This window comes from Comamonas sp. C24C (assembly GCF_053345995.1).
The window spans coordinates 132,258-188,646 of record NZ_JBKFBC010000004.1 but is presented as its reverse complement, the minus strand read 5'-3'; the positions used below and the strand labels follow the sequence as shown (position 1 = coordinate 188,646).

The 56,389-nt window shown below is 62.1% G+C and carries 50 protein-coding genes (2 of these 50 only partly in view); 34 read left to right on the top strand and 16 right to left on the bottom strand.

Annotated features, from left to right (window positions below; genetic code table 11):
* The 7 genes from ACLBXN_RS09710 to dnaE form a co-directional block, all read left to right on the top strand.
* Positions 1-544, top strand: the 3' portion of a protein-coding gene (locus ACLBXN_RS09710; RefSeq protein WP_003055435.1) for a CoA transferase subunit A. It extends 155 nt beyond the left edge of the window; the window shows 544 of its 699 coding nt (coding positions 156-699); its start codon lies off the left edge, out of view; its stop codon occupies positions 542-544.
* Between the two features lie 3 nt (positions 545-547).
* Positions 548-1,024: a DUF3806 domain-containing protein gene (locus ACLBXN_RS09705; protein WP_447611981.1), complete on the top strand. Its 477-nt coding sequence runs from the start codon at positions 548-550 to the stop codon at positions 1,022-1,024.
* A gap of 30 nt (positions 1,025-1,054) precedes the next feature.
* Entirely contained in the window at positions 1,055-1,693 is a 639-nt protein-coding gene (locus ACLBXN_RS09700) for a 3-oxoacid CoA-transferase subunit B (protein WP_003055433.1), read from the top strand.
* Positions 1,694-1,888: 195 nt separating this feature from the next.
* Positions 1,889-3,241 carry an HD-GYP domain-containing protein gene (locus ACLBXN_RS09695; protein ID WP_343678596.1) on the top strand — a complete coding sequence of 451 codons (1,353 nt, stop codon included), beginning with the start codon at positions 1,889-1,891 and terminating at the stop codon, positions 3,239-3,241.
* Between the two features lie 283 nt (positions 3,242-3,524).
* Entirely contained in the window at positions 3,525-4,448 is a 924-nt protein-coding gene (gene imuA, locus ACLBXN_RS09690; protein WP_447611980.1) for a translesion DNA synthesis-associated protein ImuA, read from the top strand.
* 1 nt (position 4,449) lies between these two features.
* Positions 4,450-5,970 carry a Y-family DNA polymerase gene (locus tag ACLBXN_RS09685; RefSeq protein ID WP_447611979.1) on the top strand — a complete coding sequence of 507 codons (1,521 nt, stop codon included), beginning with the start codon at positions 4,450-4,452 and terminating at the stop codon, positions 5,968-5,970.
* The gene (gene dnaE / locus ACLBXN_RS09680) at positions 5,963-9,373 is read left to right on the top strand and encodes a DNA polymerase III subunit alpha (protein ID WP_447611978.1); all 3,411 of its coding nucleotides are present in this window, start codon (positions 5,963-5,965) and stop codon (positions 9,371-9,373) included. The genes ACLBXN_RS09685 and dnaE overlap by 8 nt, the downstream gene beginning before the upstream one ends.
* Before the next feature lie 36 nt (positions 9,374-9,409).
* On the opposite strand, the gene ACLBXN_RS09675 is transcribed toward dnaE, so the two are convergent.
* Positions 9,410-10,318, bottom strand: coding sequence for a LysR substrate-binding domain-containing protein (locus tag ACLBXN_RS09675; protein ID WP_343678600.1), 909 nt, complete (start codon positions 10,316-10,318; stop codon positions 9,410-9,412).
* Between the two features lie 114 nt (positions 10,319-10,432).
* On the opposite strand from ACLBXN_RS09675, the gene ACLBXN_RS09670 reads away from it, so the two are divergent.
* The 9 genes from ACLBXN_RS09670 to ACLBXN_RS09630 all read left to right on the top strand — a co-directional run bounded on the left by ACLBXN_RS09670 (position 10,433) and on the right by ACLBXN_RS09630 (position 20,362).
* Positions 10,433-11,413 (top strand): Bug family tripartite tricarboxylate transporter substrate binding protein, encoded by a 981-nt coding sequence (locus tag ACLBXN_RS09670; protein WP_447611977.1) that lies wholly within the window; start codon positions 10,433-10,435, stop codon positions 11,411-11,413.
* Entirely contained in the window at positions 11,410-12,657 is a 1,248-nt protein-coding gene (locus tag ACLBXN_RS09665) for a CaiB/BaiF CoA transferase family protein (protein ID WP_447611976.1), read from the top strand. The genes ACLBXN_RS09670 and ACLBXN_RS09665 overlap by 4 nt, the downstream gene beginning before the upstream one ends.
* On the top strand, positions 12,654-13,883 hold the full coding sequence (locus ACLBXN_RS09660; protein WP_447611975.1) for a CaiB/BaiF CoA transferase family protein: 1,230 nt from the start codon (positions 12,654-12,656) through the stop codon (positions 13,881-13,883). The genes ACLBXN_RS09665 and ACLBXN_RS09660 overlap by 4 nt, the downstream gene beginning before the upstream one ends.
* Before the next feature lie 25 nt (positions 13,884-13,908).
* Positions 13,909-14,418, top strand: coding sequence for a MaoC family dehydratase (locus tag ACLBXN_RS09655; protein WP_211456178.1), 510 nt, complete (start codon positions 13,909-13,911; stop codon positions 14,416-14,418).
* 78 nt (positions 14,419-14,496) lie between these two features.
* The gene (locus ACLBXN_RS09650) at positions 14,497-15,489 is read left to right on the top strand and encodes a Bug family tripartite tricarboxylate transporter substrate binding protein (RefSeq protein ID WP_447611974.1); all 993 of its coding nucleotides are present in this window, start codon (positions 14,497-14,499) and stop codon (positions 15,487-15,489) included.
* Between the two features lie 14 nt (positions 15,490-15,503).
* Complete coding sequence (locus tag ACLBXN_RS09645) at positions 15,504-16,661, top strand: acyl-CoA dehydrogenase family protein (protein ID WP_447611973.1); 1,158 nt, start codon at positions 15,504-15,506, stop codon at positions 16,659-16,661.
* A 14-nt stretch (positions 16,662-16,675) separates the two neighbouring features.
* A complete protein-coding gene (locus ACLBXN_RS09640) occupies positions 16,676-17,713 on the top strand; it encodes an acyl-CoA dehydrogenase family protein (RefSeq protein WP_447611972.1) in 1,038 nt (345 codons plus the stop codon).
* Positions 17,714-17,744: 31 nt separating this feature from the next.
* Positions 17,745-18,533 (top strand): crotonase/enoyl-CoA hydratase family protein, encoded by a 789-nt coding sequence (locus ACLBXN_RS09635; RefSeq protein ID WP_447611971.1) that lies wholly within the window; start codon positions 17,745-17,747, stop codon positions 18,531-18,533.
* A gap of 278 nt (positions 18,534-18,811) precedes the next feature.
* Entirely contained in the window at positions 18,812-20,362 is a 1,551-nt protein-coding gene (locus tag ACLBXN_RS09630) for a methyl-accepting chemotaxis protein (protein WP_447611970.1), read from the top strand.
* A 161-nt stretch (positions 20,363-20,523) separates the two neighbouring features.
* Here ACLBXN_RS09630 and ACLBXN_RS09625 read toward each other — a convergent pair whose 3' ends face one another.
* Positions 20,524-21,612, bottom strand: coding sequence for an agmatine deiminase family protein (locus tag ACLBXN_RS09625; RefSeq protein WP_447612102.1), 1,089 nt, complete (start codon positions 21,610-21,612; stop codon positions 20,524-20,526).
* Between the two features lie 13 nt (positions 21,613-21,625).
* Positions 21,626-22,786: an agmatine deiminase family protein gene (locus tag ACLBXN_RS09620; protein WP_447611969.1), complete on the bottom strand. Its 1,161-nt coding sequence runs from the start codon at positions 22,784-22,786 to the stop codon at positions 21,626-21,628.
* 130 nt (positions 22,787-22,916) lie between these two features.
* Between ACLBXN_RS09620 and ACLBXN_RS09615 the strand changes: the two genes are divergently transcribed.
* Positions 22,917-23,813 (top strand): LysR family transcriptional regulator, encoded by an 897-nt coding sequence (locus tag ACLBXN_RS09615; protein ID WP_447612101.1) that lies wholly within the window; start codon positions 22,917-22,919, stop codon positions 23,811-23,813.
* A gap of 171 nt (positions 23,814-23,984) precedes the next feature.
* On the opposite strand, the gene ACLBXN_RS09610 is transcribed toward ACLBXN_RS09615, so the two are convergent.
* Complete coding sequence (locus ACLBXN_RS09610; protein WP_447611968.1) at positions 23,985-26,198, bottom strand: AsmA family protein; 2,214 nt, start codon at positions 26,196-26,198, stop codon at positions 23,985-23,987.
* A gap of 279 nt (positions 26,199-26,477) precedes the next feature.
* Positions 26,478-27,428, bottom strand: a complete 951-nt coding sequence (locus ACLBXN_RS09605; RefSeq protein ID WP_043007755.1) for a LysR family transcriptional regulator — start codon at positions 27,426-27,428, stop codon at positions 26,478-26,480.
* Positions 27,429-27,541: 113 nt separating this feature from the next.
* On the opposite strand from ACLBXN_RS09605, the gene ACLBXN_RS09600 reads away from it, so the two are divergent.
* The 7 genes from ACLBXN_RS09600 to ACLBXN_RS09570 all read left to right on the top strand — a co-directional run bounded on the left by ACLBXN_RS09600 (position 27,542) and on the right by ACLBXN_RS09570 (position 36,183).
* Positions 27,542-28,657, top strand: coding sequence for an aryl-sulfate sulfotransferase (locus ACLBXN_RS09600; RefSeq protein ID WP_447611967.1), 1,116 nt, complete (start codon positions 27,542-27,544; stop codon positions 28,655-28,657).
* Between the two features lie 28 nt (positions 28,658-28,685).
* On the top strand, positions 28,686-29,681 hold the full coding sequence (locus ACLBXN_RS09595) for a Bug family tripartite tricarboxylate transporter substrate binding protein (RefSeq protein ID WP_447611966.1): 996 nt from the start codon (positions 28,686-28,688) through the stop codon (positions 29,679-29,681).
* Positions 29,682-29,760: 79 nt separating this feature from the next.
* Entirely contained in the window at positions 29,761-30,678 is a 918-nt protein-coding gene (locus ACLBXN_RS09590; protein ID WP_447611965.1) for a pseudouridine synthase, read from the top strand.
* A gap of 85 nt (positions 30,679-30,763) precedes the next feature.
* Positions 30,764-31,312 (top strand): TetR/AcrR family transcriptional regulator, encoded by a 549-nt coding sequence (locus ACLBXN_RS09585; protein ID WP_043007747.1) that lies wholly within the window; start codon positions 30,764-30,766, stop codon positions 31,310-31,312.
* A gap of 5 nt (positions 31,313-31,317) precedes the next feature.
* On the top strand, positions 31,318-33,498 hold the full coding sequence (locus ACLBXN_RS09580) for an MFS transporter (protein WP_447611964.1): 2,181 nt from the start codon (positions 31,318-31,320) through the stop codon (positions 33,496-33,498).
* Between the two features lie 16 nt (positions 33,499-33,514).
* On the top strand, positions 33,515-34,738 hold the full coding sequence (locus ACLBXN_RS09575; RefSeq protein ID WP_447611963.1) for an HlyD family secretion protein: 1,224 nt from the start codon (positions 33,515-33,517) through the stop codon (positions 34,736-34,738).
* A complete protein-coding gene (locus ACLBXN_RS09570; protein ID WP_447611962.1) occupies positions 34,735-36,183 on the top strand; it encodes an efflux transporter outer membrane subunit in 1,449 nt (482 codons plus the stop codon). Before ACLBXN_RS09575 ends, ACLBXN_RS09570 begins: the two co-directional genes overlap by 4 nt.
* 46 nt (positions 36,184-36,229) lie before the next feature.
* Here the strand turns inward: ACLBXN_RS09570 and ACLBXN_RS09565 are convergent, their stop codons facing one another.
* From ACLBXN_RS09565 to ACLBXN_RS09555, 3 genes are all read right to left on the bottom strand, one after another.
* A complete protein-coding gene (locus tag ACLBXN_RS09565; RefSeq protein ID WP_447611961.1) occupies positions 36,230-36,940 on the bottom strand; it encodes a ribosomal protein L7/L12 in 711 nt (236 codons plus the stop codon).
* A 37-nt stretch (positions 36,941-36,977) separates the two neighbouring features.
* Positions 36,978-37,742 (bottom strand): YwqG family protein, encoded by a 765-nt coding sequence (locus ACLBXN_RS09560; RefSeq protein ID WP_447611960.1) that lies wholly within the window; start codon positions 37,740-37,742, stop codon positions 36,978-36,980.
* A 126-nt stretch (positions 37,743-37,868) separates the two neighbouring features.
* Complete coding sequence (locus tag ACLBXN_RS09555) at positions 37,869-38,651, bottom strand: type 1 glutamine amidotransferase (RefSeq protein WP_447611959.1); 783 nt, start codon at positions 38,649-38,651, stop codon at positions 37,869-37,871.
* Positions 38,652-38,870: 219 nt separating this feature from the next.
* Between ACLBXN_RS09555 and ACLBXN_RS09550 the strand changes: the two genes are divergently transcribed.
* Complete coding sequence (locus ACLBXN_RS09550) at positions 38,871-40,784, top strand: potassium transporter Kup (protein WP_447611958.1); 1,914 nt, start codon at positions 38,871-38,873, stop codon at positions 40,782-40,784.
* Between the two features lie 51 nt (positions 40,785-40,835).
* Here ACLBXN_RS09550 and ACLBXN_RS09545 read toward each other — a convergent pair whose 3' ends face one another.
* Positions 40,836-41,165 (bottom strand): carboxymuconolactone decarboxylase family protein, encoded by a 330-nt coding sequence (locus ACLBXN_RS09545; RefSeq protein WP_447611957.1) that lies wholly within the window; start codon positions 41,163-41,165, stop codon positions 40,836-40,838.
* A 213-nt stretch (positions 41,166-41,378) separates the two neighbouring features.
* On the opposite strand from ACLBXN_RS09545, the gene ACLBXN_RS09540 reads away from it, so the two are divergent.
* The 3 genes from ACLBXN_RS09540 (at position 41,379) to ACLBXN_RS09530 (ending at position 46,691) form a co-directional block, all read left to right on the top strand.
* Entirely contained in the window at positions 41,379-43,052 is a 1,674-nt protein-coding gene (locus tag ACLBXN_RS09540) for a VRR-NUC domain-containing protein (RefSeq protein WP_447612100.1), read from the top strand.
* Complete coding sequence (locus ACLBXN_RS09535) at positions 43,049-45,472, top strand: helicase C-terminal domain-containing protein (protein ID WP_447611956.1); 2,424 nt, start codon at positions 43,049-43,051, stop codon at positions 45,470-45,472. The genes ACLBXN_RS09540 and ACLBXN_RS09535 overlap by 4 nt, the downstream gene beginning before the upstream one ends.
* A 91-nt stretch (positions 45,473-45,563) precedes the next feature.
* The gene (locus tag ACLBXN_RS09530; RefSeq protein ID WP_447611955.1) at positions 45,564-46,691 is read left to right on the top strand and encodes a suppressor of fused domain protein; all 1,128 of its coding nucleotides are present in this window, start codon (positions 45,564-45,566) and stop codon (positions 46,689-46,691) included.
* 78 nt (positions 46,692-46,769) lie between these two features.
* On the opposite strand, the gene ACLBXN_RS09525 is transcribed toward ACLBXN_RS09530, so the two are convergent.
* On the bottom strand, positions 46,770-47,195 hold the full coding sequence (locus ACLBXN_RS09525; RefSeq protein ID WP_447611954.1) for a TOBE domain-containing protein: 426 nt from the start codon (positions 47,193-47,195) through the stop codon (positions 46,770-46,772).
* Positions 47,196-47,336: 141 nt separating this feature from the next.
* On the opposite strand from ACLBXN_RS09525, the gene ACLBXN_RS09520 reads away from it, so the two are divergent.
* Both ACLBXN_RS09520 and ACLBXN_RS09515 read left to right on the top strand, forming a co-directional pair.
* Positions 47,337-47,870, top strand: coding sequence for a GNAT family N-acetyltransferase (locus ACLBXN_RS09520; RefSeq protein WP_211456197.1), 534 nt, complete (start codon positions 47,337-47,339; stop codon positions 47,868-47,870).
* Positions 47,871-48,049: 179 nt separating this feature from the next.
* A complete protein-coding gene (locus ACLBXN_RS09515) occupies positions 48,050-48,331 on the top strand; it encodes a YkvA family protein (RefSeq protein WP_447611953.1) in 282 nt (93 codons plus the stop codon).
* 75 nt (positions 48,332-48,406) lie between these two features.
* Here the strand turns inward: ACLBXN_RS09515 and ACLBXN_RS09510 are convergent, their stop codons facing one another.
* Positions 48,407-49,480 (bottom strand): linear amide C-N hydrolase, encoded by a 1,074-nt coding sequence (locus tag ACLBXN_RS09510; RefSeq protein WP_447611952.1) that lies wholly within the window; start codon positions 49,478-49,480, stop codon positions 48,407-48,409.
* A gap of 182 nt (positions 49,481-49,662) precedes the next feature.
* On the opposite strand from ACLBXN_RS09510, the gene ACLBXN_RS09505 reads away from it, so the two are divergent.
* Positions 49,663-50,055 (top strand): hypothetical protein, encoded by a 393-nt coding sequence (locus tag ACLBXN_RS09505; protein ID WP_447611951.1) that lies wholly within the window; start codon positions 49,663-49,665, stop codon positions 50,053-50,055.
* A gap of 81 nt (positions 50,056-50,136) precedes the next feature.
* Here the strand turns inward: ACLBXN_RS09505 and ACLBXN_RS09500 are convergent, their stop codons facing one another.
* A complete protein-coding gene (locus ACLBXN_RS09500; protein ID WP_447611950.1) occupies positions 50,137-51,768 on the bottom strand; it encodes an ATP-binding cassette domain-containing protein in 1,632 nt (543 codons plus the stop codon).
* Between the two features lie 168 nt (positions 51,769-51,936).
* Positions 51,937-52,839 (bottom strand): LysR family transcriptional regulator, encoded by a 903-nt coding sequence (locus ACLBXN_RS09495; protein ID WP_447611949.1) that lies wholly within the window; start codon positions 52,837-52,839, stop codon positions 51,937-51,939.
* A gap of 84 nt (positions 52,840-52,923) precedes the next feature.
* On the opposite strand from ACLBXN_RS09495, the gene ACLBXN_RS09490 reads away from it, so the two are divergent.
* The 3 genes from ACLBXN_RS09490 (at position 52,924) to ACLBXN_RS09480 (ending at position 54,649) form a co-directional block, all read left to right on the top strand.
* Positions 52,924-53,127 carry a hypothetical protein gene (locus ACLBXN_RS09490; RefSeq protein ID WP_447611948.1) on the top strand — a complete coding sequence of 68 codons (204 nt, stop codon included), beginning with the start codon at positions 52,924-52,926 and terminating at the stop codon, positions 53,125-53,127.
* Between the two features lie 133 nt (positions 53,128-53,260).
* Positions 53,261-53,656: a VOC family protein gene (locus ACLBXN_RS09485; protein WP_447611947.1), complete on the top strand. Its 396-nt coding sequence runs from the start codon at positions 53,261-53,263 to the stop codon at positions 53,654-53,656.
* Between the two features lie 141 nt (positions 53,657-53,797).
* On the top strand, positions 53,798-54,649 hold the full coding sequence (locus ACLBXN_RS09480) for a DUF2625 domain-containing protein (RefSeq protein WP_447611946.1): 852 nt from the start codon (positions 53,798-53,800) through the stop codon (positions 54,647-54,649).
* On the opposite strand, the gene ACLBXN_RS09475 is transcribed toward ACLBXN_RS09480, so the two are convergent.
* The 3 genes from ACLBXN_RS09475 to ACLBXN_RS09465 form a co-directional block, all read right to left on the bottom strand.
* Positions 54,557-55,099 carry a DUF1697 domain-containing protein gene (locus tag ACLBXN_RS09475; RefSeq protein ID WP_447611945.1) on the bottom strand — a complete coding sequence of 181 codons (543 nt, stop codon included), beginning with the start codon at positions 55,097-55,099 and terminating at the stop codon, positions 54,557-54,559. The genes ACLBXN_RS09480 and ACLBXN_RS09475 overlap by 93 nt on opposite strands.
* A 274-nt stretch (positions 55,100-55,373) precedes the next feature.
* Complete coding sequence (locus ACLBXN_RS09470) at positions 55,374-56,069, bottom strand: hypothetical protein (RefSeq protein ID WP_447611944.1); 696 nt, start codon at positions 56,067-56,069, stop codon at positions 55,374-55,376.
* Between the two features lie 79 nt (positions 56,070-56,148).
* On the bottom strand, positions 56,149-56,389 hold the final stretch of the coding sequence (locus tag ACLBXN_RS09465) for a hypothetical protein (RefSeq protein WP_447611943.1). Its footprint extends 458 nt past the window's final position; 241 of the gene's 699 nt are visible here — the last part of the coding sequence; its start codon lies off the right edge, out of view — the gene reads right to left on this strand; its stop codon occupies positions 56,149-56,151.

Genomic DNA, 56,389 nt, shown 5'->3' with positions numbered 1-56,389 from the left:
CAACAACGCCGGCGTGGACGGCTTTGGCCTGGGCAAGCTGCTGGACACCCGCCAGGTCAAGAAGATGATCTCCAGCTACGTGGGCGAGAACAAGGAGTTCGAGCGCCAGTACCTGGCCGGTGAGCTGGAGCTGGAATTCACGCCCCAGGGCACGCTGGCCGAGAAGATGCGCGCCGGCGGTGCGGGCATTCCCGCCTTCTTCACCAAGACCGGTGTGGGCACGCTGGTGGCCGAGGGCAAGGAATTGCGCGAGTTCGATGGCGAGACCTATGTAATGGAGCACGCCATCGTGGCCGATGTGTCCCTGGTCAAGGCCTGGCGCGCAGACAAGAGCGGCAATCTGCAGTTCCGCCTGACGGCGCGCAATTTCAACCCTGCGGCAGCCACCTGCGGCAAGGTCTGCGTGGTGGAAGTCGAGGAGCTGGTGGAAGTGGGCGAAATCGCTCCCGACGACATCCATCTGCCCGGCATCTATGTGCACCGCATCGTGCACAACGCCAGTCCCGAAAAGCGTATCGAAAAGCGCACCGTGCGCGAAGCCTGAACCATGGTGGATTCGTCCTATTCGCCCGAGGCTGCCGCCCAGGCCGACGTACCGATCTTTCGTGCGCTGGCTGCGCAGGAGCTTGAGCAACTGGAGCGCGAACGCTTGCTGGTGTGCCAGGTCGCGGCCCGTGAGCTGGGGCTGAGCGACTGGAGCATGGACCGCTCGGGTCTTGCGCAGTTGCAGCAGTTGCTCGATCGCGGCCTGGTATCGGCCGACAACCTGCTGCTGGCCCGAGGATTGGGTGTGGTGCTGGGTGACGCGCTGAGCTGCGAAATGGACGATATGGACTGGCATATGGTGAGCGACGAGTGGGGAACCGACCCCGTTGTGCGCTATCGCGAAACCAGCATCCAGGTGGGGGCTCGCGACATGGTCCTCAAACGGCTCGAAGACGGTCAGAGCGTCGATCTGCTGCACTTGCTCGATGGTGTGATGGCGCACCTGCAGCCCATGATCGACTCTGGCGACTACCAATAACGTCAATCAAGATTTATTCAGGAGGCTCTTATGCCCTGGACCCAAGACCAGATGGCCGCGCGCGCGGCCAAAGAACTCGAAGACGGTTTCTACGTCAACCTCGGTATCGGCATTCCCACGCTGGTCGCCAACCACACGGGCGACAAGGAAGTGTGGCTGCAGTCCGAGAACGGCATGCTGGGCATCGGCCCCTTCCCGACCGAAGACCAGGTCGACGCCGATCTGATCAATGCCGGCAAGCAGACCGTGACCACGCTTCCCGGCTCGGCCATCTTCGGCTCCGACCAGTCGTTTGCCATGATCCGCGGCGGCAAGATCAATCTGTCCATTCTGGGGGCCATGCAGGTGTCCGAAAAAGGCGATCTGGCCAACTGGATGATTCCCGGCAAGATGGTCAAGGGCATGGGCGGAGCCATGGACCTGGTGGCGGGCGTCAAGCGCGTCATCGTGCTCATGGAACATGTGGCCAAGAAAAAGGACGGCACGACCGACCTGAAGATTCTGCCCAGCTGCACTCTGCCGCTGACGGGTCTCGGCGTGGTGGATCGCATCATCACCGATCTGGGTGTGATGGACGTGACACCCGAAGGCCTGAAGCTGGTGGAGCTGGCCGAGGGTGTGAGCTTTGACGAGATCCAGTCCAAGACGGGTGTGACGCTGCTGAAATAAGTGGCGCTGCGCTCCTGGCAAGAACCGCTGCGGCGGTTCTTTTTTTATGCCTTTTCTGCGGAATCAGCAGAATTAATAGCTGCCGGAGTCGATAGGACAAGCGATGTAAGCTGTTTTTGCTTTAATTGTGGCCCACAAATTATTGCAATCTGCAACAATCGAGTTTGATTGAGCAGACAGAAAAAGAGCGCTTTGATGAGTGAGAACGCTGGTGCGCAGGGGCACGAGACCGATGTACATTTTTTGCGCGCAGTCACCGATATGGCCGAGCATACGGAGGTCATGACAGGCGATGCAATCTATACCGACAAGGGCATGAAATTGGTGGACAAAGGCACACGTGTTGACAGTCGTCTCTATGACCGTCTGGTCATGCACAAGCTGCGTGACCCGATCGATGCCAACCTGATCACGGGCGACCTGGTCGACGTGGCATCCCTGGTCGCTCTGGCGCGCCAGCAATGCGAGCAGGTCGATCTGCTGCATCGCATGGTGGCGTCCATCGGCGATGTCGAGCGTCTGCTGGCACCGCTCAAGAGCTTGCTGCTGCCCCAGGCCATTGCCTTCAAGCTCACCGTCATGCGCGAGCAGCGCACCGACCTCTACCAGCACAGCCTGCAGATGACGCTGGTGGCGATCTTTCTGGCGCTCAAGAACGGCTGGACCGAGCGCGAATGCGTGCCGCTGGCCACGGCCGCGCTGTTGCACGACGTGGGCATGCTCTATATGGACCCGGTCTGGACCGACCCGGACCACCGCCTGAGCGGCGAGGAACGCAAGCATCTGGTCGCGCATTCCGTCACCGCCATGCTGGTGGTGCGCAGCACGGAACTGTATTCGCGCGCCGTGGAAATCGCGGTGCTCGAGCACCATGAGCGCATGGATGGTTCCGGCTATCCGCGCGGCATCAAGGGCAACGCCATTTCGCCCATGGGGCAGGTGCTGCTGCTGGCCGAGGTGGTCTCGGCCTTCTTCGAGAAATTCACGGACATGCCGGGCCAGCGTCTGTCGCTCATGCTGCGCATGAACCACAAGAGCTATCCGGCCGATCTGGTACACCTGATTCTGCCGCTGCTCTACGACGAAATCAGTCCCGGCAAGCCGCTGGCGCCGCTGCAGGCCGAGTTCTCGCACAGCATCGCGGCGCTGGAGGCCGCGCTGCGCAAATGGAGCGAGCTCAGGCGCGAGTTTCCCGAGCACTGGCAGCAAATGCCCGATGCGCAGGCGGCGGTGTTCGTGGAGACCAGTCTTGCACAACTGCAGAAACAGCTGGCCGAAGCGGGCTCCCACCCCAGCCAGCAGCTGGATGTGCTGAGCTACCTCAAGGATGACGCCCTGGGCATGAGTGAGCTGGCCCTGGTCAACCGCGAGGCCTTGTGGCAGCTGCAGGCCATCATGAACGACTGCCAGCGCCGCTGGCCCACGCTGGGGGAGGGCGGCTCCACGCTGGAAGTTGCCGTGGCCGAGTGGTGCGAGGCCTGCGCCCAGCTGATGCCGCAGGCCGGCCGAAGCTCGGCCATGAATGTCGACAAGCAGTCGCTCAATTGAGGGCGTTGACTGCGAGTTTTGCCCGCGGCGGCTGTCCTCAAGTTTGATAGCTGCAGGCGCTTGATTGACGGGCGCTACATGGGTATTTCTTCAAGACTTTGTGCATCACGCCGCAGCGCGGCGTGCTTTGCCGCGTCTGTTGGCAGCATCTCGAAAAAGTATTTTTGATAGCGCGTGATGCCCGATCAACAAGGGTAGGCTGCATCTGCTACTGGCCTTAGGGCTTTGTTTTGCGCGGAAATTCTGATAACTGTATATTTGTACAGTATTTGAGAATATTCCTATGCACACCCAGTCCCAGACATATTTGGCCCGTCCTGGCTCACAGCCAGGCATGACGGAGTCTGTCCGGCAGGAGGCTGGTGCAGGGCAGGGCGCGCGGCGGGGTCTGCAAGCTGCGGGCCACCCGCATTTGTCTGCCATACAGATTCCCGGCGTCTGGCGCGGCACGGACTGGCAACTGGATGCCTGCCGGAATGTCTGGCCCAGTGGCCATGCGGCGCTGGACTGCGAGCTGCCCGGTGGCGGCTGGCCCGGCAATGCCTTGATTCAGCTGCAGCAACCCGCGCACTGCCATGCGGAGTGGGCCTTGCTGTTGCCCGCGCTGGCCGCAGGAGTGCGGCAGCATGCGGCTTCGCGCGGGGATACGCGGATGGGGCAGCTGGTGCTGGTGGCTCCGCCCTATCTGCCCTTCGCCCCGGCCTTGCAGGCCGCCGGCATTGACGCGAAGCGGCTGTGCGCGGTGCAGCCGGGGCGCAGTGCCCAGGATCTGGCCTGGGCCTGCGAGCAGGCGCTGCATTGCCGGGATGTGCTGGCGGTGCTGGCCTGGTTGCCCGAACTTCCCACTTCCACGCTGCGCCGCTTGCAGCTGGCTGCCGCTTCGCAGGGGCGGCCTCTGTGGCTATGGCAGGAGTCGCAGGCCGAACCGTGCAGCTCTCCCGCCGCATTGCGGTTGAGGCTGGAGAGAGTCACGACAGTCTCCGCTGCCCAGCAGGCGCCGGGTTTGCAGATACAGATACTGAAGCGCCGTGGGCCTTTGCTGGAGCGCCCCATACAGCTGCCGCTTTCGCAGTGGGCCTGGCAGCCCGTGTTGCAGGCACAGGCACAAAGACATGCGCGCCAGAGCGAGGAGGCTGCCATGCTCATGCAAGGGCGCATGACAGCCGCAGCTCCTGCAACGGCCTCGCCTTGGATGACGGAGGCATGAGATGGGCAGTGCAGAGCACTGGATAGCCTGGCCTCTGGCCTGCCTGAGCGAGTCAAGTCCGGTGCCCGAGAGTGCCTGCTGGTGGGCGCTGGAGTTTTCGCCGCGTGTGGCCTTGCTCGAAGACGCCTTGCTTATGGAGACCAGCATGGTGCAGCGTCTTTGGGGCGGGACTGAGCCCTTGCTGGCGCGGCTGGACAGTGCTTTTGCGCAGGCCTGCCAGGCCGGTTTCCATGAGTCAGAGGGCGGGGATGCGGCATTGCAGCCGCTGCGGGGGCAGGGAGGCACGGCCTGGCAGGCATTGGCACGGCTGCGGCTGCAGCAGGGCCGGCCTTGCGGCTCCGTCCCTGTTCTTTTGTCCGTGCCTGAGTCATCGCTGCATGCCGATGCGCTGCCTCTATGGACGCTGAGCGCCCTGGAGCAGCACAGCGCCGTGCTGCTGCGCCTGGGCTGCCGGTGCTGGGGCGATGTGCGCGCACTGCCGCGCGCGGGGCTGTCGCGCCGCATTGGAGCCAAGGCTCTGCGTGCGCTCGACGAGGCCTATGGTCTGCTGCCCCAGCCGCTTGACTGGCTGCAACTGCCTCAGCAATTCGAGCTGCGCCATGATCTGGGTTATCCAGCCCACCATGCCGATGCCGTGCTCCATGCCGCGCAGCCGCTGTTGCGCGCGCTGCAGTCCTGGCTGCAGGCCCGTCATCATGCGGTGCTGGCACTGCAATTGCGCTGGCACCATGATCTGCGCCGTATCGACGGCCAGGAGCTGCCGGCCTGGGAATCGCTTGTCATTCGCACGGCCCAGCCCACGCAGGGCATGGCGCATCTGCAGCGCCTGCTGCGTGAGCACCTGGGCCAGCAGCGCTGGCGCGCACCCGTGGACATGCTGGAGTTGCAGGCGCTGGATACGGTTCCCTGGGCGGCCGAGCCGCTGAGCTGCCTGCCTGCCGCCCAGGGCCAGAGCCCGTCGGACAGTCTTGCCTGGCATGAATGGGTGGAACGCCTGAGCGCCCGCTGGGGCGAGGAGGCCGTGCAGATGGTGCAGCCGCTGGCTGACCACCGCCCCGAGCGCATGCAGCGCTGGCAGGCTGCTGCGCCTCTGCTGCAGAGCAAGAATCCTGCTGCAAGAGACGAGACCCAGGCTGGAGCAGGAGCGCAGCTCAGGCAGCAAGGCACGCATCGCGGCCGTCAGCCCGGCTGTGCCGACCCCTGGCAAGCCCTGTGGCCGCCCTGGTTGCTGTCCAAGCCCCAGGCCTTGCCCGTACAGGGCAATCGTCCCCAATGGCATGGGCCGTTGCAGCTCAGGGCTGGTCCCTACAGACTTGAGTCCGGCTGGTGGGATGCTGCTGGTGATGCGTCTGCCAATGCCCAGGTCGGCGCGCCTGCCGGCCTTGCCGAGCGTGACTATTTTGTGGCCTATAACGCCGTGGTCGGACATGTCTGGATTTACCGCGAGCGCGTCCGTAGCGAACACCTGATGGGCATGACATCTAGCCCTGCCAGCTGGTTCGCGCAAGGCATGTATGGCTGAGCTGATCATGGCCGAGCCGCCCGCTCCCGCTCTGCGGCTGGCGGGGCCGCCGCCTGCTGTGATACCGGCCAGTCCCGTGGCTCAAGGCATGGGCAGGGGGCCGCTGGCCTATGCCGAGCTGCACTGTCTCTCGCATTTCAGTTTCCTGCGCGGTGCTTCATCGCCTGCCGAGCTGGTGCACCGGGCCAAAAGCCTGGGCTATGCGGCGCTGGCGCTGACCGACGAATGCTCGGTAGCCGGTGCCGTGCGCGCCTTTGAAGCGGCGCGGGACTGCGGCCTGCATCTGATCCATGGCAGCGAATTCGCCTGGGGGCCGCTCAGGATTGTGGTGCTGGTGCGTGATCTGCAGGGCTGGGGCAATCTCTGTGAATTCATCACCGCTGCACGCTGCCGGGCTGACAAAGGGGAGTATCTGGTCGATGAATCCAGCCCCTGGCAGCTGCTGAATCAAGGCTGCGAGTGCCTGCTGCTGCCGCAGCGCGGGAAGCTGGATGCATCGGATTTGATAGCTGTAACTGCTTGCCTGGAAAGTGTTTCGGGCTATCTTGATGCTGAGAACCTCTGGCTGGGTGTGGAGCTGCACCTGGCGCCAGACGACAGCCTGTGGCTGCAGACCCTGCAGCAGGCGGGCGCGGCGCTGGGGCTGCGCTTGGTGGCCTGCGGCGATGTCCATATGCATGCGCGCTCGCGCAAGCCCCTGCAGGATGTGGTCACGGCGATACGCCTGGGGCGCACCGTGGCCGAATGCGGCTTTGCGCTGCAGCCCAATGCCGAGCGGCATCTGCGCTCGCGTCTGAGGCTGGCTTCGCTCTACCCCAAGGCCATGCTGGAGGCGACGCTGGAGCTGGCCGGGCGCTGCAGCTTCAGCCTGGACGAGATCCGCTACCACTATCCGAAGGAGAGCGTGCTGGATGGCATGACGGCCACGCAGACCCTGGCCTGGCTGACCTGGGAGGGCGCGGCGGGACGCTATCCCCAGGGCATTCCCAAGAAGGTGCGCGATCAGTTGCACAAAGAATTGGCACTGATCGAGGACAAGAAGTACGAGATGTACTTTCTCACCGTGCATGACATCGTGCGCTATGCGCGCAGCGTCGGCATTCTCTGCCAGGGGCGTGGCTCGGCGGCCAATTCTGCGGTCTGCTACTGCCTGGGCATCACCGCGGTAAACCCGCATGGTGGCAATCTGCTGTTCGAGCGCTTTATCAGCAAGGAGCGCGGCGAGCCGCCCGATATCGATGTGGACTTCGAGCATGCGCGGCGCGAAGAGGTCATCCAGTACATCTACGGCAAATATGGGCGCGATCGCGCCGCGCTCACGGCCGTGGTCAGCTGCTGGCGCAGCCGCAGCGCGCTGCGCGATGTGGGCAAGGCGCTGGGCCTGCCGGCCGATCTGATCGATGCCCTGGCAAAGGGGCAGTACTGGTTCAGCGAGCATGCCCAGGCGCAAGCACAGGCGCATGCCGAGACGGCGGATTCGGCAGAGGAGGACCAGGCGCCCGAAGCACTGCCCGAAGACTGGGTGCAGCGCAAGCTCCAGGAAGCCGAGGTGCTGGCACGCGAAATGAATTGCGCAGTGGGCGTGCATCGACTGCGCCTCTGGATAGAGCTGGCCTGGCAGCTCAAGGACAGCCCGCGCCACCTCAGCCAGCATGTGGGCGGCTTTGTGCTGACCGAGGGCAAGCTCACGCGTCTGGTGCCCGTGGAGCCTGCCACGATGGCCAAGCGCTCCGTCATACAGTGGGACAAGGACGATCTCGATGTCGTGGGCCTGCTCAAGGTCGATGTGCTGGCCCTGGGCATGCTCACCATGTTGCGCAATGCCTTGATCGAGCGCGCCCGTTGGCGTGGCGAGCCATGGGAGCTGCACCAGATTCCACAGGAGGATGCCGCGACCTACGAGATGATTTGCCAGGCCGATACCGTGGGTACTTTCCAGATCGAAAGCCGCGCCCAGATGAGCATGCTGCCGCGCCTGCAGCCGCGCACCTTCTATGACTTGGTGGTCGAGGTTGCCATCGTGCGCCCCGGCCCGATTCAGGGCGGCATGGTCCACCCCTATCTGTTGGCACGCGAGCGTGCACGCCGCAAGTTGCCGCTCAAGCTGGAAAAGCTGGAGCTCGAAAATGCGCTCAAACGCACCTTGGGTGTACCCATTTTCCAGGAGCAGGTGATGCAGATCGCTATCGATGCTGCCAAGTTTTCGGCCGGCAAGGCCGATGAACTGCGCCGCTCCATGGCGGCCTGGAAGCGCAAGGGCGGCGTACACAAGTTCGAGCGCCCGTTGATCGACGGTATGGTGGCGCGTGGCTACAGGCTGGAATTCGCTCAGGCCATCTTTGCGCAGATGCTGGGCTTTGGCGAATATGGCTTCCCCGAAAGCCATGCCTACAGCTTTGCGCTGTTGGCCTATGCGAGCGCCTGGCTCAAGCGCCATGAGCCGGCCATCTTTCTGCAGGCGTTGCTCAATGCCCAGCCCATGGGCTTTTATTCGCCGTCCCAACTGGTGCAGGATGCGCGCCGGCACGGAGTGCGCGTGCTGCCGGTCGATGTCTGCCATAGCCATTGGCATTGCACGCTGGAAGGCCCTCTGCAAGCCATGCGCGGTGTGGCCCAGCCCCAGCCAGCCGTGCGCCTGGGGCTGAACCGGGTTGCCAGGCTGGGCAAGGCCGCAGCGCTGCGAATCGAGGGCGAAGCTGCGCAGGCTGCCTGGAAGGACGTGAGCGATCTGGCCATCCGGGCCCGGCTGGACAAGGCGGATATGGAAGCCCTGGCCGCGGCGGATGCGCTGCGCAGCCTGGCCGGTCACCGCCGCCAGCAGATGTGGGATGCTGCTGCGCAGCTCAGTCTGCCGCCCATTTTTGCGCAGGCCGCCATTCATGAGCCGAGGCTTGAGCTGCCCCAGGCCGCCGAGGGCGAGGAAATCATGTTCGACTATGCCGCCACCGGCCTGAGCCTGCGACGCCACCCGCTGGCCTTGCTGCGTCCCAGGCTGGCGCGCCATGGGCTGAAGACCGCTGCCGAGCTGCGTCATATGCTGCCAGGCCAGAAGGTTCGCGCTTGCGGCATCGTTACCGTGCGCCAGCGCCCGCCTACCGCCAACGGCACGCTGTTCATCACGCTGGAAGACGAAACCGGTGTCATCAACCTGGTGGTCTGGAGCCAGACCTTTGCCCGCTGGCGCTCCGCGTTGCTGGCCTCGCGTCTGCTGGCTGTGGAGGGCATCTGGCAGCGCAGCACGGCCCCGCAACTGGAAGCGTCGGAATCAGCAGAGGATATGCCTACGGCACAGAAAGGGGAGGAACCTGCGGTTCGTCATCTGGTCGTGATGAAGGCCAGGAATGTGACCCGCTGGCTGGGGCGGTTTGCCGAGGTCGGACTGAACAGCCGGGATTTTCATTGAGCCCGCCGAGGCCGGTGCGCGCTGGCCGCTGCGAATTCAGGGCGCGGCCGGCAGCTTGGCATGTTGCAGCGCATGTTCAATGAGCTTTTCCACGGCCCTGCTGCCCGGTACGGTCGAGTGCACCAGTGCTATGCCCACATGAAAGCCGGGCGGGTTGTCCAGCAAGGGCAGGCATTTCACGCCGCGTGGCTGAACAAGATGCGATACGCCTGCAACCAGCCCCACCCCCAGACCGGAAGCCACCAGGCTCATGATGGTCTGCACCTGCATGGCCTCCTGGGCGATGCGAGGGGTGAAGCCCGATTGCTGGCAGCGTAGCTTGGCCAGCGCAGCGAGGCTGGGTACCGTGTCCTGCGGATACATCACAAAGGGCTCGTGCGCCGCCTCGGACAGAGCGATGGCATCGCGCTGCGCCAGGGGACTGCTGTCAGAGACGGCCAGCACGAACTCGTCCTGATCCAGCGGCGTGAGTTCAATACCTTCATCGAGCTCCAGCACGGGGTAGCGAAGCAGGCCGGCATCAAAGCGCCGGGTTGTCAGCCCTTCCAGGATTTCGGCACTGGTCGCTTCATAGAACTCCAGTCCCACCTTGGGGTAGCGGTCGCGAAACGATGGGATCAGGCGCGGCAGCAGTTCGTAGGTGGCCGAGCCGACAAAGCCCAGCCGTATCAGGCCGCCCACGCCTTCCCTGGTATCGCGCACAGCCTGGCGACATTGCTCGGCATGAAACAGGGTGGCACGAGCGCTCTCCAGCATGGCCTTGCCGGCAGGCGTCAGCACGACGCCGGTGCTGGTGCGATCGAACAGGGCGCTGCCCAGCTCCTCTTCCAGCTTGCGAATCGAGATGGACAGCGGCGGCTGAGCCATATGCAACTGCTCTGCGGCACGGTGGAAGTTGCCGGTTTCGGCCAGAGCGATGAACTGGTTCAGTTGCTTCAGATTCATTGATATTCAATGGATATCAGAAATGAAATTTTTAATATTAGACATTAATTTTGCGCTTGCCTAAAGTGAGCTCACAAGAAAAACACGGCAGCAATTCCGTATCAGGAGACAAACTTGAAGCAAGCACGCAGATCCCTGCTGGCGGCCTTGCTGGGCTACGGCCTGCTCGGCGCAGGCATGCCCTCCATGGCTCAGAACCAGGCCTTCCCTTCCAAGCCGATCAAGCTCATCGTGCCCTTTGGTCCGGGCAGCGGCACCGACACCTCGGCACGCTATTTCGGGCGCAAGCTTCAGGAGCTCACAGGCCAGCCCGTGGTCGTGGAAAACAAGGCCGGAGCCAACGGCTTCATCGCCGTCAAGCAGGTGCTGTCGGCGCCGGCAGATGGCTATACCGTGTTCATCGGCAGCAATTCAACGCTGGCGGTGAATGCGGCGCTGTTCAGGCATCTGCCCTACGATCCCTTAACGGACTTTGCGCCGCTGACCATGATGATGCGCTCGCCGGCCATGCTGGCCGTCGCGCCCCAAGCGGCCTACTCCGACCTGAAGGGCCTGATCAGCCATGCCAGGGCCAACCCGGGGAAGGTGAATTTCGGGGCTGGCTCGGCAGGCTATCAGCTGATGGGCGAGCTGCTCAACGACGCTGCCAGGATCGAAACCGTGCATGTCCCGTTCAAGGGCGCAGGGGAGACCACCACGGCCGTCGCTTCAGGGACGGTGGACTACACCTTCGCGGAAGTCACTGCAGTGCAGGAACTGGCCCGGGGAGGGCGTGTCAAGATCCTGGCGGTGGCCTCCGACAAGCGCGTGAGCACCTCCCCGGAGATACCGACAGCCACCGAGGCCGGTCTGCCCGGATTCGAGGCCTACACCTGGGTGGGTGCCATGGTGAGCGCCAAGACACCAGCCGCCGAGACTGCCAGGCTCGCCGAGCTTTTCACCGCCATCTCGAAGATGGATGAAACCCGTGCCTTCTATGAACGTCTGGGGGCCATTCCCATGACCGGCGGCCCGGCACAGATGCATGAATTCCAGAAGAACGAAATCGCGCTGTGGAAGCGCATCGTCGTCAAGGCCAGGGTTCCCCAGCAATGAAAGCCAATGACAGCCGGCCGGCACAGGCGCTGCAGCACATCAAGGTGCTCGATCTTTCGCGGGTATTGGCGGGCCCGTGGGCTGCACAGACCCTGGGTGATCTGGGCGCCGAGGTGATCAAGGTGGAAAGACCCGGCAGCGGTGACGACACGCGTGCCTGGGGCCCGCCCTATGTGGCCGACCCCGAAGGCCTGCCGACGGGGGAGTCGGCCTACTATATGTGCACCAACCGCAACAAGCAGTCGATTTCCGTGGACTTCACCCGCGGCGAAGGCCAGGAGATCGTGCGTCAGTTGGCGGCCCGATGCGATGTGCTGATCGAGAACTTCAAGACTGGCGGTCTGGCGCAGTACGGGCTTGATTACGCGAGCCTCAGTGCCCTGAATCCCCGCCTTGTCTACTGCTCGGTCACGGGCTTTGGCCAGGACGGCCCCTATGCGCATCGTGCGGGCTATGACTTTCTGATTCAGGGCATGGGGGGGCTGATGAGTATTTCGGGCCACGCCGATGGCCAGCCCGGAGGCGGCCCCATGAAGGTTGGCGTGGCGCTGACCGACATCCTCACCGGGCTATATGCCAGCACGGCGATTCTGGCGGCCCTGCAGGCCCGCGAGCATACGGGGCGTGGCCAGCATATAGATCTGGCTTTGCTCGATGTCGGCGTGGCCTGTCTGGCCAACCAGAGCATGAACTATCTGTACGGGGATCAGGTGCCTCAGCGCATGGGCAACGCGCATCCGAACACGGTGCCCTACCAGGAGTTCCCGACCGAAGACGGCCACATGATTCTGGCCGTGGGCAATGACGGCCAGTTTGCCCGTTTCTGCCAGGCGGCAGGCAGGAGCGAATGGGCCGAGGACGAGCGCTTTCGGAGCAATGCGGCGCGGCTGGCCCATAGAGCCGAGCTGGTGGAAATGATCCGCCGCGTGACGCTCACGCGAAGTACCAGGGCCTGGGTGCAGCTGCTGGAGCAGCACGCCGTACCTTGCGGTCCCATCAACACGGTGCGTGATGTGTTCGAGGATCCGCAGGTCAGGGCCCGTGGCATGCAGATCGCCATGACACACCCCAAGGCGGGCCCGGTGCCGTTGGTCGCCAGCCCCATCCGTTTGTCGGACACACCGGTGACGTACCGCCATGCACCGCCTCAGCTGGGCCAGCACACACAAGAGCTGCTGGAGCGCCATCTGGGCCTGTCTGTCCAGCAGATGCAGGCCTATCGGGACAGCGGAGTATTGGGATGAGCAGACAGGAATCAATGAAGCACACGCGCAATGCGGGTCAGGACGAAGCCCTGGGGGCATTGTCAGGGGTGCGGGTGCTGGACCTTTCCAGCGTGATTTTCGGCCCCATGGCCAGCCAGGTGCTGGCCGACTACGGCGCCGAGGTGATCAAGATCGAGCCGCCGCAGGGTGACTCCACGCGCCACACCGGCCCGGCACTGGAGCCTGGCATGGCGGCCATGTTCATGGGCTCCAACCGCAGCAAGAAAAGTGTGGTGCTGGATCTGAAGCAAGAGCAGGCACAGGCCGCGCTGCATGCGCTGTTGCAGGGCGCCGATGTGCTCATGCACAGCATGCGCCCGCAAAAGCTGGCCAGGCTCGGGCTCGATCCGGACAGCCTGCGCAAGCAATACCCGCGCCTCATCTATGTGGGCCTGCACGGTTTTGGCGAAGACGGCCCCTATGCCGGGCAGCCTGCATATGACGACGTGATCCAGGGCATGAGTGGCCTGGCCGATCTCATGCAGCGCCAGACGGGCGAGGCCCGCTATCTGCCCACGATTGCGGCCGACAAGACCTGCGCTCTGGTGGCCGCGCATGCGGTGCTGGCGGCGCTCTACCAGCGCGAACGCAGGGGCGAGGGCTGCTATGTGGAAGTGCCCATGTACGAAACCATGGCGGGCTTCAACCTGGTGGAGCATTTCTACGGCATGCATTTCACACCCGCACAGAGTGGCGCGGGCTATCCGCGCGTGATGGCGCCCTGGCGCAAGCCCTACAGGACGCTGGACGGCCATGTCTGCCTGATGCCCTACACCGATGCGCACTGGCGCCGTTTCTTTGCGGCCGTCGGTCAGCCCGAGCTGGCACAGGACCAGCGCTTTGCCACCCAGGCGATGCGCACCCGCCACATCGCCGAGCTGCTGGAGACGATGAGCGACTACGTGGCGCAAAAGGACACTGCCTATTGGCTGGCCAGCTGCGAAGAGCTGGAGATTCCAGCCGCCCCGGTGACTCGCATGGACGATCTGCCCCATGACCCGCACTTGCAGGCCACCGGTTTTTTTGTCGAGAAGAAAGACGCAGCGATGGGGGTTGTGAGATTTCCGCGTTCGTCCGTGCGCATCAACGGCACCCAGTCACCCATAGGCATGCCCCCGCGCCTGGGCGAGCACACACAGGCATTGCTGCGCGAGGCAGGCTGGGACGACGCGCGCATCGCGGCCTTGCAGTCGAAGGACTGCTGAACAAACAGCATGAAGCGGAGACAGAATGAGCGTGAGCAATTTGATTTCATCCACTGAAAACCGTGCCGCGGCGCTGGCAGACACGCCGCGCATGGGCCAGGGTTTTGTCTGGCAGGACCTTCGGGTAGGCCAGCAACTGCGCACCTTTCGCCGTACGGTGACCGAGACCGACCTGGTCAACTTCATCAACACCACGGGCATGCTCGAGGCGATCTTCATCGAGGACGGCTATGACGGAGGTGCCATTCAGGGCCGTCCGGTGCCGGGCGCGCTCACCTATACCTTGATCGAAGGCTTCATCCTGCAAAGCATGATCCAGGGGACGGGCCTGGCCATGCTTGAGCTGCACCAGAAGATTCTGGCTCCCGTGGTGGTGGGAGACACCATTGAGGCGCTTGTCGAGGTGATCGGCATCAAGCCAACAAGCAAAGGCGGTCGCGCGGTGGTGAGTTCGCGGATCGAGGTCTACAACCAGCGTCGCCAGCAGGTGATGGTCTATACCGCCGTGCGCCTGCTGGCCGGCCGTGGAGCTTAGGTCAGCGCTGCTGCGCAGCCGTTGCACCGGTGCGCACTTTCCAGTGTGCCGAGATGAGAAAATTACAGGAGACACAAGATGAGTTATCGATTTTCACGTCGGTCCTCGCTGCTCGCCGTTGCCGCGCCGGCCGTTGCCGCGCTGGCCGTTTGCGGTGCGGTGCAGGCGCAGGACAAGTGGCCCAGCAAGCCGATCACGCTGATCGTCCCTTTCCCGCCCGGCGGTCCCACGGACATGGTGGCACGGGTGCTGGCGCAGCAGGTAGGCCAGCAACTGGGTCAGTCGGTCATCGTGGACAACCGGCCTGGTGCCAACGGCAACATCGGCAATGCGCTGGTGGCCAAGGCGCCGGCCGACGGCTACACCGTGCTCTACAACACCTCCTCGATTGCACTGAGCCCCTCGCTCTACAAAAAGCAGAGCTATGACGTGAGCCGGGACCTACGCCCCGTGGCCTTGACGGCGGTGGTGCCGCTGGGGCTTGTCGTCAATCCCAAGCTGCCTGTCAACACCGTGCAGGAGCTTGTGAAGTACGCCCAGGACCACAAAGGCAAGCTCTCCTACGGCTCGGCGGGCAACGGCAATGTCACGCACCTGGCGGCTTTTCAGGTGGTGCAGCACTACAACATGGATGCAAGCCATGTGCCCTACAAAGGCAGCGCCCCTGCCGACGTGGACCTGGTGGCTGGCCAGATCGATTTCATGACCGACACCATCAATTCGGTGGCGCCTTTCATCAAGGACGGCAGACTCCGGCTGCTGGCCGTCAGCACGGCCGGACGGATTCCCAATTTCCCCAAGGCGCCTACGCTGGCCGAAAGCGGCATGACCGGGTTCGAGGCCGGTGCCTGGCAAGGCGTGATGGTGCCCGCCAAAACGCCTGATGCGATTGTGGAGCGCCTGAATGCCGAACTGATGAAGGCCCTCAGGAACCCCGGGGTGCTGGAGAAGCTGCGCGTGCAGGGCACCGAGCCGCTGGGATCCACGCCCAAGGCCTACGGCGAATACATACAGAGCGAAATCAAGCGCTGGGCAGGCGTTGTCAAAAGCACGGGCGTGTCCCTGGACTGAGAGAAAGCAAGACGATGACCATTCTCGATGGACTGAGCCTGACAGGCATCCCGCCGGAAGGCGAGGCACTGCGCGCCGAGGTGCGTGCTTTTCTGCAGGACGCAGTCAAAGACATTCCTGCGCATATCCGCGCCAAATCCTGGAGCGGATATGACCCGGCCCTCAGCCGCAAGCTGGGGGAAAAGGGCTGGATCGGCATGACCTTGCCCAAGGCTTATGGTGGAGGCGAGCGCAGCGCATTCGCCCGCTATGTGCTGGTGGAGGAATGCCTGAACTTCGGTGCTCCTGTGGGCTCGCACTGGATTGCCGATCGTCAGAGTGCGCCGCTGATCCTCAAATACGGTACGGAAGCGCAAAAGCAGTTCTACATTCCCAGAGTCTGTCGGGGCGAGGTATTTTTCTGTATTGGCATGAGCGAGCCCAATGCCGGATCGGATCTGGCAAGTGTGAGGACTAGAGCGCTTCCCAACGCGCAGGGCTTCTTGCTCAATGGCCAGAAGATCTGGACCACCAACGCGCATCACTGCCAGTACATGATTGCCCTGGTGCGAACCTCCGGCAGTGCCGAGGACCGCCACAAGGGCTTGTCGCAAGTCATCGTGGACCTGACATTGCCCGGTGTCACGGTGCGCCCCATCCAGGATCTATCGGGTGACAGCCATTTCTGCGAGGTTTTTTTCGAGAATGTGCAGCTGTCTGCCGATGCGCTGATCGGTGCCGAAGGACAGGGCTGGGAACAGGTGACCGCCGAACTCGCTTTCGAGCGCAGCGGCCCGGAGCGGCTGTTCTCCAGTATCGTGCTGTTCGATCAATGGCTGCAGTATGCACGCACGCCGCAGGGTCGCACCGAATCGGGCATGCGGCTTGCGGGCAAGGTGCTGACGCAACTGGCACCGCTGCGCGCGATGTCGGTATCCGTGCAGCAGAAACTGACCCAGGGAGCAAGTCCTGTCGTCGAAGCCGCGCTGGTCAAGGAGCTGGGCACGACACTGGAGCAGATGATCCCGGCGGCCATTGCCGAGGAGCTGTTTGCCCGGCCGGCCGAGGATGTACCGGTGGAGCTGCTGCTGACGCTTAAGTACGTCACCGAAGCTTCTCCCTCGTTTTCCTTGCGCGGTGGCACGCGTGACATTCTGCGCGGCATGATCGCTCGTGGCCTGGGTTTGCGCTGATCGGAGACAAGTTCATGAGCAATAACGATTTGTTTGCAGATGCCGCGCGCAAGGTGTTGGCAGACTGGTGCACCCCTCAGGTGATTCGCGAGATCGAGAGCGCCGATAGCCGCTCAGCGGCTGTCGGCCGACTATGGCAGCAGCTGGAGGAAACCGGCTTGGCCGATGCCTTGCTGGCCGAAGAAGAGGGCGGTGCCGGTCTGGGTTTGAGCGAGATATTTTGCATGCTGGAGCAATGTGGAGCTCACGCCCTGCCTCTGCCTCTGGGAGAGACCATGCTTGCTCGGGCCATGCTGGCGCAGGCGGAGATGGCCTGCCCGGCCGGCAGCATTGCGCTGGCGCAGGGTACGGTGCAGGCCGATGGAGGTTTGCATTGCGCGCTGGTGCGAGGCGGGCAAGTTGCGGACTCGGTGCTCGTTCAATTGCAAGAAGAAGCCGGGGTCTGGTATCTGCTGAGCGTGTCTCAGGCTGGGCTTGTGCCGCACGCTTTGGTGCTTGACGCCTCGGTGACCTGGGCGCCCGAGCAGTTGCGGGCCGCCGGCGTCATCCGGCCCGGGCCGCAATTCGATGCCCGGAGCCTGCAGGCCACCGTGGTGGCCGCGCAGATGGCGGGGGCCATGCGTGACGTGTTCCAGCGCAGCTTGCAATATGCGAACGAGCGTCAGCAGTTTGGGCGTGCTATCGGGAAGTTTCAGGCGATCCAGCATCAGCTGGCAGTCATGAGCGAGCATGTTTTTGCCGCCCGCATGGCGGCTCAGCTCGGTTGCAGCGGTGACGGCATCGTGCCTGACAGATTACGCGTGGCCGTCGCCAAGGCTCGCTGCAGCGAGGCGGCTTTGGTGGTCACCGAGCTTGCGCATGCGATTCATGGTGCGATTGGCTTCACCGAAGAATATGACTTGCAGCTGTTCACCCGCAGATTGCATGCATGGCGCCTGACGGCCGGTAGCGAAGCCTATTGGCAGGTACTGGCAGGGCAGGCCCTGATGTCGCACGAGGGCATGACACTGGATCTGATCCGACGGATCACCGATGTTGAGGCCCTGGCTTGAAGCAACTCAACAATTACGGAGACCATGAAACATGGCATTTCTGAACATTGAACGCGATGGCGGCATCTTGACCGTCACCATGAATCAGCCGGAGACACGCAATGCGCTGACCGGCAATACGGCGGTTGCGGAGTTCGTGCAGCTCTGTGCAGATGTGCGCCTGGACGCCAGCGTGAAGGTGCTGATCCTGACCGGCGCCGGCTCTATTTTCAGCTCCGGCGGCAATGTCAAGGACATGAGGCGCTATTTCGATGACGCACTCACTCCCGACATGATTCGCGAGGAATACCGTCAGGGAATTCAGCAAATTCCGAATGCCCTCTACCAGCTGGATGTTCCCGTGATCTGCGCCGTCAACGGCCCGGCCATCGGCGCGGGTCTGGATCTGAGCTGCATGTGCGATATCCGGATTGCGTCGGAGAATGCCACTTTTGCGGAGAGCTTTGTCGGTGTGGGCATTGTTCCCGGTGATGGCGGGGCCTGGTTGCTGCCGCGTGTGGTGGGGATGTCAAAGGCCAGCGAGATGGCTTTTACGGGAGAGGCGATCAGTGCAGGCCAGGCATTGGCCTGTGGCCTGGTGAGCCAGGTCGTGTCCCCGGATGAACTGCTGCCGGCCGCCAGGGCATTGGCGCGCAAGATTGCTGCCAATCCGGGGGGGGTGATGCGTATGACCAAGCGTCTGCTGCGCGAGGGCCAGAATGCCACGCTGGCTTCACTGCTGGAAATATCGGCCGGTTATCAGGCTATTGCCCATAAAACGGCAGATCATCGTGAAGCCGTGACGGCCTTTGTCGAGAAGCGGGCTCCTCGCTTTTCATGAGCCGGCAGGCTCGCGTAGCCAGACCAGGTAACAAAGACAGCAAGGGCGCATTTTGCGCCCTTGCTTGTTTTGGCGAAGGCAGCAGCGCCTTGCTTGCTGCGTTGATGCTTCAGGTCGGCCAATCCTGTGACGTAATCCCTGGATAATACTGATTACATCATGTTGCGATTTGCCGTAGGCAAATGGCGCGGCAAGCAGCTCGGCCGGGTTGGCCCATTTCATATCAAGAAATGGCCGCTTTGCGGGCCATGTATTTTTCTAAGAAATGGATGAAAGCGATGAGATTGACCAAGCTGAACATTGGTGCCCGACTGGGCCTGGGGTTCGCAGTGGTGTTGGCGTTTGCCGTGGTGATCACGGTTATCGGCATCTGGCAGCTGCACTCGGTGGGCAAGGCCACGCAGCAGATGATGCAGGAGCCGCTGACCAAGGAGCGCCTGATCAGCGACTGGAACAGCAATGTCAGCGTGGCCGTGGCCCGCACCACGGCCATCGCCAAGAGCAGCGACGCAAGTCTGGTGCAGTTTCTGGCAGCAGACGCGGCTGCCACTACCAAGAGCACAGGCAATGTGCTCAAGCAGATCGAGCCCCTGATCTCCGAGCCTGCGGAGCGCGAGATCATGGACAGGATCATGCAGGTGCGCAAGACCTATCTCGCCAGCCGCGACAAGGTCAGCCAGCTCAAGGCCGACGGCATGGCCGAAGAGGCGGAGTCCACACTGATCAACAGCTATGTACCGGCCGCCCAGAGCTATCTGAAGCTGCTCGGAGAACTGCTGAGTCTGCAGCGCGCCAGCCTCGACGCCAAGGCGGCAGAGGTGGAGCAGATCGAGAGCAGTAGCAAGACATATTTTCTGGTTCTGGCCTTGCTGGCTCTGGCCATCGGCACTGTCAGCGCCTGGCGTCTGACGCAAGGCATCACCGCTCCGCTCAAGCATGCGGTCGGTGTGGCCCGGCGCGTGGCCGATGGTGATCTGACGGCCCAGATCCATGTGATCAGCAGCGATGAGACCGGGCAGCTCATGCAGGCCTTGCACGATATGAACACCAGCCTGGATAGGCTGGTGGGGCAGGTGCGTCAGGGCACGGACAGCATTGCGACGGCATCCGGCCAGATCGCGGCGGGCAACCATGATCTGTCTGCGCGCACGGAAGAGCAGGCCAGTTCTCTGCAGCAGACGGCTGCATCCATGGAGCAGCTGACTTCCACCGTCAAGCAAAATGCCGATAACGCCAGTCAGGCCAATCAGCTGGCGTTGTCGGCCTCCGATGTGGCCGTCAAGGGCGGTATGGTGGTGTCTCAGGTGGTTGAGACCATGGGGGCCATCAGCCACTCATCGCGCAAGATTTCCGACATCATCGGCGTGATCGACAGCATTGCCTTTCAGACCAATATCTTGGCGCTGAACGCTGCCGTGGAAGCGGCCCGTGCCGGCGAACAAGGCCGTGGCTTTGCTGTCGTGGCATCGGAAGTGCGCTCTCTGGCCGGTCGCAGCGCTGAAGCAGCCAAGGAAATCAAGCTGCTGATCCAGGCGTCGGTCACCAAGGTGGAAGAGGGCAGCGCGCAGGTCAGTCAGGCAGGTCAGACCATGGATGAAATCGTCAGCAGCGTTCAGCGCGTGACGGACATCATGGGCGAGATCACTGCGGCCAGCCATGAGCAGACCAGCGGCATCGAGCAGATCAACCGTGCCGTGGCCGAGATGGATCTGGTGACACAGCAGAATGCGGCCCTGGTGGAAGAGTCCACGGCTGCCGCCCAATCCATGCAGCAGCAGACCAGTGATCTGTCGCGGATGGTCAGTGTCTTCCGCCTCAAGAGCGTGTGATTTTGCAGAGCGACCGGGACCGAAGCTGAAAGGCTTACCTGCGGCAGTGCAGGAGGCTGTATGCCTTCTGGCTGCCGCCGATCGCTGGCATTCAAGTAAATGGCTGGAACAATCCAGCACCATCTTGCCTTAAAGCATTCTGGACAGATCTATTGAACATTTCAGGCCGGCTGCTGCTGGGTAGTGCAGTGGATGCCGCCACCGCCTGCTGCGATTGCGTCAATATTGAGTTGCACGATCTCGCGTCCGGGAAATTGCTCACGCAGGATCGCTTTTGTGTTGCGATCGGCTTGCGCATGACCAAACTCAGGGCATAGCACCGCGCCATTGCATACATAAAAGTTGATATAGCCTGCAGCAAAGTCCTTGTTCTCATACTGCGGCCGAACATGGTCAGGCCCTGGCATGGTCACAACCTTTAATGGAAGACCACGCACATCCGTGGCTTTGCGCAGGATTTCGAGATGGCGACGTGTGACCGCATGCTCAGGCGAGGACGAATCGCTTTCATAGCCAGCCACCACCACACCGGGCGCGCAGAAGCGGGCATAAAAGTCGGTATGGCCATCGGTGATGTCTTGACCCGCAATACCTGGCAACCAGATGACTTTCTCGATGCCCAGCACTCGGCGTAGCTCTTTTTCGCATTGCGCCTTGCCTACGCCAGGGTTGCGGTTGGCATTGAGAACGCAGCTTTCCGTAATGATGGCCGTGCCGCGGCCATCGACTTCGATGCCTCCACCTTCCAGCACCAGCGAGCTTTCAAGAACGGGAACACCAGCGCGCCCGGCAACGAAGTCGGCCACCAGTGCATCGTCCTCGTAGTCCTGCTTTTCACCCCAGCCATTGAAATTGAAGTTCACACCGGCTAACGCTCCACCAGCCCCTTTCACGAAGACCGGTCCTGTGTCGCGCATCCAGAGGTCGTCGATGGGCTGCACCACCAGCTTGACCTTGTTGCCGCACAACCGCGCCGCAAGGTCGTAGTCTTCTTCGTTGACCAGCATGTGAACGGGTTCAACACTGGCAATCGCTTGTGCAATGCGTGCCAGGTTTGCCTGCGCGCCCGATTTCAGACGTTTTCCCCACACGTCGTCATTGGCGCCAAAGGCCATCCAGGTGGCAGCATGGCGCTCCCCTTCATCAGGCATGCGCCAGCGACCGGCCGCCAGAGCTGGCAATCCATGCATGCCAGCAGCTGCGCCTGCTGTCAGGCCGAGAGCGGCATTCAGGAAATGTCGTCGTTGCATATGGACCCCAGTCTTAAATGATTTCCTGTTGCGTGGTGCAATGGATGCCACCGCCGCCGGCAGCGATAGGGTCGATATTGATCTGGACCACTGCGCGTCCTGGGTACAGCTGCGTATATATGTCCTTGGTAATCGAGTCAGCTTTCGCATCCCCGAATTCGGGCAAGAAAATGGCGCGGCTGCTTGCATAGTAGTTGATGTAGCCAGCGGCGAAAGTGTCCGGATTATTTCCCGGGCGAATCTGGCCGGGTCCATCAACAATGACGATTTTTAGCGGCTGATTGTCGACATCGGTGGCACTTCGCAAGATATCCAGGTGCTGCCTGGTCAGCGCATACTCATAGGAATCAGGGTTCATGTCGCGGTGAGCAACCACCACGCCGGGACGTACAAAGCGAGCATAGAAATCCGTGTGGGCATCGGTGATGTCCTTGTTCTTGATGCCGGGCAACCAGATGACCTTGCGAATACCCAGCAAACGACGTAACTCTGCTTCGCAATCGGCCTTGCTCCAGCCTGGATTGCGATTGCTGTTCAGCACACAGCTTTCCGTGATGATGGCCGTTCCCTTGCCGTCAACTTCCAATGCTCCGCCTTCAAGGACCAGGCGTGTGGCAAGAAGCGGCAATTTCAGATAGGCACTGACCACATCGGCGACCAGGCCGTCATGGTCAAACTGCTGCTTTTTCCCCCAGCCATTGAAATTGAACTTCACACACGCTCGCTCTCCATTGGGCTTGCGTACAAAGACGGGACCGGTGTCGCGCATCCACAGATCGTCAAGTTGGGCGGGAATCAGCGTTACGCGCGGATCAAGCAACTGCCGTGCATTTTCGAGTTCACTCTGGCGAACCAGCATGTTGACGGGTTCATAGGCTGCAATGGCGTTGGCGATGCGCACCAATGCCAGTTGAACCTGCGGTACTTGCGCACGTGTCCAGATTGCGTTCGAGGCGCCATACGCCATCCACGTCGCCTTGTGTGCTTCGGCCTCGTCGGGCATATGCCAGTCCTGGCCCTGATTGCTGGTGTTGCCGTTGTCCAAGGGCGGAGTGACCGGGCTTGTGTCTGGACCGCTATCACTGCCTCCGCCACACGCTGCCAGCAAACCCAACATCGCCATCGCGCTGCCACCCGACGCACAACCACGCATGAAATATCGACGTGTACTCATCACTCATCCTTATCAATCAAAAGAATCAATGCGGGGAAATTTCCCCCGCATCGCAATGGACGGCATTGTGGATGGGGTATCACATGAGGACAAATGATATGATTTTGTGGAAATTATTAAGTTTTCTCATATGTCAGAGCATCGCATTCCTTCTCTGAAATTGCTCATGGGGTTTGAGGCTGCGGCCCGGCATGGCAGTTTCTCGCGTGCAGCCGACGAACTGCACGTGACACAGTCGGCCATCAGCCATCAGGTGCAACAGTTGGAGGAGCAGGTCATGCAGCCGCTGTTCCGGCGGGCAGGGCGGGGAGTGGAATTAACCGTCGCAGGTGAAGTGCTGCTGCGCAGTGTTCAACGCACACTGACCGTTTTGCGCAGTGGCCTCGGAAGAATCGCCACTTATCTGGATCCAGGATTGGTTGTGCTGGTATGCCCGGCACCCTTGCTACATGGCTGGCTGCAGCCAAGATTGCGAGAACTGCAAGCTCAACTGCCCGAGCTATGTCTGCTGCTGTCCGTGGATGAGAGTGCCCGTTTTGTCGACGAAATTGATGTCGATATCGCTATCGGCAACAGGCCTCTTTTGCAACCTGGCCTGCAGGAAGTACCACTATTTCAGGATGAATGGGTACTCGTAGCGAACACCGATCTGGCTCGGAAGTTAGCCCTAGTACCGCAGGCACAGCACCATTTGCATGCGGATTTGATCTGTCTGGAAGAGAGCCTGACGAGTGACGTAACTGCTCCGCTGTTCCTGGGGCCGCTGGCACGCTTCAGGAAGCGAGCCATTTATGACGACGCTCGCCTCTTGATCGAAGCTGTTCTGGAAGGAGGCTGTATTGCTTGTCTGCCGCGTCTATTGGTAGACGCCAGCCTCGCACGTGGTCAACTGCAAATACTTTTGGAATATCCGCGCTTGCCTGGCTTCACCTGGTGGTTGTCGGGGATGGAGAAACAGGCGCGTTCGCAAATTGTCCTGCAGGTGTTCAACTGGCTACGTGCCCAGAGTACCGAGCTTCATTCCTAGGCCCCGGGGCATTCAAGATTTGATACATCCGTTCATTTCTTGATGACGCTCCACAATGAGCCGTCACTGAGTCCCGGTGCGTTGATGACTTATTTTGGTCGTGCGTAGATAAGCAGATAGCAATGAGCTCCGGCGCGAAGTCGAGAATCGGTGGCCTACTCTTGCCTTCGTTTACCGGCTGCGTACTTGAGTCAGCAATTGCTTGCAGTTCACATCGTCGTCTGCCGCAGGCACCGTCAGCGGCACCAGTGCCAGTGCTGCTGGCGCAAAAACTGCAGCAGCTACCGCAGCCCCGGCACGGGCTGCCAAGGGGCCAGGCTCCAGGCCCACATCGGGCTTGGCAAAGCTGCCGCGCACATAGAGCGGCGTGCGCAGCGAGAAGAACTTCCACTTCAGCGATTCGGGGACGATGCGCAGATCGAGCTGCTCCTGTGCCAGATTGATCTGGCCCGTGGCCTCAACCACGGCTTCGGTGGTGGCCAGCTTGGCGGTGCGTGGCCGGGCTATGCCTTGCTGAACATTGAGGTCGGCAACGGCGCAGCGCAGTTGCACTTCCTTGTCGTTGCCAAACAGCTTGGCGATGACGATGGAGCCGACGTTCAGCCCTGCCAGGTCCAGTAGTTGAGCGCTGAAAGTGCCATCGCGCACATACAGCCGCAGCGAGCCATTGCCTGTGCCCAGCCACTGGGCCAGCGACTCGCCTTGCCCGGTGAGGGCGACTGCACCATCGAGCTGGCCCAGGCTTTTCTTCATCTTTTCGACCTTGGGGAACAGCGCGGAGAGCTTGAGCGACTGCACCTGTCCATTGAGCTTGGCAGCTACCGGCTTGGCATGGCTGTCCACGCGGGCATCGATATTCAGCGTGCCTTCGGCGAAGCCGAACTTCAGCGGCGACAGGGTGAGCTTGCCGTTGTCCAGCAGGGCGTGCACGCTGAGATTCTCTATGGGCAGGGCTTCCGGACGCAGGATATGGTTGCTTTCATAGCGCAGATCGAGATCCATCTTGTCCCAGTTCTCGGTCTGGAACCGGACCTGCGGCAGTACCCGGCCGTTGACGGGCTGGGGCTTGCCGGAGCTTCCGGAAGGCGCTGCGCCGATGACCGGGCCCAGATCCACCAGCCGCAGTTGTTTGGAGCGCAGCTGCGCTGTCAGCTGGGGCCGGGGCTGGGCCGAGCGGTACTGGAGATCGCCGCTCAGATCGCTCTGCCCAAGCTTGCCCTTGAATTTTTCGTACTGCCAGACGGCCTTGCCTGGCTGAAGGCTGCCGATCAGGTGGCCGCTGGTCTCAAACGGGGGCGTGGCGGGCAGCAGCAGGCCGGTGAGTTCAAACAGGTCGGCCATGCTCTTGCCGAGAACCTTCACTTGAAAGTCCAGACCGTCCAGGGTCTTGGGGTTGTCGAGAAACCCCTCAGCGAAGGCTTGCAGGCTACCGACCCTGGCCGAGATGCGCAGCGGAAAGCGCAGCCTATCCTGGCGCAGATCAAGTACCTGCCCGGCCAGACCCTGGGCCTGAATCTGCGCGCGGTTCTTGCCCTGATGCAGATAGCCAGTGAGGCCGAAGCGCATGCCATAGGGCTGGTCGGCGCTGACCGGTCTGCGCAGTGTGTCGATACGGGCACGAACGGCCATGTTCTTGATGGCGTCGGACCAGCCCAGCACACCATCGCTGATGCGCAACTGTCCTATGTCAAAGCTCCACTTGGGGCCGCTGCTGGTGGACTTGTCAAACGTCCAGTTGTTCTCGCCCTTGTCATTGCGGGCCAGCACCATGTCGGGAGCCTGCAGCAGCAAGGAGTCGAGCTGCACATGGCGGGCCAGCAGCGGCCACAGGCGCAGGCTGGCCGTGGCATTCGCGGCGGTGACCATGGTGCGGGCATCGCGCTCGGGCGGTTGCCGGCCGGCATCGGCTATGGCGTCGTCATCATCTGCGGCTGTGCTTTTTTCGTTCTCTGCCTGGCCTTGCCCGGGCAGGCGACCGGTATTGAGCTCCTTGGGTGTCGCTGGCAGTACTGGCTGCTTGTCATCGGCTTTTTCAGGTGCCTGCTGAACCAGCCAGCCCTGGGGCTGCGAAAGTGTCAGATCGCTGGCATGCACCACCACGCCGGGCACCCAGTGACGCCATCCCGTATCCAGCGGCTGTGGCCAGGTCCACTGCAGCTGCAGATCGCCATTGATGGCGAATTCGCGGCCTGTGGAACTGCTGACTTTTTCATTGATCCATGGTCTGAGCTTGTTCCAGTCCATAAATGCAATCAGCAGTGCCGCTGCCAGAATCAGAGCCAGCAGCAGCCCCATCGCAATGGCTGCCCAGCGCAGCCAGCGACGTGCCAGGCGCGAATGTGCAGGAGTGGATTCAGGGGCAGAAGTACTGGTGGTGTCGACCATGGCTGTTGCATCCTTTTTGCCACATGCTATTACGCATAGGTGAAATGCCTCGTCATCCAATTGCCTGATGCAGGTTTGCCCGCATGTGATCAGCTCAGACGTCGCGACCGATCCGGGATACGGTCTGGCAGTCTGAAGCCTGCTGGAGTCACGAGTGCAGGCATCTGCAGCAAAGGCTGCGGCGCTTCATGAAGTGCTGTGAAGTGCTGCGCCATTGCGCAAAGGCACCCTCGGCGTTGAGGCGCCTGTGCGTCTCCGGTGCTTGCCGATTCTGTGCGGTCAAACGGCAAGATTGCCGATGGACCAGGAAACGCCGGTATCAAAGTTTGCCTTCAATTCATCAGCGGCATTTTCTAGCTCGGTCAGAAACATTTCCATTGCGGCTGCCATCGCGTAGCCCGTGCGCTGATAGGCGCAGCTGTGCAGCAGCGCCCCGGCATCGTGCAGCGCACGCCAGCTCAGACGCTCGGCTGCCACGTCCTCCGCCACATTGTCCGGCAGCATGAAGGCCAGTGCCTGGCCGCTTGCCACCAGGCGACGGGCCATCGGGATGCTGCTGGTTTGCACCAGTGGCTGGGTCCGGCTCAGCGCACCATCGCCCAGGCGTTCCAGCATGCTGCGCAACTCCATGTCGGGAGACATCATGATCAGCGGATAGGCCAGGCAGTCACGCAGACGCAGCAGCCGCGGCCGCATGCGCAGAGGGTGGTCCGGAGCCATCACCACCCCCAGAGGCTGGGCCCAGGAGCGCATTTCCTCGACCCCGGCAGGAGGCGTTCTGCGCAGGCAATAGGCCACATCGATCTCGCCCTGCGCCACATGTCGCAGCAGCTCTTCGCCAATGCCGGCACGCACGCTGAAGGTGATGTCGGGATAGCGGTGATGCATTGCCGCTATCACCTGAGGCACGAGGTACTCGGCTGTTGCGTGTGGAACGCCCACGCTCACATGCCCGTGGCGCAATGCATTCAGGTCCTCGACCTGGGCCAGGGCATTGTCGAAGTCGCGCTGACTGCGTCTGACTGCTGCCAGCACGATCTCGCCCGCCACCGTGAGCTGCATGCCTCTGGGCAGCCGGTCGAACAGAGGCTGACCCACCTGCGCTTCGAGATTGAGGATCTGCTGGTTGACCGCTGCAGCGGTCAGGTGCAGCGTTGCCGAGGCCTTGCGCACCGAACCTCGGCGCGCCACCTCGTCAAAGCATCGAAAAGCCTGGGAAATTGCTGGCATGTCCTGAGTGTAAATTTTTTTCTGACACCTCTTAAAAAACAAACAGCTATTCCTGACGCTGTTGAACTTCTAGAGTGGCAGCCATCAATCCCTCAAGTCACAGAAAGAACCCCATGGCTACCACCGTTGACCAGGTCACCCAACGCCGACGCGGCACAGGTCTCATTGCTCATGACAGCGCTCTGAGCGCCGGCGGCTACACATTGATCGCCCCGCAGACGGCCGATGGACATGTCTACCTCATAGATATCCATGGTCAGGTGGCTCATGAGTGGAAGCTGCCCGTACGCGCCGGCCGCCATGCGGTCATCCTGCCTAACGGCAATCTCGGCTACAACGGCAACCATCGTGAATCGCCGGACCTCTACGCACCCTGGTCCATGTGGCATGGCGGTGACTTCTACGAGGTCAGGCCTGATGGGGAGGTGGTCTGGCGCTATGAAGACCCGACACACCACCATGACGCACAGTGGTTGCCCAATGGCCATCTGCTCTATGCAGCCTGCGCCCCTGTCCCCCAGGGCTTTGCGGAAAGGGTGCCGGGCGGCACCTCGCTTGGTGCTGATGAGCTGATGTACGGCGATGTGATCCGGGAAGTGGACCGCACAGGTCGATTGGTCTGGGAATGGAAGGCCTGGGAGCATCTGGAGCCTGAGGACTTTCCCATTCACCCGGGTTTTGGCCGCTATCACTGGCCTTTGGTCAACGGCCTTGGGCTTGCGGCCGACGGAACGGTGTTCATGAGTCTGCGCACGACCTCGGGAATCATTGGCGTGAACAAGGCCAGCGGCAACGTGAAGCTGCATATTCCGCCTTCGGTGGTCTCGCACCAGCATGCTCCGGTTCCGCTGGCAAACGGCCATGTCCTGACCTTTGACAACGGCAACTTCCGCCAGGGAGCCCATGTGGCTTTCTCGCGGGTGCTGGAGATAGATCCTGTTTCCCACGAGATCGCATGGAGCTACCAGGACGAGATGGTCAACGCCTTCTACACCGCCTTCATGGGCAGCGCGCAGCGGCTTTGGAACGGCAACACGCACATCACGGAGTCCGCCACCGGGCGATTGTTTGAAGTGACGCCGCAGGGCGAGGTGGTCTGGGAATTCATCCTGCCCTGGTTCGGCGAGTACCCCGATGCCGCTGCACGACGCACAGGCCCGGGGCGCGTGAACACGGTATTTCAGACATGGCGCTACCAGGCAGAGCAACTGCCCTGGCTGTCCCGCTGAACCCTTGCGATCCCGCAGAAAGATCATCATGCAAATACGACGCAGACAGTTTGCAGCCTGGGCGCTGGGCGCTCCACTGCTTCAGCAACTGCCACTGGCCAGCCAAGCGACAGCAACGGCCTGGCCCTCCCAGGCACTGACGGTGGTGGTGCCCTTCGCACCGGGCGGCAGTGTGGATGTGGCAGCCAGACTGGTGATGCCACGCCTGGCAGAGCGCCTGGGCCAGCCCGTGATCATCGAGAACATGGTTGGAGCATCGGGGACGATTGCAACGCAGCGTGTCATCAAGGCCAGGCCCGATGGCTATACCTTGCTCTTCGGTGTGGCCAGCTCGGTGCTGGTTGCCCCCTTGATCTCGCCGACCAGGTTCCGCTACGACGGTCTGCAGGAACTGAAGCCCGTGGCGCCTGTAGCCTCTTCGGTCTTTGTGCTGCTCGCCCGCCCGGGACTTGCGGCGGGCAGTGCGGACGACCTCATTGAACTTGCGCGCCAGAAGCCGGGGCGACTGACCCTGGGCACCGACGGCATCGGAACCAGCCTGCACCTGACGGGGGAGCTGATTCAGCAGATGTCCGGTATCGATCTGGTACATGTTCCCTACAGGTCTGGCCCGCAGGTGCTGACTGAGCTGGCAGGAGGTCAGATCGACCTTGCCGTGCTGCCTGTTGCGCTGGCTCAGCCGTTTGTTCTGGAGGGCAGGGTTAAGGCACTGGGCGTGACATCTCGCCAGCGTCTGATCACGCTGCCCCAGGCGCCAAGTCTTTCGGAGACGCCGGCTCTTCGCAATCTGGAGGTCGAGGCCTGGCAAGGCCTGCTGGCTCCCGCGCACACGGATGCCCGGATCGTCAGGCGTCTGGCCGATGAAATCGCGATTCTGCAAGCGGACCCCGAGATGGTCAGAAAGCTCACGGAGGCCGGCTTCAAGCCCATGCGCATGGGGCATCCCCAGTTCCTGGCCTATCTGGAGCAGGAGAAAAGAGTTCTGGAGACCACCATTCGCAAAGCCAATATCCGAACGGATTAGCCGGCGCGAAGTCGCATCGCTGGCGCGGCCATGTCGCCATGAACGCGAGGAGTCGGGCCAGCCACTAAAATCCCGCGCCATGCATAACTCCCACGATCCCAAGGTTCTGCCCGTGCGCGATGGCGTCAGCCCTAGCTGTGTGGTCTTGCCATCCCAGGGCGAGGGGCTGCTGATCGACTTCTTGAGCGAACGCCTGCCCGCCGTTGGGCGCGCAGACTGGATGCGCCGCATGGCAGCCGGCCAAGTGGTCAGCGAAGCCGGAGAGATGGCGGGCCCGGACGCTGCATTCATGCCGGGGCTGCGCTATTACTACTATCGTGAGCTGGAAGGCGAGCCTGAGATTCCGTTTGCGGCTGAAGTCATCCATCGCGATGCGCATCTGCTCGTCGCCGACAAGCCACACTTTCTGCCCGTGGTTCCTGCCGGCCAGTATCTGCAGAACACGCTGCTGGTCAGGCTCAAGCGCGAGTTCGAACTGCCCGAGCTGTCGCCGATTCATCGCATCGACCGAGATACCGCGGGGCTGGTGGTGTTTTCGGTGCAGCGCGCCACACGCGGCATCTATCAGGGGATGTTCAGGGACAGGGCCATTCACAAGGTCTACGAGGCCGTGGCTCCTTACCGTGCTGAGCTGAGCTTTCCGCGCGAACACGTGAGCCGCATGGAGGAGAGCGGGCATTTCTTTCGCATGCATGAGGTCGCGGGAGAGCCCAACAGCCGCACCCTGATGGAAATCATCGAGCACAACAAGGCCTGGGCACGCTACCGGCTCAGTCCGGTCTCTGGCAAGCGCCATCAGCTGCGTGTGCATATGGCGGCGCTGGGGCTGCCGCTCAGGGGCGATGCCTTCTATCCCGTGGTTGACGACCCGGAGCCGGGTGACTATTCCAGGCCCTTGCAACTGCTGGCACGCAGCCTGGCCTTTGATGATCCGTTGACCGGGCAGCGCCGGGAGTTCACCAGCCGGCGCAGCCTGCAGGCGCTGCCGCGCGACTGAGAACAGTCTTGCCCGACCCTTGCGAGGGCAGGGGGAAGGTTGAGTTCTGCAATTTATCGGACAAATTTGTCCGATAATTGGCGCCATGTCTACCACCCGTCCTCCATCCGCTGAACGCCGCGCCCAGTTGCTGGACGCGGCCGATGCCGTGTTTGCCGAGCATGGCGTGACCGCTCCCCTGGATCTCATTGTCGAGCGTGCCCAGGTAGGCCGAGCCACGCTGTATCGCCAGTTTCCGGACCGTCGCGCCATCATGGTGGCGCTGCTCGAGCGCTCGGTCGAGAAGACCCGGGCCGCTGCCATCGCTTGGCGCGACGACGACCAGGCCTTCTTCAAGCTGCTGGCTCTGGTGGGCGAGCGCATCGCCGTCTCCGCCACACTGGTGGACTACTGGCGCACGGTGGACCAGAGCGATGCAGAGGTCATTGATGCGCGCCAGCAGATGTGGCTGGTGTTTGAAGAGCCCATGAAGCGTGCGGTGGCCAAGGGCCTGTGCAAGCAGGCCTTGAATGCCAAGGATCTGTCTCTGGTGTTCGGCATGCTGGGCGGCGCCCTGCGTGGTGAAACTCCTGCACAACGCAAACAGCTGGCGCGTCGCGCCCTGCAAATCATTCTGGACGGAATCAAGGCCTGAGGTTTATGAGTCAAGCTGCAGCACAAGCCACTGGGGCTCAAGCCAATCAAGAAGGCCCGAAACCTCCCAGCAGCCAGGCTTCAGCTCCTCCCGCCATTCCTCAGGGGCCAGTCATTCTGCTGCGCCGCCCGCCGGACTGGGCCGAGCATGAAAAGCCCGCGCTGCCCGGCTCGCCGGCCATGCCCCATCACGAGCCCTGGATCCGCGTCTGCTATGGGCTGATTGCGGTCCTGGTCGGGCTGACCGGCGGCCTGGGCAATGCCTTGTTCACCGCCAATTTGCCCACGATTCAGGGGCAGATGGGGCTGACCTCGGTCGAGGCCGCCTGGCTGACGGGCGCCTACGTCATGTTCAATATGACGGCCAATCTGCTGGTCTACAAATTCCGCCAGCAGTTCGGCATGCGCCTGTTCACCGAGATCGGCCTGGGCTGCTACGCGGCGCTCAGTGTGCTGCATCTGCTGCTGGGCAGCTACGACAGCCTGATTCTGCTGCGTGCGGCCAGCGGCCTGGCAGCGGCGACCTGCTCCTCGTTGAGCACGCTCTACATGCTGCAGTCGGCACCGCGCACCTATGTGCTCAAGATGCTGGTGATCGGCGTTGGCGTGGTCCAGCTGGCCACGCCGCTCGCCTGGATTCTGTCGCCGGGTCTGCTATATAACAGCGAGTGGCACAACCTCTATCTGTTTGAAGCCGGTCTGGCGCTGATGTCCTTTGCTGCCGTGGTGCTGCTCAAGCTGCCATCGGGCCTGTACATCAGGACCTTCGAGAAGCTGGACTTCGTCACCTTCAGCCTGATGGTTCCGGGCCTGGGCCTGTTGATTGCGGTGCTGGTCCAGGGCTACTCGCGCTGGTGGTTCGATACGCCGGGGCTGGCCTGGATGCTGGTGGCAGCGATCGCGCTGCTCAGCGTCGCGCTTTACATCGAACACCATCGTGCCAACCCCATGTTCCACACGCGCTGGTTCGCGCAGATGCCGACGATTCGTTTCGTGATCGGTGCCATCTTGCTGCGCTTTCTCACGGCCGAGCAGAGTTACGGCGTGGTGGGGTTGATGCGCACGCTGGGCATGACATCCGACCAGATGCAGCCGCTATTCATGGTGATTTTGCTTGGAACGCTTATAGGTATTTCGTTGTCTGCTATCACTTTCGGTGTTCCCAATATGGGCAAGCAGATTGTGGTGGCGATTGCACTGTTCGCCGTGGCCGCGTTTCTCGATCATCACCGCAGCAGTGTGGACCGTCCTTCGGACTTTTTCTTCAGCCAGTTTCTGCTGGCGGTGGGCTCGGGCGTCTTCATGGGCCCTCTGATGCTTACCGGCATCATCCAGGGACTGAAGTTCGGCGCCAACCACATGCTCACCGCCGTGGTCACCATCTCCATGACCCAGGCCATGGGCGGCTTGCTGGGTTCGGCCTTGCTGAGCACTTACCAGACCTACCGCGAGCAGATCTACTCCGTGGCCCTGGTGACGCAGATAGACCCGACCGACCCCGTGGTGGCCGAGCGGCTCAAGATACAGAACCAGATCTACGGCAAGGTGACGCCCGATCCTGCCATGCGCGCCAACCAGGGAACGCTGCAGTTGTCGCAGATCGTACGGCGTGAAGCCAATGTCAGGGCCTATAACGATGTGTTTGCGCTGACGGCTGCAATCGCCTTGCTGTATCTGCTCTGGAGCCTGGGAGCCTCGGCGCGCGTGCGCCAGGCTGCCGCCATGGTGCGCGCCATGACACGGCAAAGCGGCAACCAGGTGGCGGCAGCCGCCGGGACCGACGGTACGCCTCAGCGCGCACCTTCGGTGGCTCCGGTTGCAGAGCCTGAGGCAGCGAACGCCCATGAGCCCGACGCATCGCAGCGTGTCACGGTGGTGGTGCAGCCCACGGCCACCGATGCCTATGGCGATGTGGAAGAGGGCGCTCGGACCGAGTCCGCCAGTCCGGCGCGGACCGTGGTGATCGAAGGCGCGGAGGCCAGACGCCTGGCTGCCGCGGCGCAGGCGGCCGAGACTCGCGAGCAGGCCGTGCTGGCCAGCCGCGACCCCCTGCAGGACAACGCCCAGGCGCTCGAACTCGAGGCCGAACTGGAGCAGGAAATCGACAAGAACGCCCGCAGCACCCCTGCGGTCGGCGATGGCGGCCGGGATGGCTCCGGCCCCCAGGCAAGGAACTCAGACCGATAACAGCAAGAGATTGAGCATGAGCGACAGTCAACAACCCCATTCCCCCGCCGCCTCTGCGGCGACAGCTGCCCCTTCACCCGCTGCAGCATTGCCTCCCACGCCGAAGAAGATCAAGCCTTCTTTGCGCAGTGTGCTCATCATGCTGGTCGTGGCCCTGGCAGGCATGCTGCTCGTGCTGCGGGCCTGGAATCTGTGGCCTTTCAACAGCTCTGTGGTGACCACGGACAATGCCTATGTGCGTGGTGCCGTCACCGTGCTGGCTCCGCAGGTCAATGGCTATGTGACCGAGGTGCTGGTCAAGGATTACGAGCAGGTCAAGGCCGGCCAGGCGCTGGTGCGCATCGATAGCCGCAGCTATGAAGCGGCCGTCGCCCAGGCCCAGGCGCAACTGGCCAATGCCCAGGCGCAGCTGAGCAATTCCGAACAGACACAGGCCCAGAACCGTGCCACGCTGAGTGCCAGCCGCGCCGGTCTGGCTGCCGTGGAAGCAGAGGCCCAGCGCTCGCAGGCGGAGCTCAAGCGTGTGCAGGAGCTGGCCGAGCGAGGCTCCGTGTCTCTGAACGAACGCGACAAGGTGCGCGCCACCTCGCGCCTGGCCGCGACCAACGTGGCCAAGGCCCAGGCCGACATCGCGATCAACCAGGAAAAGATCAAGGCCACGACCGTGGGGCGTGACTCTCTCAAGGCCCAGGTGCAGATGGCTGAAGCGCTGCTGCGTCAGGCCCAGATCAACCTGGACAACACCGTGGTCCATGCGCCCAGCGATGGACAGGTCAGCGAGGTATCGGTGCGCAAGGGCCAGTACGTGGCGGCCGGTACGCAGCTCATGTATGTGGTGCCGCCCACTTACTGGGTGGTGGCCAACTACAAGGAAACCCAGACCGCCCGTGTGCAGATCGGCCAGCTCGTGAGCTTCAGCGTGGATGCGCTGGGCGGCTTGCGTCTCAAGGGCCATGTGCTGGAGATTGCGCCAGCCACAGGTTCGGAGTTCAGCGTGCTCAAGGCTGACAACGCCACGGGTAATTTCACCAAGGTCGTCCAGCGTCTGCCCATCAAGATCGCCATCGATGAAGGCCAGGCCGATGCGGCGCGCCTGCGCCCTGGCATGTCGGTCATCGTGCGCCTCGATACTGCACAAAAAGTAGAGCATTCAGCGCATGCCCCACAAGCGCTTGAAGCCGATTTGGCTCAAAAAACTCAAGCGCCCGCAGTTTCCGCATCCGAACAGGCCAAGCCATGAAGAACGCCCTTCATACCGTGCGTGCCTTGCCCCTGGCTCTTGCATTCCTGATGGCTGGCTGCAGCGTGCCCAGTCTGACCCGGGCCCCAGACAGCGCTCAGCCTGCGGTGCCGGCCAGTTGGAGCGCGGAACGTGCCGCAGATGGTGCCAGCGCAGTCCAGACCGGTTGGTGGCAGGCCTTTGGTGATGCACAGCTGAGTCGCTGGGTGGAGCTGGCGCTTGCGCGCAACAACGATGTACTCACCGCCCTGGCCCGGGTGGAGGAGGCACGCGCGAATCTCGATGTGACGGGTTCTGCCGCCGCACCGCAACTGTCGCTCAGCGCACCAGGCTCGGCCAACCGCAGCCTGAGCGCACGAACCGGCCAGATGGTGCATGTGCGTTCGGCCCAGCCCGTGCTGCAAGCGAGCTGGGAGCTGGATCTCTGGGACCGTCTGGGCAGTCTGAGCCGGGCTGCTGATAAGCGCCTGCAGGCCAGCCAGGCGGATCGCGACGCGGTACGTCTGACGGTGGCCGCGACCGTGGCGCAGGCCTATATCGCTCTGCGCTCGCTGCAGGCCCAACTGGCCGTGGCGGAAGACACCGTGAAGTCGCGCGAGGATGCGGTGCGTCTGCTCACCGACCAGGTACGTGTGGGCTATATCTCGCAGCTGCAGCAGAGCCAGGCGCTGGCCGAGCTGGAAAGCGTACGGCAATCGGTGCAGCAGCTGTCTCTGGCGCTGCAGCGCCAGCGCATAGCGCTGATGCAGCTGGTGGGTGGCAGCGGTGATGACCAGGCACAGGCCCTGGCCCTCTCCAGCTTGAGCGTCCATGCAGGACTAGAGTCCATGAGCCTGCCTGCGATGCCTGCACCTGGCTTGCCGTCGGGCTTGCTGGAGCGCCGCCCCGACATTGCACGGGCCCAGCTGTTGCTGGTGGCCAGCGACAGCAATCTTGCAGCCCAGCGCGCGGCCTTTTTGCCGCAGGTGAGCCTGAGTGCGAACTTCGGCAGCCTGTTCATCAACGCGCTGGATTACAACCCGGCCCGGGTCTGGTCGCTGGGCGGCAGCATTCTGGCCCCGCTGTTCAACGGCGGTCGCCTGCAGGGTCAGTTCGATGCGGCATCTTCACAGCGCGATCAGGCCGCCTATGCCTATCGCGGTGTGGTCATCAAGGCCTTTGGCGATGTGGAAACAGCTCTGGTCAGCTCCCAGCAGCTGCAAGCCCAGTGGGAGCATGCCAAGGAACGCGAAAAAGTGCTGGGTCGTACCCTGGGCTTTGCCAAGGATCGGTATGAGGCCGGCTATGCCAGCTACCTGGAGGAGCTGGATGCCCAGCGCAACCTGTTTGCCGTGCAGCAGGAAGTGCTGCGCCTGCGTCAGAGCCAGCTGGAAAACGCCGTGGCGCTGTACCAGGCGCTGGGTGGCGGCTGGCAACTGGCCGATACAGCTGCCCCGCAACCTTGAATTCGGGTCATAGACTCCTGAAAAGTGAGCGTTTTCCGCTTGTCTTCTATAGGCTCCAGGGCATATTGAAGTAATACCAAAGGCCGACGGCAGCCAGGGCCAGCACCAGCAGCCACAGATACCGGCCTTGCCCTCTGGGGACTTCTCCCGGCGATGGCGCTCCGGGCTGAAAGTGGTTGGGGGCGCTGGCCCGCACCGATTGCCGTTGCAGGATCTGCCAGTCCAGCGCAATCCCGTCCATGGCCGCATCGATATGCTCCTTCGCCTGGGCCAGACCCAGGCCCGTGGCGTCGCGCAGCAGCTTGATGGCCTCGATCTTGTTGCCGCGTGCCATGGCGTCTTCCACCTCGGCCCTGGTCTCTGCGGGCACTGCGTTTGCACCGGACATCAACGCCTCTATAGCCTCTGCATGATCGCCGCTCACGGTGACGCTGGTGGTGGTCTTGCCATTGACGGTCGTGGTGGTCTTGATGGAAGAGAAGGAGCTGCCGGGCACGGTGTCGGCCCGATTCAGCTGGTCCAGCAGCAACGTGGCATCCCTCATGCCCAGTTTGTCCAACTGCTCGCGCAATTGCTGCATGGCCTGCGTCCGCTCTGGTGCGCCATGCTGGACAAAGTCCGGCTCGTCGCTGGCTTCCAGCAGGTCTTTGGCCTCCTTCAGACCCAGCCCGGCTTGCTCGCGCAGCTGTTTGATGGCTTCGATCTTGTGACCGCTTTGCCAGTGTTTGAGGATTTCTGCAGGAATCTGTGTTGGCATGAGCGGCTCCTTGTGCTTGTGGCGGTCGAACCCGGCATCAGCCGCAGTCCACCTGCAAATGGCTGAAGTCCCTGGCACGCAGCCTGGCATCCTCGATAAAGGCCATGAGGCGTGCCCCGTCCTGCCAGCACCAGTGGAATTCCTCATGCGACTGCAGCGTCAGCAGCGAGCGCCAGTGCGAGCTGCCAGGGTGTTCCTCGGCCTCGGGCGTGGGATCGTAGCCCAGGCTGTCCCAGGAGGGGCGGCCCAGCAGATAGTCGCGAGGCAGATCGCCGCTTTCCTCAAGCCCATGGAGCCAATCCTGTAGTTCATCGAACTCCACTGGCCAGTCCTTGCGCAGCTCCTCGTGGCGAGGAAGGTCGATGCCGTTCTTAAACTGCAGCGCACGGCTGTCCGTGACCCACTGGTGGGGAGCCTGGATCTCATGCATGTCGCTGATATCCGGCCAGTAGAACGCCTTGAGATAGTCCTGGTCGCGCCAGAAGATGGCGTCTTCCTCGTTAAAGCCGTAGAACAGCGACAGCAGGCCGCTGGCCGGTAGCTCTGCAGGGCGGCCGGGCCCGCCCGGGAGTTCGGCAAAGTTGATCTGCCCCACAAACAGGTAGTGACCGTCCGGATGCTCGGGCCAGACAAAGCCCGCAGGCACCATGGGCTGGCCGCCAAAGCGGCTTTGCAGAGGCGTGCCCTTGGCGGGGCCCAGGCGAATGGCGACGGCGGGCTGGGCCAGATTCAGAAAGTACTGCTTGTGCGCCTTCAGCAGCGGCGAGGCATCCAGGTGTTTTTCAAGCGTTGTGAAGTCCATGAAGCTTGGGGCAGTGAGTTTGCAGGCCATTCTGGCCCAGACGGCGGCCGTGCCTTGCCAGAGACTGCCCGCCAGATGCAACAAAACGTCTGTTCGTTGCATTGCTGCAGGCTGATGCTTGCAAATTCATAGCTGCATGTGCAGGTATTCATTGGATTTGAGGCGAAATCGGCTCACGGTCTCCGAAGGGCAGCTGCACGAAACCGAAACCGGCCTGTCCAGCCGATCGGTCCATGCCTTGTAGGTGCGCAGTGCCATGGCATGCAGCTGGCCTATGTGTTGCGGCAGCCGGGCCAGGATCTGGGCCTCGCTCTGAACGGCCGGACCCCGGGCCTGCAGCAGCTCTTGATGCCCCTCGCCGCACCATTGACGCACGCTGTCTGCGGTCACTTCCAGATGACCTTGAAACGCCCATTGCCGGCCGTGGACAAAGCCTTTATTCAGGCAATGCTGCCCGTACATGGTGCGTCTGGCGGCCTTCGGAATGTCGAAAGTGTCGTAATGCCAGTTGAAGATGGTGGCTTGCGCGGGCAGGTTCATCAGTTGCCGAGCGCAGGGAGTGATGCGGACTTCGCTCCAGCCAATATTCGCGCAGGGGTTGCGCCAGACGCCTGCGCCCATGGCGCGGGCCAGCATCTGCGCGCCAAAGCAGTGGCCCAGTACGGGGATGTCGTGCTGCAGGGCACTTTGCAGCAGGCAGCGTTCCTCATCGATCCATTGCAACTGCTCGTTGGCGCAATGGTTGCTGCCCAGCACGATGATGCCGCGATAGTCTCGCGCATTGGCCGGGGCTGCGCCTTCGGCACAAGGGTCTATCAGCACATGGGCAATATCTTGCTGGCGAAGGTGGTCGAGCAAAATGCCGGGGCCTTGCGATGCTTCGTGCTGGAGGATGGCGACAGGCTTCATGAGAGGTGGGCTTGAGGAACAAGCCGGTTGTTGTGAAGCCTTGAATCTAGGAATTAAGGCCTCAAGCCCTTGCATGGATTGTGGCTGCTGCTATCAAGATTGCATAAAGAAGGACAGCTTGGCCCGGCGTCATCCAGGCTTTCCAATTTCCGTCAGCGTGCCATACTGGGCTGCCGGCTCCTGGCGCGAGGCGGTCTCTATCACTGCAAAAGCATGGTTATGTCACAGAGCAAACACGGGCTTCAGAGGGATGGGAATACAAGGCAGGGCAGCAGCCAGTCGGCACTGACACTGGCGGCGTTGGGCGTGGTGTTCGGCGATATCGGCACCAGCCCGCTCTATGCGTTCAAGGAAGCTTTTACAGGCACCCACGGGCTGACGGTGGGTCCCGAGAATGTGCTGGCCGCGCTCTCGGCGCTGCTCTGGGCCGTGATCGTCATCGTCGCCATCAAGTATGTGTGGGTGGTGCTCAGCCACGATAACGATGGAGAGGGCGGTGTGCTGGCGCTGACGGCGCTGGCCCACCGCGTGATGGGGGACCAGTCGCGCCGCTCGCGCTTTGTGGTTGCAGCCGGAGTGTTTGCGGCCGCGCTTTTCTATGGGGATGCCATCATCACGCCGGCAATTTCCGTGCTCTCCGCCGTGGAGGGCATGAGCATTGCCACGCCGGAGTTCGAGCATTTCATCGTTCCCATCACCATAGGAATTCTGATCGGGCTGTTCTCCATTCAGATGAAGGGCACCAGCGTGGTGGGGCGCCTGTTCGGCCCGGTCACCATTGTCTGGTTCCTCTGCATTGCCTGGGCAGGTGTGGCCAGCATTGTGCAGACGCCCATGGTGCTGCAGGCCGTTAACCCGCTGCATGCGCTTCGCTTCGCCGTGCAGCACACGGACAAGGCCTTTTTTCTGCTCTCGGCCGTGTTTCTGGCCATGACAGGCGCCGAGGCCCTCTATGCCGACATGGGGCATTTCGGCAGTCGGGCCGTGCGGCTGGGCTGGTACGGGCTGGTGTTTCCGGCTCTGATGCTCAATTACTTCGGCCAGGGCGCCTTGCTGTTGCGTGATGCGTCGGCGGCCAGCAATCCCTTTTTTCTGTTGGCTTCGCCGTCCTGGCTGCTGATTTTTGTGGTGCTGGCCACCGCCGCCACGGTGATTGCCTCTCAGGCGACCATCTCGGGGGCCTATTCCATGACGCTGCAGGCCAGCCGCCTCGGGTATCTGCCGCGTGTGCGCGTGCTGCACACCTCCGATCAGGAGCAGGGCCAGATCTACATCCCCAGCGTGAACTGGCTGATGCTGCTGGCCGTGATCGCGCTGGTGCTGGCCTTCAAGTCCTCGGGGGCATTGGCGGCGGCCTATGGCATTGCCGTGTCGGGCACCATGCTGATCACCACCATGCTGGTGGGCTTTGTGGTCTATCTGGGGCGCAGTCGCGCAAGATCCGTCACGCTCGCAGCGCTGGCCTGTTTTGCCGTGCTGGAGATAGGTTTTTTTGCCTCCAATCTGACCAAGCTGGAGCAGGGCGGCTGGTTGCCGCTGACTCTGGGTGCCATCATCTTCATCGCGCTGATGACCTGGCGTGACGGTACCCAGCTGGTGGCCGAGCACAGGCGCCGCCTCGATATCCCCATGAGCGATCTGATGAGCTCGCCCATGAGCGGCGTGCCTGTGGTGTCCGGCACGGCCGTCTATCTGACTTCCGACCCCAAGCTGGTGCCGAATGCGCTCTTCCACAATCTCAAGCATTTCAAGGTCATGCATGAGCAGACGGTGTTTCTCCACGTGATCAACGAGAACACGCCCTATGTGCATGAGGGCGAGCGCCTGAGGCTCAAGCCCATGTGCAACGGGGTCTGGGCGCTGGACATGCATTTCGGTTTTCGCGAGCAGCCCGATATTCCGGCGGCGCTCAAGCGGATGACACCGGATGCCGATGGCGAGATACCGAACCTCGACCCCATGACGACCAGCTTTTTCGTAGCCAGGGTACAGGTGGTGGACGGGCCCGGTGGTCTTTCCGCCTGGCGCTGTGCGCTGTTTGGCTGGATGTCGCGCCAGTCGGCCAGCGCGGCCACTTATTACAAGCTGCCTGCGAACCAGGTGGTGGAACTGGGCACGCAGGTCGTGCTTTGAAGGGCCGGGATGGCGAGCCAGCGAATCGCCGGCTGCTGTCCCTTGAGAGCCTTACTCGCCCAGCGCATCGAGAGCGCGGGCCGAATAGACCATGGCAGCACCCGCATTCAAGGCCACGGCCACACCCAGTGCTTCGGCAATTTCTTCCCTGCTGGCTCCCGCGGCCTTGGCTGCCTTGGTGTGCACGGCGATGCAGCCGTCACAGCGCGTGGTCACACCCACGGCGATGGCAATCAGCTCGCGTGTCTTGGCATCGAGATGGCCGGTCTTCTTGCCCGCGCCGGACAGGGTCTTGTAGCCTTCCATGGTTCCCGGGCTCAACTCGGCAAACTCTCCCAGCCTGCCTGCCAGTTCCTTGCGGTATTCGTTCCAGTCCAGCATTGCCTGCTCCTTGTTGAATGAAGCGTTGATTGTGTGCCACTGCCACAGGGTGTTCAAGCCACATGCGTTTCGTCCGCCGATCTGTAACCCCTGGTTCGGAGGAGTTTGAAGGGATTTTCGAGCTGTATGAAAATACAGTTCTCATGGTCGGCATCCACCCGTCTTTTCGCCGAGCATTTTGTGAGCGTCACCGTGACCGCATCCCAAGCCGCCATTCTTCCGCCGCACCGCTTCTACTATCTGCACAACTTCCAGCAAGCGCTGGACTGGCTGGCGCAGCGCTATGGCGATCTGTTCAGCGAGCAGGAGGCTGATTTCATCGCCGGCTTTGCGCGGCTGCCGCAGAACTCCAGGGCGCTGCTGGTACGCATGCTGATGCGGCGCGGGCCCTGGTTTCGCGCCAGCAAGCTCGCCTACGAGGAGATTCCGGAGACGGTCTATGCTGCCGCGCCCTTGCTGGAATGTGGCTGGCTCAGTACCACCGAGCCCATGGATGCGGTCGAGCTGTTCGGCCTGCACACCAAACCCGAGCTGCTGCAGATCTTGACTGGCTTTGAGCTGTGCTCCTCGATGCGCAAGGCCGAGATGCTGCAGAAGTTGGCCGACAAGCAACCCGAGCCCCGGCCTTATGCCGTCTGGCACCCAGAGGCCCAGGAGCCTGTCTGGCGCGTCATGGTGGGCGAGCTGGGAGAGCGTCTGCGGCTGATGTTCTTTGGCAATCTGTACCAGGATTGGTCGGAGTTCGTACTGGCCGACCTCGGTATCTTCCGCTACGAGCCGGTGGCGCTGGATGTTGACTCGCGTGCATTTCAGCGCCGCGAAGATCTGGACTTCTATCTGGAGATATCGGCCCGGCGTCGGGATCTCGACGAAGGCGTGGAGCCGGTGCAATTGCTGCCTGCGCTTATTGAAAATAGTAGCGAAAACCCATGGCTGGATATGCGCCGAGCCAAGGTTTTACTGAAACTTGGCCAGGTGTGCGAGAGGCTGCAGGACTGGCCGCTGGCGGCTCAGGCCTACACGGCCAGCCGCTATGCGGGAGCACGCCACCGTCATATTCGCGTGTTGGAGCGCATGCAATGCTTTGATCAGGCACTGGCTCTTGCCAGCCAGGCACAGGCCGCGCCTGAAAGTGAGGAGGAGCGTCAGCGCGTGGCGCGCATGCTGCCGCGTCTGAGTCGCAGCATGGGACTTGGGGCCACGGGGCGCCAGCCGGCTCTGGCTCCGGCCGTGGCGGCCCTGCGCAGCGGTGTGCAGCTGGACCGACCCGTCCAGCCCATGGCGGTGGAGTACGCGCTGCAAGCCCATTGGCATAGCGCCGATGCGCCCGTGTTCTATGTGGAGAACGCGTTGGTCAACTCGCTATTCGGTCTGCTGTGCTGGCCCGCCGTTTTTGCGCCGTTGCCGGGGGCTTTTTTTCATCCCTTCCAGAGTGGGCCGGCCGATCTGGGTGCACCGGATTTTGTGCTGCGCCGCCAGCCTCTGTTTGATGCCTGCCTGGCCGAGCTGGAGGACGGTCGCTACCAGGCCACGATTCGCCAGCGCTTTGCCGACAAGCAAGGCGTTCAGTCGCCGTTCTTATTCTGGGGCACATTGACGCAAGAGCTGCTGGAGTTGGCGCTCGATTGCATGCCTGCCGCCCATCTGCGGATTCTGTTCGCTCGGCTGCTGTTGGATCTGAAGGCCAACCGCACCGGCTTTCCCGATCTGGTGCGCTTCTGGCCTCTGCGGTCCGATGCCGGTTCACGCTACGAGCTGGTAGAAGTCAAGGCGCCGGGCGACAAGTTGCAGGACAACCAGATTCGTTGGCTGGCCTATTGCACGGAGCGGGGCATTCCCGTGCGCGTTTGCCATGTGCAGTGGCGCGACGAAGGTAGCACGCCATGAAGCCTGCGCTTAGCGTGGCAGTACGCGCACTGTGCGAGTTCACGGCGCGCAGCGGCGATCTGGATCTTCGCTTCACTCCCGCACCCAGTGCGCTGGAGGGCATGGAAGGCCATGCCGTGGTGCAGAAACGGCGTGAGAAAGTGGGCGGCTATGAGGCGGAGTTGGCGCTCAGCGGTCGATTCCAGGAGCTGCAGGTTCGCGGCCGAGCCGATGGCTTTGACGGCGTGCAGCAGCAACTTGAAGAGATCAAGACCTACCGGGGCCGGCTTGACGGCGTGCGTCCCCATCATCGGGCCTTGCATTGGGCCCAGGCCAGGGTCTATGGTCATTTGCTGTGCCAGGAGCGCGGCCTTGAGCGGATCAAGCTGGCGCTGGTGTATTTCCAGATCGGCAGCGCAGAGGAGACCGTGCTGGTGGAGGAATGTTCTGCCACCGAACTGCAGGCCTTCTTCGAATCGCTATGTGCCCGCTATCTCGACTGGGCACGCAGCGAGGCCGCCCACCGTCAGGCGCGTGATGTGGCCATGGCACAGCTGAAATTTCCCATGCCGGCCTTCAGGGCAGGGCAGCGGGAGCTGTCCGTGGCCGTCTATCGCACGGCCCATGCCGGCGCAGGCGGTCGCTGTCTGATGGCCCAGGCGCCGACCGGCATCGGCAAGACCCTCGCCACGATTTTTCCCATGCTCAAGAGCATGGCCGCTGTCACTACCAAGGGCGTCTCGGAGGCTGATGCGGCCGGTCTGGACAAGCTGTTCTTTCTCACTGCCAAGGGCACGGGCCATGGACTGGCGCTGCATGCACTGGGTCAGCTGCAGCAAGCCTTGCCGCGAGCCATGTCGGCGGCTGCCGAGACGCCGGTTGCGCCCTTGCGTGTCTTGGACATGCAGGCGCGCGACAAGACTTGCGAGCATCCCGACAAAGCCTGCCACGGGGAGTCCTGTCCTTTGGCGCGTGGCTTCTTTGACCGGCTGCCTGCGGCCAGGCAGCAGGCGCTGCAACTGCCGCTCTGGGATGCTCCGGCATTGCGAGCTCTGGCCTTGCAGAATGGCATCTGCCCCTATTACCTGTCGCAGGAGCTGGCACGCTGGGCTGATGTGGTGGTGGCCGACTACCACTATTACTACGACAGTGCGGCCATGCTGTATGCCCTGGCCTTGCAGCAGGACTGGCGTGTGGGCGTGCTGGTGGATGAGGCGCACAATCTGCTGGAGCGCGCGCGCAGCATGTATACGGCATCGCTGTCCCAGTTTGATCTGGCACAGGCCCGCCATGCAGCGACCGGTGCTGTCAAAAAGGCACTCGATGCACTGCAGCGCCAATGGCAGGCGCTGAACAAGGCCCAGGATCAGGCCAACTACCAAAGTTACGAGAGCATTCCCGGCGCACTGCTGGGCGCGGTGCAGCGGGCCGTGGGCGCCATCGCGGATCAACTGGCAGAGCAGGAGACAGGCGGCCATGCGGCGGCAGTGGGGCAGGCCGCGCTTGCCGACGATGCCTTGCTGGGTTTTTACTGGGAACTGCTGCATTTTCAGGCACTGGCCGATCAGTTCGGGCCGCATGCACTGTTTGATATCCAGCGGCCTCAGCCCTTGGGTCGCGCGGGCAGGCCGGGTGGGTTGTCATCCACGCTGTGCATTCGCAACGTGGTGCCCGCACCGCATCTGGCGGCACGCCATGCAGCAGCACAGGCCTCGGTGCTCTTTTCAGGCACGCTGAGCCCGCCCGGGTTCTACCGTGACCTGCTGGGGCTGCCTGTCGATACCGCCTGGCTCGATGTCCCTGCACCGTTTGCGGCTCGGCAGTTGCAGGTGCATATTGCTCGCCATATCTCCACACGTTGGCGTGATCGCGAAGCGTCTCTGGCACGCATGGCGGATCTGATCGCGCAGCAATATGCGCGTCAGCCCGGCAACTATCTGTGTTTTGTCAGCAGTTTTGAGTATCTGCAGCAAGTCGCCGCAACCGTGGAGCAGCGGCACCCGCAACTGCCGTTATGGCAGCAGCAGCGCGGAATGGACGAAGCCGGGCGGGCCGAATTCCTGGCCCGCTTTGTCGAGGGCGGCCAGGGTTTGGGTCTGGCCGTGTTGGGCGGGGCTTTTTCCGAGGGCGTGGATCTGCCCGGCAGTCGTCTGATAGGTGCTTTTGTCGCCACCCTGGGGCTGCCCCAGCTCAACCCTGTCAACGAAGCTATGCAGCGTGCCATGGATCAGGCCATGGGTGTGGGGCTGGGCTATGACTACACCTATCTTTACCCCGGCCTTCGCAAGGTGGTACAGGCGGCTGGCCGAGTCATACGCAGCGAGCACGATAGCGGTGTTCTGGTGTTGATGGACGACCGCTTCGCACGCGCCGAGGTGCGGGCGCTATTGCCTGCCTGGTGGCATATCGAGGGGCCCAGCCGAGATTTCCGGAAAGCCTAGCGGCCAGAAACGCTCGCTCACATCTCCGTTTGTAATCCGTGCCAAACGGCCCTCATGCGCCTTGATACTTGGGGCAAAGGAGAAAAAGGCCATGAATTCCCGCGACACCTACGACTCTCAGTCCCAAGCCACCGGGGAAGAGGGCAGCCAGGGATGGGATGCAATCGATAAGGCGCTGCAGACGGTTTATGGCGATCAGCAGCCCACCCATTTCGGCACGTTGATCAAGTTTCGTCTCGGGGGAGACGATCCGCTGGACGGCGTCAGCGTCTTTCGCAGCGAGCAGGGAGCGCCGCACTGGCACTATGTCAGCTACGGCTTCAGCGATTTGTACGGCGACCTGGACGACAGCTACGACATCGCTCCGGGCAAGCCCAGCGGCTATGGTTTCGAGCTGAGCTTCAGATTGTTGCGCGGGGCCAACGAGCAGGAAGCACCTAGTTGGCCTGTTAACTTTTTGCAAAATATTGCTCGATATGTGTTTCGTACCGGCAACGTGCTGGCCCCCGGGCACTGGATGACGGCCAATGGCCCGATCAAGGCCGATGCCGACACGCTGCTGACCGAAATGGGCTTTGTACAGGACCCCGAGCTGCAGGCCATTCACACGCCTTATGGTGACCTGATGTTTCTGCAACTGGTGGGGCTGACCAGCGACGAGTTGCGCGAGGTGCGTCGCTGGAATGTGCAGGGAGCGCTTCAGTCGCTGCAGAGCTATATGCCGCTGTGGATCACCGATCTGGCCAGGCCCAGCCTGCATGATCTGCCCGATGTCCAGGCCGCCATCGACGCCGGCGCGACGCGTGAAGGCTCGAAGACGGGCGTGCTCTACAACGATGTTCTGGGCTTTAGTCACCGCAAGCGCCTGCTGCGCAGCCCCCAGACCGTGATTCGCCTGGGCAGTCTGGGCGTGCGCGACCTCAAGGCCATGCTGCCGGCACGCCTGCCCCATGGTCGCCCCTTGATTCTGGCGGGCGATGGCTCGACGCTGGAGCTGGTGCCCGCCGGCGACAGTGAAGGGGGGCTGCTTGACTGGCATAGCGACCATGAGCTCAAGCTGAGCTTGACCCCGGCGCAGATGCAGGCCTGGAAGCAGGCCGTCAAGGGGCGCGACGGTGAGTACACGGTGCCCGGGCTCGACGGTCTGGTCTGGCAGGTCAAGAGCAGTGTGGTGACGGATAGTCAAGGGCGCGTGACCGGCAGGTACGAAGAGCGCTAAGCCGCAAAACTGCAGCAATCAAGCCATACGCGCGGTCTCGCGCTGCCCATGGACGTGCCTGAACGGGCGACTCGTTCTTCAGGGCAGCACTGCCAGCACGACCTGGGATGCCTTGAACAAGGCTGTGGCCGTCTTGCCAACGGCCAGGCCCAGGTTTTCGGTGCTTTCCTGGGTGACCATGGCCACCACCTGCAGGCCTTGAGCATCAATGGTCACTTCGGAGTTCACCGCGCCGGGCTTGATCCGGGTGATCTTGCCAGTGAGCTGGTTGCGTGCCGAAAAACGTACGCCTTCGCAATCTGTCACCACCATCACGGAGGGCGCTTTGACCATGGCGATCACCGAGCTACCGGCCTTCAGGCCCAGACTGACGGCGCTGCCATGTGTGATGGTGGCCACCAGCTCGGCCTGGTGTTCGGTGTGGATCTGGACCTCATCGGTCACGATGCCATGGCTGATATGGGAGACATGCCCCCTGAACTGGTTGCGTGCGCTGCTTTGCATGAGGGCTTCCTTAAAATGCCGCTGGGAACTTGGACCTATTCTTATAGCACTCGGACCAGTGCAATTAAACGTTACGAGGGCCCCGGCTGCTGCAACCTTGCCCATAATACCGGCTCTGATTTGGGTGCCTGAGGCCAAGAAATGAGTGATCTGAACATCGTGCAATGCACGCACGAACGCCACGCCGCTGCGATTTTGGACATTTTCAACGATGCCATCGTCAACTCCACTGCACTTTACGACTACCAGCCGCGCACGGCGCAAAACATGGTCAGCTGGTTCGAGGCCAAACGTGCGGGAGGATTTCCCGTCATCGGCATCGAGGATGCGCAAGGCCGTTTGCTTGGCTTTTGCAGCTGGGGCAGTTTTCGCGCTTATCCGGCCTACAAGTACACGGTTGAGCATTCGGTCTATGTCCACCCCGAACACCGGGGCCGTGGTTTGGGTCAGCAACTGATGGATTTGCTGATTGCCGAGGCCAGGCAGCGTGGCGACGTGCATGTACTCGTCGGTGCCATCGATGCCGCCAACGCAGGCAGCATCGCGCTGCACAAGCGTCTGGGTTTTGAGTCCGTGGGCCTGATGCCGCAGGTGGGCTTCAAATTCGGCCGCTGGCTGGATCTGGCCTTCTATCAGCTCACGCTGCAGACGCCGCTGAATCCGGTGGACGGTTGATTGCTCCGAAAAAGATAGCTTTTAGCGAATGCCTACAAAGCGCTGAAGCGAGTCTTTCCTGAACGGACCGGGTTCATCGATACATTTTGTGCCTCCAGAAAATGGCTGCTCTCTTGTTTTTCCTGAGATCGGTCGCAAGCTAAGGTCTGGTGTTTTGTCGCTTTGAAGGGGTCACCACCATGTGGAAATTGGGCCGTTTGCTGAGTCGCTTTCGCAAAGAGCTGCTGCTTGCCTGGGCCGTGCTGCGCGACCCGCGTTCGCCCAGAGCCGCCAAATTCGCCACAGTGCTGGCAGCGCTCTACCTCATCAGTCCCCTGGACTTCGTGCCCGACACCGTTCCTGTTCTGGGCTGGCTGGACGACGGCCTGATCGGCTTTTTGCTGTTGCAACTGGCTTTCAGGCTTTTGCCCGCTGAACTGCTGGGCTCACTGCGCGAACGCGTGGGCGCCAAAGCTCTTTGAGCAGCTGTCTCTAAACCGTAGCGACCAGCGCTGATACACCGGGCGCTGGTCGCTTTTTCACATGCCCGTCAGACCTTAGATGCCCAGAAACTGAAAAGGCTTGGAGGGCTTGAATTGCGCCGTGGCATTGCCCGAATAGGTATGGCTCTGGTCGGCGCCCAGGTCCAGCTTCATGACCTTGCCGGTTTGCGCATCGAAATCCAGTGCCTTGAGATCGACCCAGAAGGTATTGGGTGTGAGAGCCGACTCGAAAAAGTACAGCTTGCGCTGGTGGTCAAACACCGTACGCCAGCGCGTGGACGAGATATTGGGCTGATCGGGCGTGCTGATGCCGTAGGGCACCGAGACATTGCGGATCACGCTGAACACGCTGGCCAGTGCCTTGTTGGGGTTAGGGTCCTTGGGAATGGCGTTCACATAGAACGAGGCCCGCGCAAAGCGATCGGCTGCGCGGTTGGTGCCGGGCAGCATGACCGTACCGCCGATCTGCTGCCAGTAGCTGTTGAGCGCCAGTTGCTGGTCGAAGGTGGGCGAGTTGGTCATCACCTGGTACTTGCGGTCATGGTGAATGACCTGCTTGCCCTGGATGTATTCAACGATGGCGCTGTCGCCGCTGGCGTCCGACATGGACAGGTGCAAGGTGGTCAGGCGGTTCTCTCCGGGCACATTGTCCGAGACGATGGTGAAGGGCTCCTTCTCCAGCGCGGCCACGGCCTCCTTCACGGTGGCAAAGTTGTCCAGCACATATTGCGCCCAGGCGGCAATCGTCAGCCCGGGCTTGCTCTTGGCATCAAAGCTCGGATACTGGGACTCCACCAGCCAGAGCAGATTGGCGTTGAGGCCGGCTTCGTTGACACCGTCCGTTGTCGAGATGTCATAGCCCGAAGTGATGACGCTGCCGTATCTGGACTTCCAGCGCAGCGTGTTCTGACCGGTCTGGCCGTTGCGCTCCATGCCGCGCGGCAGCACCCAGAGATTGCTGACAATGTCGCTTTTCCAGTCCATGGAGCGGGCCGTCATGATCTGGCCGTCCACACCGTGGTAGACCAGCCGGGTGCAGGCCCAGGCACTGGTCGTGGCGGCTGCAGCGGAAGCGGTGAGCAGCAGGGTGGCCAGCAGGGGGCGCATGCGCGGCATTCTGTTTTTCATCAAATCTACTCCTTGTACTGTAAGCATGAATTCGACGGAAGTGACTGCTGCAGGGGCTCCAGCTTGGCAGGGCCCGCAGTCCCAGGCGCATAGCCTAACCTAGCTCGGCAAGCTCTGCGGCGGCGCCGGTCGGGCACGTCCATAGCAGCTGGCATACTGCTTCCATGATGCCAAGGCCTTTGATGACTGTTGTGCTGCTGGCGCTGACAGCGCTGGCAGCTTGTGACTTTTCCGAGCCGCCAGCGCCACTGAGCCGGCAGGCGCAGGCCACGCGGGATGCACCGCCGGAGCAGGTCTTCAGGGGCGTGCTGGCAGGCCAGCCGGTGTTCCTGCTGGTCCATGACTGCGAGGTCTTTCTCGTGGAGTCTCTGGAAAAAAACGAAGTCCGCTGGGAAAAGGTATTGGCTCCCGAGCCATATCCTTTCTTCACCTCCTGCCAGCGGCAGTCCATCCGGCATGAGGCCGGCGTGCTTTCGGTCACGCTCGGGCGCATGGCCTTTGGCGCAGGCGGTTGCTGTGCCTCGGGAGGCGATTACCGTTCTACGGACGGCAGGAACTGGAAAAAGACCTCCTGAAGCTCTGAAGTCGAAACCAGGGGGCCAGGTGCGAGCCCGCAGGCTGGATGCTCAGCGTGTGGACCGAGCCGGCTCCAGCGGTCAGAGCGCTGTCAATGTCCATGTCCCGGCGGCAAAGCTTAGCTGGTGCGTCAACTCCAGAGCCTGAAGCAGCATCGCATCGTGCGAGACGATGAGCAGCGTGCCCGTGTACTGGCACAACATGCTTTCCAACGCCTGCAGGGACGGCAGATCCAGGTGGTTGTCGGGCTCGTCCAGCAGCAGCAATTGCGCGGGTTGATCGCGGTAGAGCGCGCAGGCCATGGCAGCCTTGAGACGTTCACCACCGCTGAGCTGTCCGGTGGGCTGGTCGACATGGCGCGCGTCCAGCCCTAGCTGTGCCAGGCGCATGCGCTGCAGCGACTCGGGCGTGCTCGGGCTCGCGGCCAGCAACTGGCCCAGTACCGACGATGCGGGTTGCAGCAGGCTCTGATGCTGGTCGAGCACGGCATGCGTCACATTCAGCTTGCATTCGCCCGACACCGGCTGCAGCTGAGCGGCCAGCAGTTGCAGCAGCGTGGACTTGCCGCAGCCGTTGGGCCCGGTGATGGCCATGCGTTGACCGGCGCGCAGCACAAGGCTCAGGGGTGAGTGCCTTGCCACATGAGGCAGTTGCACTTCGCGCAGTTCCGCCACTATGCGATCTCCGAGTTTCGTCAGTCCCTGCGGCAGATGCCAGTGAATGCTCTCGGCCTGCCAGTCCACCTGGCGCTGAAGCGCCAGCGCTGCCTCGCGCACGCTCTGGTTCAAGGCTTCACGCGCAGCGGCCTGCTGGGTCGCCAGCTTGCCGCCTGAAGCTTGGGCGCGCTCCTTGCCTGCGTCCAGCAAAATCTTGGCCTGGTTGCCGTTCTTGCCCAGTTTTTCACCGCGTGCCTGCCTGCGACTCTGACGTTCCTGCTGCGTGCGCAAGGCCTGCTCGGCGCGGCTGCGCTCCAGCTTGAGTCGTGCCAGTTCGTCTTTTGCATTCCGGCTTTGCTGTTGTTGGACTTCTCTATAGAAAGAGTAGTTGCCGCCGTAGATCGTGATTGCGTTGGCGCTCAGTTCCGCCACGGAGTCCATGACTTCCAACAAGACTCTGTCATGGCTGATCAGCAAAAGGCCGCCGCGCCATTGCCGCAGCTGCTGCGCCAGGGCCGAGCGGCTGGCAGCATCCAGGTGGTTGCTGGGCTCGTCAAGAATCAGAAAATCGGCCTGGGCCAGCTGTGCGCCCAGCAGAGCGACCTGCATGGCCTGACCGCCGCTGAGCTGGCTGGCAGGGGTTTGCGGCGACAGCCGGGGCAGGCCGACCCGCTCGAGCTGCGCCTGAAACTGCTGACGTATATCCCAGCGCTCGGCCAGCAGTTCGAAGTCGCTGGCTTCGCAACTGCCTTGTTCAATACGCTCCAGTGCCTGCAGTGTGCCGCTCAGGCCTGCGAGCGCAGCAAGGTTCAGGTCTGGACGGGACGCCAGCGGGTTCTGCGGCAGATAGTGAATGCGGCCCGCACGCGTCACGCTGCCGCTACCAGGGGACAACTCTCCAGCCAGGATGCGTGCCAGCACGGTCTTGCCCACGCCATTACGGCCCACCAGCGCTGAGCGCAGAGAGCCGAAGTTGCAGCACAGATTGGAAAAGAGTGGCCGCCCATTGGGCAGCGTGTAGGAGACGCCATGCAGCGTCAAGCGAGCTTCTGTCATAGAACCATGCGATGGGTTGATGCCGAACATCCCCAGCTGCGCATAACGGTGGCAGCGAAAGGAAGAAGGGATGGTGGCCGTCAGTCAGACGGCGGCATCAATGGCGCATGGGTGAAGAGCCTCGTTGGAAGGTGAAAGAGGTCGATTTTAAGCAGTGCGGTGCTCAGGTCAAGCAAGGCGTGGCTGATTGCCGAATTCAGCCAGCACTTTCAGCACGCTGGCGATCGCCGGGTTCAGGGCTGGCAACTGGCGATGGGCGATGGCCATGGGGCGCATCAAGGTGGGCGACAGATGTCGTATCTGCACGCTGCTCAGTTGTTGCTGCTCTTCCATGGCCTCCAGCGGCAACAGCGCCGCAGCCTGACCGGCTGCCGCCAGGCTTTTGAGCGCTTCGGTATAGGTCAGGGCGATGAAGGGGCGAGGGCTGAGGCCGGCCTGGCCGAACCAGCCGGCGATCAGGCCGTGCATCTGCGTGGCGGAGGCAAAGCAGGCCCAGGGGCGGCTTGCCAGCCATTCGGGGCTGATGCGGTCAGGGACCGTCCAGGCTGCGGGCAACAGAGCCACCATGGGATCGTTACGCCAGGGCGTGAGCGTGATCTCTGCCGTCTCAGCCTGTGGGCTGGCGACCAAGCCGATATCCAGCGTTCCGGCCTGGAGGCGTTGCATGGAGTCGGCCGAGCCCACCGCCTCCAGCCTGATGTCTATGCCGGGGCTGTGACGACTCAGGGCATCGAGCATCAGCGGAAACAGCCGGATGTTGACCCCGGCCGACACGCCTACCTTGACCAGGCCGGCGCGGCCACTTGCATGGCGCTGCACCTGATCGATCAGGTCGTCGCCGGCCTCCAGCAGCTTGCGTCCTTTCTGCACCAGCACCTGGCCGGCCGACGTCAGTTCTGCCTGGCGCCTGCCGCGCAGCAACAGCGTGGCGTTCATGCGTGTCTCCAGCTCCTTGATGTGCAGGCTGACCGTGGGTGGCGCCAGATGCAGCGCCTGGGCTGCTGCGGCAAAGGTGCCGAGATCGGCGATGGCAATCAGCGTCTGCAACTGGTCGAGATTCAGGTTTCGCATGGGTATTGAATCAGATTTTCTGAACTGAATGGTCAGATCATTCAACTTTACAGATGTTTGACGGATAAAGACCATTGGCCGACCATGAAAAATCATCAAATTGAACACCCTGATATGGGCTATGACGCGTTGGATGACAGGACTGTAGTTGGGCGCAAGCACGGGCTTGAAGCTGCAGGATCCGGGCAGGCCAGCGCACGGCGCTGGCTGGCACGAATCCGGAATTGGCTGGAGCGCGCCGAGGCGCGAGTGATGGCCGGGTTCAGAGTGCCTCCGAATGGTGGCTGAAGAGGATTGCGGGACGGCTTTCAAAGGGCTGCCGCTTATGGCAGAAGCGCGGAGGCGATGACACCAATCTTCTTGTCAGCACCAGGTCGGCGTTACATTGCGGGTTGCTGTTTCAGAGAGTCTTGGAGAGCTTATGTTGCTCAAGCAAATTCAATCCGTTGTGCTGTTCGTCCCCGATATCGACGCTGCAGCCATCTGGTATGCCGAACTGTTTCAGGTGCAGGTGCAGTACGAGAATCATCACTATGCGTTCATCAGCACGCCGGCATGCCTGATCGGATTCCACCCACTTGATAGTAAGTGCCCCGGCGGAGCCGGTGGGACAACCGTTTACTGGGAGGTGGATGATCTGGATCTGGCACGGCAGGAGCTGGAGCGACGAGGAGCAGTCTTGTTCCGTGGCCCGATCGTTACCAGTCTTGGCGCTGTTGTGGCCATGTTGCTCGATCCGTTTGGCTGCACCATAGGTCTGAATCAGGCTGGCAGTCAGCCGGTGCAGCCAATCCAGAGCTTGCCGGAGGCCAGCTAGCAGCCCAGGCCCAGGCTCAAGCGAATGCGCAATCAAGCCTGGGGCGAGTGGAGCGTTGATCTGCCGTGTTCAGCCTGAATAAGGACGGGCAGGCTCAGTGTCAAAATATCGACATTGTTTGCTTTTCTTCATGAGGAATCGATGCGTGCATTGGCGGAGCTTCTGGAACGTAACGAACCGGCTTTGCCGCTGATTCAGGCTTGGGCGCAGGATGCGAGCATTCCTGTGGAGTGCCTTCCTCCTTCGGCGCAGAGCGACTCCGTGTTGCTGGCATTGCAGGTCACGACGCGCTCGCCGCTAGGGGCAGTCGCACATGGAACCGGCGGAATCCTGGTCGACGGAGGCTGGCTCAGGATGCTGGGCTGCGGGCACGCCAGGCTCACACGCGATCTCGCGAGCTGGAATCGCGGGCGTAGTAGTGGGTTCTTGTTGATTGCCGACGATGCGGTGGGCGGATTCTTTGCGATCAACGGCGGAGCGCTCGGTGAAGATCTGGGTGTTGTCCATTACCTGGCTCCGGATACCTGGGCCTGGGAGTCCTTGGGGATCGGGCACACGGCATTCATGCAATGGGCTTTCACCGAGCAGGTGCGCGATTTCTATCGAGACTTGCGCTGGGAAGGCTGGGAAACCGAAGTGGCCGACATGGGCAATGACGCATGCCTGAGTTTTTATCCCTTTCTTTTCACGGAACAAGGCAGTGTGTGTTCGAGCGCGCGCAAACCGGTGTCTGCTACTGGTCAATCAAGGAAAGTGGATTGCCAGACCTGGGCTGATCCGAGGCAAGCGCCGAGGCAGCTGGCTTTTGATCCATTGAGCGGTCGGCTTCACTCGATGGTGAAGCGGCAAGGGGCAACCGGTTTGCTTGCCTGCGCTGCGCATCACAGGCTCAGGCTGGAATCAGCGTTTCCCGGACCCCTTTCCACCACCATCAAGTGCAGCCGCTATCTCGACCAGTTTGGCAATCGTGTTGAGATTTCTGGCCGTACCTGAGGCCGCTGCAGGGATCTTGAGTCTGGAGTTGCCCATTCCCGAACCGTAAGCCACATAGATTTCACGGCGGCCCAGTTGCAGTTGTTCGTCGTTGCGACCCGTGACCTGGGACAGCGCGTCTGCAGGAGGTGTCTCCTCAAGAAAGATAGCGACAGCGCGGTTGCCCGGGGACTCGGGAAAGGGATTGGCCTCCAGCACCTGCGTCATCTGCTGGAGCGTACGCACAAAGACTTCCATGGGCTTTCCCGCGTAGCTGGCCAGGCGTTGCGCCAGGGCCGACTTGAGTTGCTGTGCGGAGCAATCTGCTTTCAGCACCACGTTGCCACTGGCGATATAGGTCTGTACCTGTGTAAAGCCTTCGGCCTCGCACATGGACTTCAACTCCGCCATGGGAAGTTTGCCGGTTCCGCCGACATTGACGGCACGCAGCAGAGCGATATAGATGGGCATGACCGATACCTTGGCGGGATCTCGAAGGAGTACGCCAGCCTGCGAAGGCGGGTTCGCACGATGCGGAGCAAGGGCGCTGGCGGAGATGCTAGCGTATCGCAATAGTTGGCGAGATCTGGCAGCCGGGCCTCGGATTTCACGTGAGATGCTGAAACCCGAGCAAGAGCTGAGCCGAGGCCAGCCTGGCGTCGGCGAAGCAGGGCCTCAGCAACAGCCTGCCATTGCCAAGGTGGTGGCAGGCCTGCCGATCACAGCCTCCGGGATTGAATGGTCATCAATTCGGGTAGAGGCTTGCTGTCTGGCTGGACGTGGTTGCCTGTTCAGGCCTGTTACCGGAAGCCACCGGAGCGGGGCTGGCCTGCGCAGATGCATCCGGCCCATAGTGGTTGCGGCGCTCTTCTGCGGTCATGGACTGAGGACATTTGGAGCCCGTGATCTCCAGGGCCATGCGAGCGGCAGGGTCCATGCAGTCCATCGCCAGTGAAGCTGCCTTCATGCCCTTGTTCCAGAGCTCGCGGCTCATTTTCAGGCGCGTGCAATGCTCGTCCGTCCAGGTCGTGCCGAAGCTCACGCCAAAGCCGGGGCCGTTGGCACTGCCGCTGCTGCTGCCCATGCAGGTGTCGTTGCTGGTGGTGAGGTTGGGGCCGCTCACGCTGGGTACGTTCTTCACGGTGTAGCTGCCGCTGTACTCGACGATATTCCTGGATGTCCCGGATACGCTGCTGTTCAGATTCTGAGTGGTTGTGCCGCTGGTCGTTATGTTTTGATCCGAGCTTGAAGTGGAGTGGCTTTCGATGCTGGATACCGATCGACTGTCCGCCGAAGCAACCGGATTGACGATGGTGATGGACTGATTCTGTTGCGCTCCCACGGCCGAGGAACTGGAGAGGCTTTGTGCACTGCTGTCGGCGCTTTGCGCAAAACCGCACACAGGGACACAAAGGCTTAGCAAGGCGATCGAGGCTTTCATGCTGTTTCTCCCTTGACCCCGAGTCTTGACCTGGTAGGCCTCGACTCGGGGGCAATACAACTGGGTTCGCGGACCTTATTTAGTTGGCTGCCGAGTTGGCCCATCCATAGGCATTGCCCGAAGTGCCACCGCCGTTGGAGCCACCGATGGCATTGCCCAAACTGAAGCCGGTCGTTGTCGCATTGCCGACGGAGGTCGCACCAGAGTTATTGCTGGTCGAGGTTCCGCCAGGGCCCGAAAGCGCCTGCGAGTTCGCGCCAAAGTAGGAGTTGGTATGGGCCGTGCTGTTCACCGCCGCAATGCCGTTGCCCATGGACGCG

Coding starts and splice junctions, on each gene's coding strand:
- ACLBXN_RS09705 (WP_447611981.1), top strand. CDS start 548: ATGGTGGATTCGTCCTATTCGCCCGAGGCTGCCGCCCAGGCCGACGTA.
- ACLBXN_RS09700 (WP_003055433.1), top strand. CDS start 1,055: ATGCCCTGGACCCAAGACCAGATGGCCGCGCGCGCGGCCAAAGAACTC.
- ACLBXN_RS09695 (WP_343678596.1), top strand. CDS start 1,889: ATGAGTGAGAACGCTGGTGCGCAGGGGCACGAGACCGATGTACATTTT.
- imuA (WP_447611980.1), top strand. CDS start 3,525: ATGCACACCCAGTCCCAGACATATTTGGCCCGTCCTGGCTCACAGCCA.
- ACLBXN_RS09685 (WP_447611979.1), top strand. CDS start 4,450: ATGGGCAGTGCAGAGCACTGGATAGCCTGGCCTCTGGCCTGCCTGAGC.
- dnaE (WP_447611978.1), top strand. CDS start 5,963: ATGGCTGAGCTGATCATGGCCGAGCCGCCCGCTCCCGCTCTGCGGCTG.
- ACLBXN_RS09675 (WP_343678600.1), bottom strand. CDS start 10,318: ATGAATCTGAAGCAACTGAACCAGTTCATCGCTCTGGCCGAAACCGGC.
- ACLBXN_RS09665 (WP_447611976.1), top strand. CDS start 11,410: ATGAAAGCCAATGACAGCCGGCCGGCACAGGCGCTGCAGCACATCAAG.
- ACLBXN_RS09660 (WP_447611975.1), top strand. CDS start 12,654: ATGAGCAGACAGGAATCAATGAAGCACACGCGCAATGCGGGTCAGGAC.
- ACLBXN_RS09655 (WP_211456178.1), top strand. CDS start 13,909: ATGAGCGTGAGCAATTTGATTTCATCCACTGAAAACCGTGCCGCGGCG.
- ACLBXN_RS09650 (WP_447611974.1), top strand. CDS start 14,497: ATGAGTTATCGATTTTCACGTCGGTCCTCGCTGCTCGCCGTTGCCGCG.
- ACLBXN_RS09645 (WP_447611973.1), top strand. CDS start 15,504: ATGACCATTCTCGATGGACTGAGCCTGACAGGCATCCCGCCGGAAGGC.
- ACLBXN_RS09640 (WP_447611972.1), top strand. CDS start 16,676: ATGAGCAATAACGATTTGTTTGCAGATGCCGCGCGCAAGGTGTTGGCA.
- ACLBXN_RS09635 (WP_447611971.1), top strand. CDS start 17,745: ATGGCATTTCTGAACATTGAACGCGATGGCGGCATCTTGACCGTCACC.
- ACLBXN_RS09630 (WP_447611970.1), top strand. CDS start 18,812: ATGAGATTGACCAAGCTGAACATTGGTGCCCGACTGGGCCTGGGGTTC.
- ACLBXN_RS09625 (WP_447612102.1), bottom strand. CDS start 21,612: ATGCAACGACGACATTTCCTGAATGCCGCTCTCGGCCTGACAGCAGGC.
- ACLBXN_RS09620 (WP_447611969.1), bottom strand. CDS start 22,786: ATGAGTACACGTCGATATTTCATGCGTGGTTGTGCGTCGGGTGGCAGC.
- ACLBXN_RS09615 (WP_447612101.1), top strand. CDS start 22,917: ATGTCAGAGCATCGCATTCCTTCTCTGAAATTGCTCATGGGGTTTGAG.
- ACLBXN_RS09610 (WP_447611968.1), bottom strand. CDS start 26,198: ATGGTCGACACCACCAGTACTTCTGCCCCTGAATCCACTCCTGCACAT.
- ACLBXN_RS09605 (WP_043007755.1), bottom strand. CDS start 27,428: ATGCCAGCAATTTCCCAGGCTTTTCGATGCTTTGACGAGGTGGCGCGC.
- ACLBXN_RS09600 (WP_447611967.1), top strand. CDS start 27,542: ATGGCTACCACCGTTGACCAGGTCACCCAACGCCGACGCGGCACAGGT.
- ACLBXN_RS09595 (WP_447611966.1), top strand. CDS start 28,686: ATGCAAATACGACGCAGACAGTTTGCAGCCTGGGCGCTGGGCGCTCCA.
- ACLBXN_RS09590 (WP_447611965.1), top strand. CDS start 29,761: ATGCATAACTCCCACGATCCCAAGGTTCTGCCCGTGCGCGATGGCGTC.
- ACLBXN_RS09585 (WP_043007747.1), top strand. CDS start 30,764: ATGTCTACCACCCGTCCTCCATCCGCTGAACGCCGCGCCCAGTTGCTG.
- ACLBXN_RS09580 (WP_447611964.1), top strand. CDS start 31,318: ATGAGTCAAGCTGCAGCACAAGCCACTGGGGCTCAAGCCAATCAAGAA.
- ACLBXN_RS09575 (WP_447611963.1), top strand. CDS start 33,515: ATGAGCGACAGTCAACAACCCCATTCCCCCGCCGCCTCTGCGGCGACA.
- ACLBXN_RS09570 (WP_447611962.1), top strand. CDS start 34,735: ATGAAGAACGCCCTTCATACCGTGCGTGCCTTGCCCCTGGCTCTTGCA.
- ACLBXN_RS09565 (WP_447611961.1), bottom strand. CDS start 36,940: ATGCCAACACAGATTCCTGCAGAAATCCTCAAACACTGGCAAAGCGGT.
- ACLBXN_RS09560 (WP_447611960.1), bottom strand. CDS start 37,742: ATGGACTTCACAACGCTTGAAAAACACCTGGATGCCTCGCCGCTGCTG.
- ACLBXN_RS09555 (WP_447611959.1), bottom strand. CDS start 38,651: ATGAAGCCTGTCGCCATCCTCCAGCACGAAGCATCGCAAGGCCCCGGC.
- ACLBXN_RS09550 (WP_447611958.1), top strand. CDS start 38,871: ATGTCACAGAGCAAACACGGGCTTCAGAGGGATGGGAATACAAGGCAG.
- ACLBXN_RS09545 (WP_447611957.1), bottom strand. CDS start 41,165: ATGCTGGACTGGAACGAATACCGCAAGGAACTGGCAGGCAGGCTGGGA.
- ACLBXN_RS09535 (WP_447611956.1), top strand. CDS start 43,049: ATGAAGCCTGCGCTTAGCGTGGCAGTACGCGCACTGTGCGAGTTCACG.
- ACLBXN_RS09530 (WP_447611955.1), top strand. CDS start 45,564: ATGAATTCCCGCGACACCTACGACTCTCAGTCCCAAGCCACCGGGGAA.
- ACLBXN_RS09525 (WP_447611954.1), bottom strand. CDS start 47,195: ATGCAAAGCAGCGCACGCAACCAGTTCAGGGGGCATGTCTCCCATATC.
- ACLBXN_RS09520 (WP_211456197.1), top strand. CDS start 47,337: ATGAGTGATCTGAACATCGTGCAATGCACGCACGAACGCCACGCCGCT.
- ACLBXN_RS09515 (WP_447611953.1), top strand. CDS start 48,050: ATGTGGAAATTGGGCCGTTTGCTGAGTCGCTTTCGCAAAGAGCTGCTG.
- ACLBXN_RS09510 (WP_447611952.1), bottom strand. CDS start 49,480: ATGAAAAACAGAATGCCGCGCATGCGCCCCCTGCTGGCCACCCTGCTG.
- ACLBXN_RS09505 (WP_447611951.1), top strand. CDS start 49,663: ATGACTGTTGTGCTGCTGGCGCTGACAGCGCTGGCAGCTTGTGACTTT.
- ACLBXN_RS09500 (WP_447611950.1), bottom strand. CDS start 51,768: ATGACAGAAGCTCGCTTGACGCTGCATGGCGTCTCCTACACGCTGCCC.
- ACLBXN_RS09495 (WP_447611949.1), bottom strand. CDS start 52,839: ATGCGAAACCTGAATCTCGACCAGTTGCAGACGCTGATTGCCATCGCC.
- ACLBXN_RS09490 (WP_447611948.1), top strand. CDS start 52,924: ATGAAAAATCATCAAATTGAACACCCTGATATGGGCTATGACGCGTTG.
- ACLBXN_RS09485 (WP_447611947.1), top strand. CDS start 53,261: ATGTTGCTCAAGCAAATTCAATCCGTTGTGCTGTTCGTCCCCGATATC.
- ACLBXN_RS09480 (WP_447611946.1), top strand. CDS start 53,798: ATGCGTGCATTGGCGGAGCTTCTGGAACGTAACGAACCGGCTTTGCCG.
- ACLBXN_RS09475 (WP_447611945.1), bottom strand. CDS start 55,099: ATGCCCATCTATATCGCTCTGCTGCGTGCCGTCAATGTCGGCGGAACC.
- ACLBXN_RS09470 (WP_447611944.1), bottom strand. CDS start 56,069: ATGAAAGCCTCGATCGCCTTGCTAAGCCTTTGTGTCCCTGTGTGCGGT.